The 56,196-nt window shown below is 70.0% G+C and carries 50 protein-coding genes and 1 pseudogene (1 of these 51 only partly in view); 16 read left to right on the forward strand and 35 right to left on the reverse strand.

The annotated features are described in order from the left end of the window. Positions 1 to 85: 85 nt before the first annotated feature. From gabT to ABD912_RS05350, 3 genes are all read right to left on the reverse strand, one after another. Positions 86 to 1,426 carry a 4-aminobutyrate--2-oxoglutarate transaminase gene (gene gabT, locus ABD912_RS05340; RefSeq protein ID WP_345149019.1) on the reverse strand — a complete coding sequence of 447 codons (1,341 nt, stop codon included), beginning with the start codon at positions 1,424 to 1,426 and terminating at the stop codon, positions 86 to 88. A gap of 198 nt (positions 1,427 to 1,624) precedes the next feature. Then, complete coding sequence (locus ABD912_RS05345; RefSeq protein ID WP_345149021.1) at positions 1,625 to 1,762, reverse strand: methionine/alanine import family NSS transporter small subunit; 138 nt, start codon at positions 1,760 to 1,762, stop codon at positions 1,625 to 1,627. Then, on the reverse strand, positions 1,759 to 3,336 hold the full coding sequence (locus tag ABD912_RS05350; RefSeq protein ID WP_345149022.1) for a sodium-dependent transporter: 1,578 nt from the start codon (positions 3,334 to 3,336) through the stop codon (positions 1,759 to 1,761). The genes ABD912_RS05345 and ABD912_RS05350 overlap by 4 nt, the downstream gene beginning before the upstream one ends. Before the next feature lie 132 nt (positions 3,337 to 3,468). Here ABD912_RS05350 and ABD912_RS05355 point away from each other — a divergent pair, with 132 nt between their 5' ends. Genes ABD912_RS05355 through ABD912_RS05365 form a run of 3 tightly spaced genes read left to right on the forward strand, consistent with a single transcriptional unit; the run spans position 3,469 to position 5,847 of the window. Then, the gene (locus tag ABD912_RS05355; protein WP_345149024.1) at positions 3,469 to 4,875 is read left to right on the forward strand and encodes a PucR family transcriptional regulator; all 1,407 of its coding nucleotides are present in this window, start codon (positions 3,469 to 3,471) and stop codon (positions 4,873 to 4,875) included. A 26-nt stretch (positions 4,876 to 4,901) separates the two neighbouring features. Continuing rightward, a complete protein-coding gene (locus tag ABD912_RS05360) occupies positions 4,902 to 5,336 on the forward strand; it encodes a hypothetical protein (protein ID WP_345149025.1) in 435 nt (144 codons plus the stop codon). Positions 5,337 to 5,340: 4 nt separating this feature from the next. Beyond that, on the forward strand, positions 5,341 to 5,847 hold the full coding sequence (locus ABD912_RS05365; protein ID WP_345149026.1) for an HIT family protein: 507 nt from the start codon (positions 5,341 to 5,343) through the stop codon (positions 5,845 to 5,847). A gap of 104 nt (positions 5,848 to 5,951) precedes the next feature. On the opposite strand, the gene ABD912_RS05370 is transcribed toward ABD912_RS05365, so the two are convergent. The 3 genes from ABD912_RS05370 to ABD912_RS05380 are packed head-to-tail and all read right to left on the reverse strand — an operon-like array spanning position 5,952 to position 9,087. Then, positions 5,952 to 7,049, reverse strand: a complete 1,098-nt coding sequence (locus tag ABD912_RS05370) for a polyprenyl synthetase family protein (protein ID WP_345149028.1) — start codon at positions 7,047 to 7,049, stop codon at positions 5,952 to 5,954. Between the two features lie 13 nt (positions 7,050 to 7,062). Next, positions 7,063 to 8,376 carry a geranylgeranyl reductase family protein gene (locus ABD912_RS05375; protein WP_345149029.1) on the reverse strand — a complete coding sequence of 438 codons (1,314 nt, stop codon included), beginning with the start codon at positions 8,374 to 8,376 and terminating at the stop codon, positions 7,063 to 7,065. A gap of 6 nt (positions 8,377 to 8,382) precedes the next feature. Then, the gene (locus ABD912_RS05380; RefSeq protein ID WP_345149031.1) at positions 8,383 to 9,087 is read right to left on the reverse strand and encodes a demethylmenaquinone methyltransferase; all 705 of its coding nucleotides are present in this window, start codon (positions 9,085 to 9,087) and stop codon (positions 8,383 to 8,385) included. A 377-nt stretch (positions 9,088 to 9,464) separates the two neighbouring features. Here ABD912_RS05380 and ABD912_RS05385 point away from each other — a divergent pair, with 377 nt between their 5' ends. From ABD912_RS05385 to ABD912_RS05400, 4 genes are all read left to right on the forward strand, one after another. After that, positions 9,465 to 10,715, forward strand: a complete 1,251-nt coding sequence (locus ABD912_RS05385) for an isochorismate synthase (RefSeq protein ID WP_345149423.1) — start codon at positions 9,465 to 9,467, stop codon at positions 10,713 to 10,715. Positions 10,716 to 10,902: 187 nt separating this feature from the next. Beyond that, complete coding sequence (locus ABD912_RS05390; protein ID WP_345149032.1) at positions 10,903 to 11,832, forward strand: ABC transporter substrate-binding protein; 930 nt, start codon at positions 10,903 to 10,905, stop codon at positions 11,830 to 11,832. Further along, positions 11,832 to 12,839, forward strand: a complete 1,008-nt coding sequence (locus ABD912_RS05395) for an amino acid ABC transporter permease (protein WP_345149033.1) — start codon at positions 11,832 to 11,834, stop codon at positions 12,837 to 12,839. The genes ABD912_RS05390 and ABD912_RS05395 overlap by 1 nt, the downstream gene beginning before the upstream one ends. Beyond that, positions 12,836 to 13,609 (forward strand): amino acid ABC transporter ATP-binding protein, encoded by a 774-nt coding sequence (locus ABD912_RS05400; RefSeq protein ID WP_345149034.1) that lies wholly within the window; start codon positions 12,836 to 12,838, stop codon positions 13,607 to 13,609. Before ABD912_RS05395 ends, ABD912_RS05400 begins: the two co-directional genes overlap by 4 nt. A gap of 77 nt (positions 13,610 to 13,686) precedes the next feature. Here ABD912_RS05400 and ABD912_RS05405 read toward each other — a convergent pair whose 3' ends face one another. The 4 genes from ABD912_RS05405 to ABD912_RS05420 all read right to left on the reverse strand — a co-directional run bounded on the left by ABD912_RS05405 (position 13,687) and on the right by ABD912_RS05420 (position 20,144). After that, positions 13,687 to 14,625, reverse strand: coding sequence for an intradiol ring-cleavage dioxygenase (locus tag ABD912_RS05405; RefSeq protein WP_345149035.1), 939 nt, complete (start codon positions 14,623 to 14,625; stop codon positions 13,687 to 13,689). Positions 14,626 to 14,647: 22 nt separating this feature from the next. Continuing rightward, on the reverse strand, positions 14,648 to 16,546 hold the full coding sequence (gene menD, locus ABD912_RS05410) for a 2-succinyl-5-enolpyruvyl-6-hydroxy-3-cyclohexene-1-carboxylic-acid synthase (protein WP_345149036.1): 1,899 nt from the start codon (positions 16,544 to 16,546) through the stop codon (positions 14,648 to 14,650). Between the two features lie 370 nt (positions 16,547 to 16,916). After that, the gene (locus tag ABD912_RS05415; RefSeq protein WP_345149037.1) at positions 16,917 to 19,028 is read right to left on the reverse strand and encodes a PhoX family protein; all 2,112 of its coding nucleotides are present in this window, start codon (positions 19,026 to 19,028) and stop codon (positions 16,917 to 16,919) included. A gap of 90 nt (positions 19,029 to 19,118) precedes the next feature. Beyond that, on the reverse strand, positions 19,119 to 20,144 hold the full coding sequence (locus ABD912_RS05420; protein WP_345149038.1) for an o-succinylbenzoate synthase: 1,026 nt from the start codon (positions 20,142 to 20,144) through the stop codon (positions 19,119 to 19,121). An 87-nt stretch (positions 20,145 to 20,231) separates the two neighbouring features. Between ABD912_RS05420 and ABD912_RS05425 the strand changes: the two genes are divergently transcribed. Continuing rightward, positions 20,232 to 21,146 carry a phosphatase PAP2 family protein gene (locus ABD912_RS05425; RefSeq protein ID WP_345149039.1) on the forward strand — a complete coding sequence of 305 codons (915 nt, stop codon included), beginning with the start codon at positions 20,232 to 20,234 and terminating at the stop codon, positions 21,144 to 21,146. Between the two features lie 18 nt (positions 21,147 to 21,164). Here the strand turns inward: ABD912_RS05425 and ABD912_RS05430 are convergent, their stop codons facing one another. The 9 genes from ABD912_RS05430 to ABD912_RS05470 all read right to left on the reverse strand — a co-directional run bounded on the left by ABD912_RS05430 (position 21,165) and on the right by ABD912_RS05470 (position 30,536). Beyond that, positions 21,165 to 22,361, reverse strand: coding sequence for an MFS transporter (locus tag ABD912_RS05430; RefSeq protein WP_345149041.1), 1,197 nt, complete (start codon positions 22,359 to 22,361; stop codon positions 21,165 to 21,167). An 84-nt stretch (positions 22,362 to 22,445) separates the two neighbouring features. Beyond that, positions 22,446 to 23,327 carry an MBL fold metallo-hydrolase gene (locus ABD912_RS05435; protein ID WP_345149043.1) on the reverse strand — a complete coding sequence of 294 codons (882 nt, stop codon included), beginning with the start codon at positions 23,325 to 23,327 and terminating at the stop codon, positions 22,446 to 22,448. Positions 23,328 to 23,444: 117 nt separating this feature from the next. Further along, the gene (locus ABD912_RS05440) at positions 23,445 to 23,645 is read right to left on the reverse strand and encodes a hypothetical protein (RefSeq protein ID WP_345149045.1); all 201 of its coding nucleotides are present in this window, start codon (positions 23,643 to 23,645) and stop codon (positions 23,445 to 23,447) included. 197 nt (positions 23,646 to 23,842) lie between these two features. Continuing rightward, on the reverse strand, positions 23,843 to 25,345 hold the full coding sequence (locus ABD912_RS05445) for a sodium:solute symporter family protein (RefSeq protein WP_345149047.1): 1,503 nt from the start codon (positions 25,343 to 25,345) through the stop codon (positions 23,843 to 23,845). Further along, positions 25,345 to 25,632: a hypothetical protein gene (locus ABD912_RS05450; RefSeq protein WP_345149049.1), complete on the reverse strand. Its 288-nt coding sequence runs from the start codon at positions 25,630 to 25,632 to the stop codon at positions 25,345 to 25,347. Before ABD912_RS05450 ends, ABD912_RS05445 begins: the two co-directional genes overlap by 1 nt. Next, positions 25,629 to 27,059 carry an amidase gene (locus ABD912_RS05455; protein ID WP_345149051.1) on the reverse strand — a complete coding sequence of 477 codons (1,431 nt, stop codon included), beginning with the start codon at positions 27,057 to 27,059 and terminating at the stop codon, positions 25,629 to 25,631. The genes ABD912_RS05450 and ABD912_RS05455 overlap by 4 nt, the downstream gene beginning before the upstream one ends. 229 nt (positions 27,060 to 27,288) lie before the next feature. Continuing rightward, positions 27,289 to 28,254, reverse strand: a complete 966-nt coding sequence (locus tag ABD912_RS05460) for an Lrp/AsnC family transcriptional regulator (RefSeq protein ID WP_345149053.1) — start codon at positions 28,252 to 28,254, stop codon at positions 27,289 to 27,291. Positions 28,255 to 28,353: 99 nt separating this feature from the next. After that, the gene (locus ABD912_RS05465; RefSeq protein WP_345149055.1) at positions 28,354 to 29,112 is read right to left on the reverse strand and encodes an amino acid ABC transporter ATP-binding protein; all 759 of its coding nucleotides are present in this window, start codon (positions 29,110 to 29,112) and stop codon (positions 28,354 to 28,356) included. Next, positions 29,109 to 30,536 (reverse strand): amino acid ABC transporter substrate-binding protein/permease, encoded by a 1,428-nt coding sequence (locus ABD912_RS05470; RefSeq protein ID WP_345149057.1) that lies wholly within the window; start codon positions 30,534 to 30,536, stop codon positions 29,109 to 29,111. Before ABD912_RS05470 ends, ABD912_RS05465 begins: the two co-directional genes overlap by 4 nt. A 277-nt stretch (positions 30,537 to 30,813) precedes the next feature. Between ABD912_RS05470 and ABD912_RS05475 the strand changes: the two genes are divergently transcribed. The 5 genes from ABD912_RS05475 to ABD912_RS05495 all read left to right on the forward strand — a co-directional run bounded on the left by ABD912_RS05475 (position 30,814) and on the right by ABD912_RS05495 (position 36,498). Further along, on the forward strand, positions 30,814 to 32,976 hold the full coding sequence (locus tag ABD912_RS05475; RefSeq protein WP_345149058.1) for a S9 family peptidase: 2,163 nt from the start codon (positions 30,814 to 30,816) through the stop codon (positions 32,974 to 32,976). 239 nt (positions 32,977 to 33,215) lie between these two features. Beyond that, positions 33,216 to 33,689: a hydroxyphenylacetyl-CoA thioesterase PaaI gene (gene paaI, locus ABD912_RS05480; RefSeq protein WP_345149059.1), complete on the forward strand. Its 474-nt coding sequence runs from the start codon at positions 33,216 to 33,218 to the stop codon at positions 33,687 to 33,689. Positions 33,690 to 33,744: 55 nt separating this feature from the next. Beyond that, positions 33,745 to 35,067 carry a phenylacetate--CoA ligase PaaK gene (gene paaK, locus ABD912_RS05485; RefSeq protein ID WP_345149060.1) on the forward strand — a complete coding sequence of 441 codons (1,323 nt, stop codon included), beginning with the start codon at positions 33,745 to 33,747 and terminating at the stop codon, positions 35,065 to 35,067. Between the two features lie 81 nt (positions 35,068 to 35,148). Next, the gene (locus ABD912_RS05490; RefSeq protein WP_345149061.1) at positions 35,149 to 35,772 is read left to right on the forward strand and encodes a TetR/AcrR family transcriptional regulator; all 624 of its coding nucleotides are present in this window, start codon (positions 35,149 to 35,151) and stop codon (positions 35,770 to 35,772) included. Between the two features lie 123 nt (positions 35,773 to 35,895). Then, positions 35,896 to 36,498 carry an NADPH-dependent FMN reductase gene (locus ABD912_RS05495; RefSeq protein WP_345149062.1) on the forward strand — a complete coding sequence of 201 codons (603 nt, stop codon included), beginning with the start codon at positions 35,896 to 35,898 and terminating at the stop codon, positions 36,496 to 36,498. A 109-nt stretch (positions 36,499 to 36,607) separates the two neighbouring features. Here the strand turns inward: ABD912_RS05495 and paaZ are convergent, their stop codons facing one another. Beyond that, on the reverse strand, positions 36,608 to 38,740 hold the full coding sequence (paaZ, locus tag ABD912_RS05500) for a phenylacetic acid degradation bifunctional protein PaaZ (RefSeq protein WP_345149063.1): 2,133 nt from the start codon (positions 38,738 to 38,740) through the stop codon (positions 36,608 to 36,610). Between the two features lie 92 nt (positions 38,741 to 38,832). Between paaZ and ABD912_RS05505 the strand changes: the two genes are divergently transcribed. Then, positions 38,833 to 39,234: a PaaI family thioesterase gene (locus ABD912_RS05505; protein ID WP_345149064.1), complete on the forward strand. Its 402-nt coding sequence runs from the start codon at positions 38,833 to 38,835 to the stop codon at positions 39,232 to 39,234. A gap of 65 nt (positions 39,235 to 39,299) precedes the next feature. On the opposite strand, the gene ABD912_RS05510 is transcribed toward ABD912_RS05505, so the two are convergent. The 9 genes from ABD912_RS05510 to paaA form a co-directional block, all read right to left on the reverse strand. Continuing rightward, complete coding sequence (locus ABD912_RS05510; protein WP_345149065.1) at positions 39,300 to 40,166, reverse strand: 3-hydroxyacyl-CoA dehydrogenase family protein; 867 nt, start codon at positions 40,164 to 40,166, stop codon at positions 39,300 to 39,302. A gap of 10 nt (positions 40,167 to 40,176) precedes the next feature. Then, positions 40,177 to 41,073 carry an enoyl-CoA hydratase/isomerase family protein gene (locus ABD912_RS05515; protein WP_345149067.1) on the reverse strand — a complete coding sequence of 299 codons (897 nt, stop codon included), beginning with the start codon at positions 41,071 to 41,073 and terminating at the stop codon, positions 40,177 to 40,179. Beyond that, a complete protein-coding gene (locus ABD912_RS05520) occupies positions 41,073 to 42,299 on the reverse strand; it encodes an acetyl-CoA C-acyltransferase (protein WP_345149068.1) in 1,227 nt (408 codons plus the stop codon). Before ABD912_RS05520 ends, ABD912_RS05515 begins: the two co-directional genes overlap by 1 nt. Positions 42,300 to 42,477: 178 nt before the next feature. Next, positions 42,478 to 43,257 carry an enoyl-CoA hydratase/isomerase family protein gene (locus ABD912_RS05525; RefSeq protein WP_345149069.1) on the reverse strand — a complete coding sequence of 260 codons (780 nt, stop codon included), beginning with the start codon at positions 43,255 to 43,257 and terminating at the stop codon, positions 42,478 to 42,480. A 132-nt stretch (positions 43,258 to 43,389) separates the two neighbouring features. Further along, positions 43,390 to 44,589 (reverse strand): 1,2-phenylacetyl-CoA epoxidase subunit PaaE, encoded by a 1,200-nt coding sequence (paaE, locus tag ABD912_RS05530; RefSeq protein ID WP_345149070.1) that lies wholly within the window; start codon positions 44,587 to 44,589, stop codon positions 43,390 to 43,392. Beyond that, positions 44,586 to 45,074: a 1,2-phenylacetyl-CoA epoxidase subunit PaaD gene (gene paaD, locus ABD912_RS05535; RefSeq protein WP_345149071.1), complete on the reverse strand. Its 489-nt coding sequence runs from the start codon at positions 45,072 to 45,074 to the stop codon at positions 44,586 to 44,588. Before paaD ends, paaE begins: the two co-directional genes overlap by 4 nt. 10 nt (positions 45,075 to 45,084) lie before the next feature. Continuing rightward, entirely contained in the window at positions 45,085 to 45,930 is an 846-nt protein-coding gene (paaC, locus tag ABD912_RS05540) for a 1,2-phenylacetyl-CoA epoxidase subunit PaaC (RefSeq protein WP_345149424.1), read from the reverse strand. Positions 45,931 to 45,944: 14 nt separating this feature from the next. Then, positions 45,945 to 46,277: a 1,2-phenylacetyl-CoA epoxidase subunit PaaB gene (gene paaB, locus ABD912_RS05545; protein WP_345149425.1), complete on the reverse strand. Its 333-nt coding sequence runs from the start codon at positions 46,275 to 46,277 to the stop codon at positions 45,945 to 45,947. A 24-nt stretch (positions 46,278 to 46,301) separates the two neighbouring features. Continuing rightward, entirely contained in the window at positions 46,302 to 47,291 is a 990-nt protein-coding gene (gene paaA, locus ABD912_RS05550; protein ID WP_345149072.1) for a 1,2-phenylacetyl-CoA epoxidase subunit PaaA, read from the reverse strand. Between the two features lie 166 nt (positions 47,292 to 47,457). Here paaA and ABD912_RS05555 point away from each other — a divergent pair, with 166 nt between their 5' ends. Continuing rightward, on the forward strand, positions 47,458 to 48,147 hold the full coding sequence (locus tag ABD912_RS05555; protein WP_345149074.1) for a nicotinamide mononucleotide transporter: 690 nt from the start codon (positions 47,458 to 47,460) through the stop codon (positions 48,145 to 48,147). A gap of 381 nt (positions 48,148 to 48,528) precedes the next feature. Next, on the forward strand, positions 48,529 to 50,208 hold the full coding sequence (locus tag ABD912_RS05560; RefSeq protein WP_345149076.1) for a thiamine pyrophosphate-dependent enzyme: 1,680 nt from the start codon (positions 48,529 to 48,531) through the stop codon (positions 50,206 to 50,208). A gap of 137 nt (positions 50,209 to 50,345) precedes the next feature. Here the strand turns inward: ABD912_RS05560 and ABD912_RS05565 are convergent, their stop codons facing one another. From ABD912_RS05565 to ABD912_RS05585, 6 genes and pseudogenes are all read right to left on the reverse strand, one after another. Next, positions 50,346 to 51,509: an ATP-binding cassette domain-containing protein gene (locus ABD912_RS05565; RefSeq protein WP_425548030.1), complete on the reverse strand. Its 1,164-nt coding sequence runs from the start codon at positions 51,507 to 51,509 to the stop codon at positions 50,346 to 50,348. 69 nt (positions 51,510 to 51,578) lie between these two features. Next, positions 51,579 to 52,094, reverse strand: a pseudogene (locus ABD912_RS23530) (ATP-binding cassette domain-containing protein); the annotation flags it as partial. A gap of 249 nt (positions 52,095 to 52,343) precedes the next feature. After that, on the reverse strand, positions 52,344 to 53,906 hold the full coding sequence (locus ABD912_RS05570) for an insulinase family protein (RefSeq protein WP_345149081.1): 1,563 nt from the start codon (positions 53,904 to 53,906) through the stop codon (positions 52,344 to 52,346). Between the two features lie 98 nt (positions 53,907 to 54,004). Beyond that, positions 54,005 to 54,622 (reverse strand): hypothetical protein, encoded by a 618-nt coding sequence (locus tag ABD912_RS05575; RefSeq protein WP_345149083.1) that lies wholly within the window; start codon positions 54,620 to 54,622, stop codon positions 54,005 to 54,007. A 316-nt stretch (positions 54,623 to 54,938) separates the two neighbouring features. Further along, positions 54,939 to 55,403 (reverse strand): DUF6318 family protein, encoded by a 465-nt coding sequence (locus ABD912_RS05580; protein WP_345149085.1) that lies wholly within the window; start codon positions 55,401 to 55,403, stop codon positions 54,939 to 54,941. A gap of 338 nt (positions 55,404 to 55,741) precedes the next feature. Next, positions 55,742 to 56,196 carry the 3' portion of a tyrosine-protein phosphatase gene (locus tag ABD912_RS05585; protein WP_345149086.1) on the reverse strand. Its footprint extends 238 nt past the window's final position, so the window shows 455 of its 693 coding nt (coding positions 239-693); its start codon lies beyond the right edge, outside the window — the gene reads right to left on this strand; its stop codon occupies positions 55,742 to 55,744.

Here is a 56,196-nt window from a genome sequence, read left to right on the forward strand (position 1 = left end):
CCCTCCGCGAAGGAGGGCGCCGGCCGCCGCCGTTGCGCCGGGGGCGCGGCTGCGCCGATGCTTGCCGCTACACCGGTGCTTGCCGCTACGCGTTGGCGCGGATGGCGGCCTCAAGGACGGCGAGCGAGTCGGCAAGCAGTTCGTCGCCGATGACCAGCGGCGGCAGCAGGCGGATGACGTTGCCGTAGGTGCCGCAGGTGAGGATGACCACGCCCTGCGCCAGGCAGTCGGCGGCGATCTTCTTGGTCAGGTCGGCGTCCGGCTCCTTGCCGCCGGGCTTGACGAACTCGAGCGCCAGCATGGCGCCGCGGCCGCGGACCTCGCCGAGGGCCGGGACCTGCTCCTGCAGCGGGCGGGCCCAGGCGTAGAACGCGGACTCGATCTCACGGGCACGGCCGTTGAGGTCCTGCTCCTCCATGTACTCGATCGCGGCCAGCGCGCCGGCGACGGCGACCGGGTTGCCGCCGTAGGTGCCGCCCAGGCCACCCGGGTGCACGGAATCGAGCAGGTCGGCGCGGCCCACGATGCCGGAGAGCGGCATGCCGCCGGCGATGCCCTTCGCGAGGGTGAGGATGTCCGGAACCACGCCCTCGTGGTCGGAGGCGAACCAGGCGCCGGTACGGCAGAAGCCGGCCTGGACCTCGTCGGCGACGAAGACGATGCCCTGCTCCTTGGCCCACTCGGCCAGGCGCGGCAGGAAGCCCTCGGCCGGGACGATGAAGCCGCCCTCGCCCTGGATCGGCTCGATGATGATCGCGGCGATCTGGTCCCCGCCGATCTGCTTCTCCATGGCCAGGATGGCGCGCTCGGCGGCTTCCTTGCCGGAGATGCTCGGGTTCTCCTCACGGAACGGGTAGCTCATCGGCATCCGGTAGATCTCCGGAGCCAGCGGGCCGAAGCCGCGCTTGTACGGGGCGGCCTTGGCGGTCAGTCCCATGGTGAGGTTGGTGCGGCCGTGGTAGGCGTGGTCGAAGGCGACGACGGCCTGGCGGCCGGTGGCGATGCGGGCGACCTTGATGGCGTTCTCCACGGCCTCGGAGCCGGAGTTGAAGAACACGGCCTTCTTGGCGTGGTTTCCGGGGGTCAGCTCGGCCAGCTTCTCCGCCAGTTCGACGTAGCCCTCGTAGGGGGTGACCATGAAGCAGGTGTGGGTGAAGCGCGCGGCCTGCTCGGCCACCGCGGCGGCGACCTTCGGGTTGGAGGCGCCCACGGTGGTCACCGCGATACCGGAGCCCAGGTCCACCAGGGAGTTGCCGTCCACGTCCACGATCACGCCGCCGTCGGCGTCCACCGCGTACACCGGCACCGAGGAGGCCACACCGGCGGCGACGGCGGAGCTGCGGCGCTCGGCCAGCGCCGCGGACTTGGGGCCGGGGAAGGCTCCGTCGATGCGTCGCTTCTGCTCAAGGCGGTACTGAATGTCCATGGGGGCGTTCCTTTTCCGGCAGGTTGCCTCAGGGGATGAAAGGGGTTCGTGCGGCGAGCCTATGCCCACCGGGCCCGCTCCACCAGTGGAAACGGCACAGCCAAAGCGCCGTCCCACCGTGCAAGTGCACAGCCTCCGTCACCGCCCCGGGCCGGGCGGGTGCCCGGCGGCAACGGCGCGGGCCCGGGAGCCGCCGCCCTAGAGTTCGGGGGCATGTTCCTCGGGCAGGTGGCCTTCATCCTCGGGATGGCGGATCAGGTTCACGATGGACCAAGCCAGGCCTCCCCACAACATCACCATCGAAATGATCATCAGGGTCAGGGCGGTGCCGTTCATTGTCCCGCCTCCTCTTCAAATGCGGCCTGGTGTTGTTCGTATTCGGGATTGTGGAGCTTGGACCGGGCGCTCCACGGGATGAAGGTGAGCAGGATTGCCAGCACCGGCAGCAGCGCGGCCATGCCCCAGCCGAAGACGGCCAGGAAGTCCAGCGGATAGCCCTCGTAGGGGGTGGTGATCTTGGCGATGAACTCATTGATCATGATGTAGCCGAGCAGGATGGGAACCAGGACCGCGATCAGCAGTATCCACGTCCGGCGCATCTTCAGCGAAGACACCAGGTTCAGGTGATGGGACAGGCTCGGCAGGCTGCGCAGCACCCAGGCGACCAGGATGACCAGGACCAGCGCGCCGGCGAGGATGCCGAAGATGTTGACGAACGCATCGGAGACGTCCAGCAGGTACAGCCCGGTGGTCGTGGGGAACAGCGCCAAGGACACCAGCGCGGTCGGGATACTCACCACCAGGGTGGCGGGCACTCGTCCCCAGCCGAGCTTGTCCTCCACCGCGGCGATGATGACCTCCAGGATCGACACCAGCGACGCCATTCCGGCAAAGACCAGGGATCCGAAGAAGAGGATGCCGATCAGGGTGCCGAACGGGGCCGCGGACGCGATGGTGGGGAATCCGATGAAGGCCAGCCCGATGCCCGGCACGGCCACGTCGGCGACCGAGGTCCCGGCGGTGAAGGCCATGAATCCCAGCGCCGCGAACACGCCGATGCCGGCAAGGATCTCGAACCCGCCGTTGGAGAACGCCACCACCAGGCCGGAGCCGGTCAGGTCCGTCTTGCGCTTGAGGTAGGAGGAGTAAGTGACCATGATGCCGAAGGCGACGGACAGCGAGAAGAAGGTGTGCCCGTAGGCGGCGGCCCAGACGCCGGGATTGGCCAGCGCCGCCCAGTCCGGGGTGAAGAAGGCATTCAGGCCGTCGATCGCGCCCGGCAGGAAGAGGGACTGGACCACCAGGATCACGAACATCACCATCAGCAGCGGGAAGAAGATGCTGTTGGCGCGGGCGATGCCCTTGTTCACGCCCGCGACCATGATCACGATCGTGAGCACCCAGACGGCCAGCAGCGGCCAGACCACGGCGGCCACATAGTCGAACCCGATGCCGACGGTCTCCGAGACCTGCAGGAACTGCCCGGTGAAGAAGGCGGACGCGTCATCACCCCAGGCGGTTGTCACGGAGAACCCGGTGTACATGATGGCCCAGGCGATGATCACCGCGTAGTACACGGCGATCACGAAACACACCAGCACCTGCCACCAGCCCACCGGCTCGACCATGCGGTGCAGGCGGCGGTAGGCCAGCGGGGCCGAGCCGCGGAACTTGTGTCCGAGCGCGTAGTCGAGGAACAGCAGCGGAATGCCGGCGGTCAGCAGTGCCGCCAGGTAGGGAATGATGAAGGCGCCGCCGCCGTTTTCGTAGGCGATGTAGGGGAAGCGCCAGATGTTGCCGAGGCCGACGGCGGAGCCGATGGCCGAGAGTATGAACAGTCGGCGGGAGGAAAAGACTTCCCGCTGGCCGGCCGCCGCAGCCGCAGCGCCGGCGTCGGATGGAGTTGTCATGGACCCACGGTAGGCTTCTGAATCTCCTCCAACAATCGTTGGCACGGCCGCCACGGCGGGCGCGGGGCGGCAGGCCCCTCCGCGACGGAGCGCATTGGATAAACGCACAACAACTTCCCTACACTTGTGTGCATGGCCATAACCCTTTCCACGCTGCTGGAATCCGCCCCGCTGCACCTTCATCCGCTCACGGCCATGGGGCCCGCCGCCGAAAAACCCATCCAGTGGGCAGCGGTGACCGAACTGGAGAACCCCGCCCCGTTCCTGGGCGGCGGCGAGGTGGTGCTCACCACCGGGCTGCGGCAGAAGACAGCGGCCGCGCAGGCGGCCTTCGTGGACCGCGTGCGCGACGCCGGCGCGCTGGCGCTGGGCTACGGGACCGGGCTGACCCACGCGAAGGTTCCGGCCGCCGTCGTGCGCCGGGCCGAGGAGCTGGGCCTGCCGGTCTTCGAGGTCCCCTACGAGACCCCGTTCGTCGCGATCACGCGGATGATCGCCGAGGCGATCGCCGCGGACCACTTGGGGCGCCTGGAACGGCTGCTGCACGGCCACCAGCAGCTGGCCGCCGCGCTGCTGGGCGGGGGCGGGCTGCACGGGCTGCTGCACGAGCTCTCCCGCCTGCTCGGCACGGCGGTGGCCCTGGACCAGTACGGGGCGCGCATCTACGGGCCCGAACCGGGGCAGGAGCGCTGGCACGAGGTCGCGATCGCCACCGGATTCACCGACCGCTGCGTGCTCTCCATCGCCGAACCCTACGGGCACGACGGGCTGGTGGACTACGCCCAGGGCCTGCTCGGCGTGGAGCTGGCCAGCCAGGCCAGGCTGCGCGAATCCCGGCGCATCGCGGCCGGGCAGGTGCTCCAGGACCTCGCCCGCGGCAGCCTGGAGGGCCAGGACGCGGCGCTGCGGCTGACCAGCGTGGGGATCGGGACCTCGGCGCCGCTGGCGGTGCTGCTGGTCGAGGCCGTCGGCCACCCGCGCGCGCTGCGCACGCTGCCGCTGCCGCCGGCGCTGGCCTCCGCTGCGGGGGCCCTGGTGGAGGACCGGCTCGCGGTGGTGCTGGCCACGGAGGACGCCGAGCCGGTGGCCCGGGAACTGGACGCCTTCCTGCACGGGGCCGGGGTGCCCTCCCGCGTCGCCTTCGGCGGCTCCTACGTCCAGGCGAAGGGGCTGCGCTGGAGCTACTTCGAGGCCCTGGAGGCCCTGCGCCACGGGGAACGGGTGAACCGCCCCTCCCGGCTGTCGCTGACCTCCCTGCTGCTGGCCGCCCATGACGTGCCGCTGGCCGCGCTCGCCAAGGAGGCGCTGCATCCGCTGGAGGACTTCGATTCCGTCCATTCGGCGGACCTGATGTCCACGCTGCGCACCTACCTGGAACTGGACGGCAGCGTGGGCGCTGTCGCGGACCGGATGGGGCTGCACCGCAACACGGTGCGCTATCGCCTGCAGCAGGTCAGCGACCTGAGCGGCTACGACCCCTCCAACACGGCCGACCGGGTCCAGCTGTGGCTCGCGCTGGCCGCGCGGGACATCCAGTGACGGCTCGGGAGGATAGGATTTGGGGCATGGCTGAGATGTTCCTCGAGAAGTTCCGTTCCCTGGTCCCGCAGTACCTGGACGATGCGTGGCAGCCCGAGGACGGGCTGACCTCCCGGGAGCTGAACGAGGCCCTCGAGGTGTCCGGCGTGGACATTCCGCTGGCGCTGCGCGAGTTCTACCTGGCCCTGGGCGGGTGCGAGGACCTCATGGAGGCCTACTACTACATCTGGGACCCGGAAGAACTCGAGATCGAGGACGGCTACCTGCTCTTCATGGAGGACGAGGAGGAGAAGTACGTCTGGGGCGTGCGGGCGGACCAGCTGGACGTGCCCGACCCGATCGTGCACCGCCGCCTGAACGCGCGCGGGACCTGGAAGAGCGAGGAAGGCACCTTCAGCGAATACGTGCTGGACATGTTCGAGTGGGTCTTCGAGGAGCTCGAGCCGGAGCTTGGGGACTAGCCGCGTGGACGCGGGGCAATCCCGGGCCGGGCAGCAGCTCTGGTCCAGCCATGCCCCGGAAAACTACGCCTGCCCGTTCTGCGAGCTGCGCGACGGCGAGATCCGCTCCCCCGAGAACCTCTGCGCCCTCAGCGACCTGGTCCACCGGGACCGGACCGTCATGGCGTTCATGGCCTGCGACGGCTTCGGCAACCACGGCGGCCACGTGATGGTGGTCCCCACCGAGCACCACGAGACGCTCTACGACCTGCCGGACGGCACCGCGGCGGACATCATGGTGATGTCCCGCAAGATCGCCCTGGCCATGAAGCGGGCCTGGGACCCCGACGGCACCAGCGTGCGCCAGCACAACGAGCCCGCCGGAAACCAGCACGTGTGGCACTACCACCTGCACGTGTTCCCGCGCTTCCACGGCGACGAGCTCTACAAGCAGCTGCGCCACCGGGTCCCGGTGGAGGTCCGCGCCCGCAAGGCCGCGGAGCTGCGCGCGGTCCTGCCCGAATTCCTCTGATTCTTGCCGGGTTCCCTCAGGCCGGGACCGCAAACGACGGCGGGGCGGGAACCTTTGCTACGAAAGGTTCCCGCCCCGCCGTCGTGGTCTTACGGATCCGGCGCCTAGAGTTCGCGGGTGACGACCGCGTCGGCGAAGGCCGCCAGCGAGGCCTTGACCGGCCCTTCCGGCAGCGGGGCCAGCACGGCACCTGCATCGTCGGCCCATTCGCGGGCCACGGCCCAGGCCTGCTGCGTGCACGGGTGCCCGGCCACGGCGCGCACGGCCTCGGCCAGCGCCTCGTCCCCGCTCAGGTCCCCGTCCACCAGTTCCAGCACGGCGGCCGCGGAGGCGTCGCCCGCGGCGGCCGCGTCGCGCAGCAGCAGCACCGGCAGCGTCGGGACGCCCTCGCGCAGGTCGGTCCCGGGGGTCTTGCCCGAGCGCACCTTCGCGCCGGTGACGTCGATGACGTCGTCGGCCAGCTGGAAGGCGACGCCGACCTTCTCCCCGTACTCGCGCATCGTCTCCACGTACTGCCCGGCACCGCCGAACAGGACGCCGAAGATCCCCGAGGTCGAGAGCAGGGACGCGGTCTTGTCCGCAATGACCTGCAGGTAGTGCCCCACCGCGTCCTCGTCCTCGCGGGGGCCGACGGACTCGTGCAGCTGGCCCAGGCAGAGCCGTTCGAACGTCTGGGCCTGGAGCATCACGGCCTGCGGCCCCAGCTCCGCCCCCAGGATGGAGGCGCGGGCGAAGATCAGGTCGCCGGTGAGGATGGCCACCGAGTTGCCCCAGACCTCGTGGGCCGTGGGGGCGCCGCGGCGGTACGGCGCCGAATCCATGACGTCGTCGTGGTACAGCGTGGCCAGGTGGGTCAGTTCCACGATGGTCGCGGCCTTGAGGACGTCGTCGTTCACCCCGCCGCCCAGCAGCGAGGACAGCACCACCAGCAGCGGCCGGATGCGCTTGCCGCCGGCCTCCACCAGGTGGCGGCTGGTGGCGTCGATCAGCGGGTCGGAGTTGGCGATCGCGTCGCGCAGCAGCTTTTCGACCCGGGCCATGCCCGTCGCGATGGCGGGCCCGAACTCCGGGTCCCCGGCCACCGCCGCGAAGCCCGGCGGGAGGTTCACCACGGCAGCCAGAGCGCTGGTCTCCGGGTTCAGGTCCACGGAGGCCGGCACGCCGTGTCCGGCTGCGGTCCAGTTGGTCTGGGAATCAGTCACGTTCTAGCGCTTACTATCCGTCGTTGGTGGCGGCCAGCGCGCGGGGAGCACGCTGGTTGCTGGTGGGGGGAGCCAGCCTCTCCAATACATGGATCACTCTATCCTCAAACGCGCTGCCTCCCTCGTCGGTGAGGTTGGCCAGCATCCGCACCACGAAGCGCATCAGCGGCGGCACGCCCATGCCGGTGCGCAGCGCCAGCTTCATGACCGCCGGCTTGCCGATGAGCGTGGCGAAGGAGCGGCCCAGCGTGAAGTGGCTGCCCCACTTCCCGCGCACCACGTCCGCGTAGGAGGCGTACAGCGCGTCCCGGGCGGCCGGCGTCGTGCCCCGGACCCCCGCCTGCGCGTCGATGGCCAGTTCGGCCGCGTAGCGGCCCGATTCCATCGCGTAGCTGATGCCCTCGCCGTTGAACGGGGACACCATTCCGGCGGCGTCTCCGAGCAGCAGCAGCCCGGGCGAGTAGTGCGGGGTGCGGTTGAAGCCCATCGGCAGCGCGGCGCCGCGGATCTCCCCGACCTGGTTCTCGGCGGTGAATCCCCATTCGGCGGGCATCCCGGCCGTCCAGTCGCGCAGCACCTGGCGGTAGTCGAGCTTGCCGAACTGCTTGGAGGAGTTCAGGATGCCCAGGCCGACGTTGGAGGTGCCGTCGCCGACGCCGAAGACCCAGCCGTAGCCGGGCAGCGGGTTGCCGGCCTTGTCCGGCAGTTCCAGCCACCCCTCCATCCAGTCGTCCTCGTGGCGGGGACTGGTGAAGTAGGTCCGGTAGGCCACGCCCAGCGGGCGGTCGTCGCGCTTCTCGTAGCCCAGGCTCAGCGCGGTGCGGGCGGAGTTTCCGTCCGCGGCGAGCACGACGTCGGCATGGAAGTCCTTCGACTCCCCCGTCTTGCGTCCGCGCTCGTCGAGCAGGTTGGCGCGGACGCCGATGACGCGGCCGGTGGCGTCGCGGAGTGCGTCGGAGACGGAGTGGCGCTCGAGGATGGTGGCGCCGGCGGCGCGGGCGTGCAGGGCCAGCGCCTCGTCGAAGCCGAGCCGGGTGCGGATCAGCCCGTAGTCCGGGAAGTCGGAAAGTTCCGGCCAGGGCATCTCGATGGTGCGGCCGCCGGCTACCAGGCGCAGGCCCTTGTTCCGGCGCCAGCCCTCGGCCTCCTCATGGGGCAGGCCGAGGAGCCGCATCTCGCGCACCGCGCGCGGGGTGAGGCCGTCGCCGCAGACCTTTTCCCGCGGGAACGCCGTCTTCTCCAGGACGGTGACGTCGACGCCGGCGCGCGCCAGGTAGTGGGCTGCGGTCGAACCGGCCGGGCCGGCCCCAACAATCAGGACAGACAAACCCGGCTACCCCGCGGCGAGGGGCTTGACGGCCCGGTGGACGGCGACGATCCCGCCGGTGAGGTTGCGGTAGCGGCAGTCCTCCCAGCCGGCCTCGTCGATCCAGGCGGCCAGGCCGTCCTGGTTCGGCCAGGCCCGGATGGATTCGGCCAGGTAGACGTAGGCGGTCGGGTTGGAGGCCACCTTGGTCGCGATGGCCGGCAGCGCACGCATCAGGTACTCGGAGTAGACGGTGCGCCACGGGGCGAACGTCGGGTGGGAGAACTCGGCCACCACCAGCTTGCCGCCGGGCTTGACCACGCGCAGCATTTCGGCGAGCGCCTTCTTGGGCTCGTTGACGTTGCGCAGCCCGAAGCTGATGGTCGCGGCGTCGAAGCTGCCGTCGGCGAACGGCAGGTTGGTGGCGTCGCCGGCCACGAAGTCGATGTCGGGGCGGCGGCTCTTGCCGACCTGCAGCATGCCCTGGGAGAAGTCGCAGGCGACCACGTGCACGCCGGCGTCGGCGTACGGCTCGGAAGAGGTGCCGGTGCCCGCGGCCAGGTCCAGCACGCGCTGGCCCGGGGCCGCGCCGACGGCTTCCACCACGATCTTGCGCCAGCGCCGGGTCTGGCCCAGGGAGAGGATGTCGTTGACGACGTCGTAGCGCGGGGCGACGTCGTCGAACATGGCTTGGACTTCTTCGGGACGCTTCTCCAGCGATGCACGGCTCACGCGCCCCATTCTCCCCCAGTTCCCCACGGGGGCGAAAATCCGGGCCGCCGCGCCAAACGGATTACCGCCTCCTCGGCTCCCACCACTCGCCGGCGCTCGAGGCGGGACCCTCGCCGAGTAGCGCCTCCTCGGCTCCCACCACTCGCTGGCGCTCGAGGTGGGACCCTCGCCGAGTAGCGCCTCCTCGGCTCCCACCACTCGCTGGCGCTCGAGGTGGGACCCTCGCCGAGTAGGCTTGAGCCACCATGAGTATCGATTCCCTCGGTGCCGCGGTTCCGGTGGCCGGAGGTCCGCTGGCCGCAGCGCCGCTGCCCTCCCCGCCGGCCGCCGCGGCCCCCGTGCCCGCATTGCGCAGCTTCACCGTCCGCCGTCCGCCGATGGGCGAGAACGGCCTGTTCGACTACTTCGTCCGCGACGACGCGCTGGTCTGGAGCCGGCGCGGCGACGGCATGGTCGGCTTCGGCGAGGCGGCGCGCTTCGAGTCGGCCGGGCGGGACCGCTTCGCCGCAGCGCGCGCCTGGTGGGCCGCCGCGACGGGGGCGGCCCAGGTGGAGAACCCGCTGGCGGAGCCCGGCACCGGCCTGCCGGCCTTCGCTTCCTTCGCCTTCTCCCACGCCAGCGCCCACGTGTCGCGGCTGGTGGTGCCCGAGCTCGTGGTGGGCCGCCGCGGCGACACCAGTTGGCTGACCTACACGACGGCGGACCCCGCCGCGGAACTGAGCGTCCAAGCCGCCGAGGAACGCCTGGCCGTGCTGCTGGACGAGGTCTCCGCCGAGCACGAGCTGGCCCGGGGCGGGGACCGGCTGGTGCCCGGACAGGTGTCCGAGGACGGCTACCGCGCCGCGGTGGCGGCCGGGGTGGAGGCGATCGCCGCCGGCAAGCTCACCAAGCTGGTGCTGGCCCGCGACGCCGTGGCGGAGCTGGGTTCCCCGGTCGCGGTGGCCCAGGTGCTGCGCGAACTGGCGCTGCGCTACGGGGACTGCTGGACCTACGCGGTGGACGGGCTGATCGGTTCCACCCCGGAGATGCTGGTGGAGGTGGTGGGCAGCACCGCCCGGGCCCGCGTGCTCGCCGGCACGCTGGACCGCGCCGGCGCACCCGCCGGGGATCCCGGCTACGCCCACCGGATGCTGGCCGGCGACGAGAAGCAGCGCCACGAACACCAGATCGCCATCGATTCGCTGACCGAGCAGCTCGGGCCGCTGGTGGATCGGATGGACGCCCCCGCGGAGCCGTTCGTCCTGGAGCTGCCCAACGTGTGGCACCTGGCCTCCGACGTCGAGGCGCAGCTGTCGGTGCGCGCCGACGGCACCTCGCCCTCCGCGCTCGACCTCGCCGAGGCCCTGCATCCCACGGCCGCCGTCTGCGGCACCCCGACGGCGGTCGCCGGCGAACTGCTGCGCGAGCTCGAGGGCATGGACCGCGGTCCGTACGCCGGGCCGGTGGGCTGGGTGGATGCCGCGGGGAACGGCGAGTTCGGCATCGCCCTGCGCGGAGGCGTCGTGGAATCCCCCCTGCGGGTGCGCCTCTATGCGGGGTGTGGCATCGTGGCGGCATCGGATCCGGAGGCGGAACTGGCGGAAACCTGGGCCAAGATGCGGCCGATGCGCGAGGCGCTGAACCTCTAGCCGGCGGCCGGGAACGGCCGTTTCCGCGGCGCTTTCATGTGTTGCCAAAAAACCAGTTGTTTACAACTAGTGATCGAATGTAGCCTGTGATGCATATCTCTCGGCGCGCAAGTCAGCGGGCTAGAATTACGAAGCATTACAAGCCTCCCTCCGGACCCACCAATCCGAGACGAAAGTGACACACACAATGCGGATCACTTCCACCTTCACCAAGACGCTCGCGCTGGCAGCAGCGGGCCTGCTGGCGCTCACCGCGTGCACCAACGCGTCGGAGACCGGCGGTTCGGGCGCGACGACCTCCGGCGCCGCGGCCTCCAGCTTCGACCCGACGACGATCGCCAAGGACGAGACCCTCGCGGCCCTCGTTCCCGAGAAGATCCGCTCCCGCGGCACCCTGATCTTCGGTTCGGACACCTCCTACGCCCCGGCCGAGTTCCTCGGCACGGACAACCAGACCCCGGTCGGCTACGACGTCGACATGGCCAAGGCCATCGGCGCCGTCCTGGGCCTCGAGGTCGACGTGCAGACCGCCGAGTTCACCGGCATCCTGCCCGCGCTCGGCTCCAAGTACGACCTGGGCATCTCCTCCTTCACCATCAACGACGAGCGCCTCGCCGCCGTCAACATGGTCAGCTACTTCCAGGCCGGAACCGCCTGGGCGGTCAAGACCGGCAACCCGACCAACTTCTCCTTCGAGGACATCTGCGGCCGTTCCATCGGCGTGCAGACCGGCACCGTCCAGGAGAACCCGGACCTGTCCGACCGCAACAAGGAGTGCCTCGACGCCGGCAAGGAAGCGATCGACATCATCACGCTCAAGGCCCAGACGGACATCACCACCCGCCTGGTCAACGGCAGCATCGACGCGATGGCCGCCGACTCCCCGATCGTCGGCTACGCCCTGTCCCAGACGGGCGGCCAGCTCGAGCGGTTCGGCGACACCTACGACTCCGCCCCGCAGGGCATCGCGGTCGCCAAGAACGACGAGGCCATGGCCGACCTGGTCCAGCAGGTCGTGGCCAAGCTGATCGAGGACGGCAGCTACACCCAGATCCTTGAGACCTGGGGCGTTGCCGACGGCGCCGTCACCGAATCCCAGGTCAACCCGGCCGTCTGATGCGTTCGACCACAATCCCTGCAACGGGCACCGACGCACCGGAACTGATCGACGCGGTTCCGGTGCGCCACCCCGGACGGTGGGCCGGCGCCGCCGTCATCCTGATCTTCCTGGCCCTGCTCATCCAGAGCCTGGCCACCAACCCCAACTTCCGGTGGGACGTCGTCTGGCTCTACTTCCGCGACACGCGCGTCATCCAGGGCGTCGGCTGGACGCTGTTGCTGACCGCGGTCTCGATGGTCCTGGCGATCGTGCTGGCCATCCTGCTGGCGTTCATGCGCCAGTCGGACAACCCGATCTTCCGCTGGTCCAGCTGGACCTGGGTGTGGTTCTTCCGCGGCACCCCTGTCTACACCCAGCTGGTGTTCTGGGGCCTGCTGGCCGTCCTCTACCCGAAGATGTCCGTCGGCGTCCCGTTCGGCCCCGAACTGTTCTCCTTCAACACCCAGGACTACCTCGTCGCTTTCTGGGCGGCCGTTCTGGGCCTTGGCCTGAACGAATCCGCCTACCTGGCGGAAATCTTCCGCGCGGGCCTGAAGTCCGTGGACAAGGGCCAGACCGAGGCCGCGGAGGCCCTGGGCATGCGCGGCCGCAAGATCATGTGGCGCATCGTGCTGCCGCAGGCGATGCGTGTGATCGTGCCGCCCACCGGCAACGAAACCATCGGCATGCTCAAGACCACCTCGCTGGTCCTGGCCGTGCCGTTCACCCTGGACCTCACCTTCCAGACCAACGCGCTGGCGAACCGGACCTACCTGCCCATCCCGCTGCTGATCGTGGCGGCGCTGTGGTACCTGATCATCACCAGCATCCTGATGGTGGGCCAGCACTTCATCGAAAAGCACTACGGCAGGGGCGTGGACAACGTGTCCGGGGCCCGCGGCCCGGTGATCAACCCGGCCGCGGCCAAGGCGGCCGCCGCCGGCATCGACGAGCACAACCCGCCCAAGCTCAGCGGCGGGGCCACGGCCGTGGACGGCGAATACATCGAGGAGAGCGGACGATGACCGGGACCAAAGAGGACCTTGTCCGCATCGAGGGCGTCCACAAGTACTTCGGCGACCAGCACGTGCTGCGCGGCATCGACATGGCCATCGGCCAGGGCGAGGTGTCGGTGGTGATCGGTCCCTCCGGGTCCGGCAAGTCGACCCTGCTGCGCTGCGTGAACATGCTGGAGACCGCCAGCGCCGGCCGCATCTACGTGGACGGCGAACTGATGGGCTACGTCGAGAAGCACGGCCGGCTGCACATGCTGCCGGTCAAGGACATCGCCCGCCAGCGCCGCAACATTGGCATGGTCTTCCAGCGTTTCAACCTCTTCGGCCACAAGACGGCCATGGAGAACGTGATGGAGGCCCCGGTCCAGGTCAAGGGCCAGTCCCGGGCCGCCTCCAAAACGCGGGCGCTGGAGCTGCTGGACCGCGTGGGCCTGTCCGACCGGGCCAACCACTACCCGGCCCAGCTCTCCGGCGGCCAGCAGCAGCGTGTGGCGATCGCCCGCGCCCTGGCCATGGACCCGGAGCTGATGCTCTTCGACGAGCCCACCTCGGCGCTCGACCCGGAGCTGGTCGGCGACGTGCTCAACGTGATGAAGGACCTGGCCCGCGACGGCATGACCATGATGGTGGTGACCCACGAGATCGGCTTCGCCCGCGAGGTGGGCGACACCCTCACGTTCATGGACGGCGGCGTGGTGGTCGAGTCCGGCCCGCCGCGCGAGGTCATCGCGAACCCGCAGCAGGAACGGACCCGGGCCTTCCTCGGGAAGGTCCTCTGACCGCTGCCGCACCGCGAAAACGCGAACGCCGCGGGGCCCGCACATCCTGTGCGGGGCCCCGCGGCGTTTCCGTTCCGTCAGAGCGTGACGTTCAGCGCGGCCGCGAACCCGTCCCCCACGGACCCGGTGATGGTCGCCAACTGGTGCACGCCGCCGTCGTCCCGGAAGACGTTGTCCCGGGCCAGCGGGGTGTTCGGGAAGTTCCGCTTGCTGGTTTCGTATCCGGCGCTGGCGTAGACCGTGTTGCAGGCGGCCTCGGTCAGCGCGACCTGGGAGACCTTCAGGACCTGCCCGGTGGAATTGATGTTGTTCAGCGAATCGAAGACCTCGAAGTGCACGTGCGGCCAGCGCCCGTTGTACGCGCCGGGGAAGATCGTGGTGAAGGTGACCTGCCCGTTCTCGTCCGCCTCCTGGACCCCGCGGAGGAAGTTGTCGTCCTCGAACCCGGCGTCGTACATCGAGTATTTCCCGTCGCGGTCGCAGTGCCAGGCGTAGACGGCGGCGCCCCCGTAGGGCGCGCACCCGTTGGAGGAGTCGAGGATGGTCAGGGTCAGCGTCATCGGCACGCCCTCCACGGAGGTGACGTCGCCGCCGCCGAAGCTGCCGGTGATGTCCCGGCGCACGATCCCCGACTCCTCCAGCACGTTCGGCCCGTTGCTGCCGTTGCCCGGATAGGGGCCGGCGGTCTCGGTGGGAATCTCGACGCCGCACTCGGCGATCGCCCGCGTCACCGCGGATTCGGAGGCCGACGCCGAGGCGGCCGCGGTTGCGCCGCTGGAGGCGCTCGTGGATGCGCCGGCGGAACTGGCGCCTGACGCGGTGCCGCTCCCGGTGCTGTCCGGGGGTGCGCAGGCGGCCAGCGCCGCGGCGGCCGCCCCGCCGAAGGCCAGGCCCAGCGCGCGGCGTCGGCTCACGAGGGTGCGCAGGTCGAATTCGAGTCCGCGGTCGTGGTCGGGGTGGGGCCCCCGGTCTTCAGTGTTGGGGTTCCCGGCGGTGTGGTTCTCGGGGGTGCTCATGGTCCCAGTCTGCCCGGGACCGCTATGTCCCCGGCTGTGACCCGCTGTGGATCCGCTGTGCCCCCTGGCCCGCCGCCGCCGCCGGGACGGCGGCCGGGTCCGGGCCGGCTGGACTGGCCGAACGGGTGGCGCTGGCCGGGACGGCCTCCTGCACGGCGGCGGCGATCCGGCGGTGCAGTTCGCGCACGCCGGTGCGGTCGATCGCGACCTCCACGATGCGGCGTCCCCGACCCCTCGAGGCCAGCGCGGCGCGCAGGTCCTCGGGGGTGTCCACCCGCACGTGGGCCACCCCGTAGGCGGCGGCGAGGCGGTTCATCCGGACGCGGTGCGGGGTTCCGAACAGCCGCTCCACGGTGCGCCCGTAGCGGCCGGATTCGGCGATCCCGCCGTGCTCAAGGGTGGAGAAGATCGCTCCCCCGGCGTCGTTGAGCACCACGATGTCCAGGTCCGGCTCTGGTTCGCCGTCGCCGAGCAGCAGGCCGCCGGCGTCGTGAAGGAAGGTGACGTCACCGATCAGGGCGGTGGTGCGCGCCCCCGGTCCCGCCCCGAGCGCGATCCCGGTGGCCGTGGCCAGGGTTCCGTCGATGCCGGCCAGGCCGCGGTTGGCGAACACCCGGGCGGCGGGGGCCGCCGCGGGGACGCCGGCGAGGTCGGCGTCGCGGATGGCGTTGGAGGAGCCGAGCAGCAGGTTCCCGGCGGCGGCCTCCCAGACCGCCCGGGCCGCGGAGGGACCGTTCAGCCGGTCCGCGTCCAGGATCGCGGCGTCCACGGCGGCCGCGGCGGCGTGTCCGGCCCGGGTCCAGGCCTCCAGCCACCCCGCCGGGCCGGTCCCGGCGAAGAGGGAGAGGTCGTCGAGTTCCTCGACGACGCGTTCGCGGCGGCGTCCCGGCGTGAACCATCCGACGGGCTCGGGCACGTAGAGGGCCGCGGGCAGGTCCGCGCGGTCCAGCAGCCGGGCCACGGGGCGGCTGAGCGTGGGGCGCCCGAAGACCACCACGCGTTCGATCAGGTCCCCGAAGGGGTTGAGCAGCAGGCGGTAGGGCCCCACGGCGTGGGGTCCGAACCGCGCGTTGGAGCTGGGCTCGGCCAGCAGCGGCAGCCGGTGGGCGCGCGCGAACGCCTCGGCGACCGGCCCCGCGCCGTGCCCGGCGACGACGACCGTGCGCCGCTCGGCCAGGTCGGGGAGGGCCAGCGGCCGGGACCCCTCGCGCTCCGCGGGGCCGGATCCGTCCACGGGAGCCGGGTGGTCCGCGGACCCGGTGCGGCCGGCGTCGTCCGGGCCGGCGGACGGCAGCCGGTCCCCCGGTTCCGGGACCAGCGGATCCCGGAAGGCCAGGTTCACGTGGACGGGCCCGCAGGGCCCCACCTGGACGGAGACCCCACCCATCCCGCCCATCCCGGCGGTTCCGGGGCCGGGATGCCCGTCCGCGGCGACGATCCCCTCCGCCGCCAGCAGGGCGCGGCGCAGTTCGGGGACCGGGTCGGTCCCGGCCTGAAGGTCGGCGCAGTGCCTGACGTGGGTGCCGAAAAGCGCCGTCTGGTCGGTGGTCTGGTTGGCGCCGGTGCCCCGCAGTTCCTCGGGCCGGTCGGCGGAGAGCACCACCAGCGGCACGCCGGCGTGGTTGGCCTCCATCACCGCGGGCAGCAGCTCGCCGACGGCGGTGCCGGAGGTGGTGACGATGGCGGCCGGCCGGCCGGTGGCCAGCGCCAGGCCCAGCGCGGTGAACCCGGCGTCCCGCTCGTCGATGCGCACGTGCAACGTGACGGCGCCGCGGGACTCGGCCTCGGCCAGCGCGTAGGCCAGCGGCGCGCTGCGCGAGCCGGGGCAGACGATCACGTGGCGGACCCCTCCCTCGGCCAGCGCGGCCACCGCCAGCCGGGCGGACTCAAGCGAGGTCAGTGCGGAAGGTGCGGCGGTCATGGCCACCAGCCTATCCGCCGCCGTCCCTCCCTCCCCACCCGCCCGGATTTTGCTGCCTCCCAGGCAGTCCCGCCGGGATTCTGCTACCTCCGGGGCAGTCGCGGCGGAATTCTGCGCACCGCAGCTTCCACCAGGAGACGCGACGACGGCGGGGGGCGGCTTCGTTGCGGAAGCCGCACGCCGCCGTCGTGCTGCGCGGGCAGAGGGGCGCGGGCCTATGTGCACGGGTCTAGGTGCACTATCTCCGAATCACTGCCTCCAAGCGAGCGCAATCCTGGAAACACCCACCGGAAGGTAGCAAAATCCGGGAGGCGGCAGGCCCCGGTGTGGCCACGGCGAGCGTGGGAAGCGTTCCGGGGCGGGCCTGCCGCTAGCCCCGGGCGCCGCGGGAGCGGCCGACGCCGCTGTTGCCGCGGGAGCTGAAGACCTGGACCACGGCCGGGCGCGGTGCGTACGCCTGGCCGCGCTTCTCCCGGCTCTTGCTGGCGACGTAGTCCGGGAACAGGGAGGTCGGCGCGGCGAAGGTGCCGCCCTCGCCCGGGTGCTGGACGGCCACGAAGACGGAGTTGTCGCGGTCGTGGATGACCGGCCCGCAGGTCTCCGCCCCTGCCGGGACGGCCAGGAACTGCTCGACGCGGCCGCGGTCGGGACCCGTGAGGGTGACCTTGTGCAGGGCGTCGCAGTAGCCGATGGTGCCCGGCTGGCCGTCGGTGGAGATCCAGAGGTTGCCCTTGGAGTCGAACGCCAGGTTGTCCGGGCAGGCGATCGGGGAGACCTTCTCCGCCGGGTACCCCGAGAAGTACAGCTGGGAGGCCGGCGCCTGCGGGTCCCCGCACAGCAGCAGGATGTTCCAGCCGAAGGTCAGCGCCGCGGCGTCGTTGCCCGTCTCGGTGAGCTCGATGACGTGGCCGTCGCGGTTGCTGGTGGCGCTGGTCAGGCCCGCGCGCGGGTTCGCCTCGTCGGCGCCGGCCTTCTTGCCCGCCTTGCCGCGGTCGGTGTTGTTCGTCAGCGCGATGTACAGCTTGCCGGTGACCGGGTTCGGCTCCACGTCCTCCGGGCGGTCCATCTTGGTGGCGCCGACCTTGTCCGCGGCGAGGCGGGTGTAGACCAGGACCTCCTCGACGCTCATCCCCTCGACCTTGGACTCTCCGTTGACCACCAGCGGCAGCCAGGCCCCGGAACCGTCGAAGGAGCCGTCCGCCGGCACCTTCCCGGACCCGTCGATCTCGGCAGCCGGCGAGCCGCCGCTGAACCGGGCGACGTACAGGTCGCCGGCGGAGAGCAGCGTCAGGTTGTGCTTCTTGTTGCCCGGCTTGTACTTGTCCTTGGAGATGAACTTGTAGACGTAGTCGAAGCGCTCGTCGTCGCCGGAGTAGGAGACCGCGCGGCCGTCGGCGGCGATGCGGACGTTCGCGCCCTCGTGCTTGAAGCGGCCCAGCGCGGTGTGCTTGACCGGGGTGGAGGTCGGGTCCTGCGGGTCGATCTCCACGACCCAGCCGAAGCGGTTGACCTCGTTCGCGTAGCCGGCGTTCTGGCCGGAGAAGCGCGGGTCGGTCAGCTCCCAGCCGCGCTCGGTGGCGCCGGAGGAGATGCCGTACCGGGAATCGGTGTCCGAGCCGGTGCCCTGGAAGTATTGGTTGAAGTTCTCCTCGCCGGAGAGCACGGTGCCCCACGGGGTGGTGCCGCCGGCGCAGTTGTTCAGCGTGCCCAGGACGCGCTTGCCGGTCGGGTCGGCGACGGTCTTGAGCAGGTCCGAGCCGGCGGCGGGGCCGTCGACGGCGAAGACGGTGGTGGCGGTGATGCGGCGGTTGCGCGCGCCTCCGCGCACGTATTCCCACTTGGCGCCGGCCTTCTTGCGGCGCAGCTCCACGACGGCGAAGCCGTGCGCGGCCATGGCGGTGCGGCGGGCCTCGTCCGGGTTGGCGGCCAGCCACGCCGGGTCGAACATGATGTCCTCGTTGGTGTACTCGTGGTTGGCCACGAGCACGCCGGAGCGGCTGCTGCCCTTGTCCGCGATGATGTTCAGGTAGTCGTTGTTGTACCCGAACTGTCCGGCCTGGGCCTTGGCGGTCTGGTTGTCGATGTCGAAGTCGGGGGTCTTGCGGAAGAGCGGGTCGCCCCAGCGGATGATCGGTTCCCAGTCGTAGCCGGCGGGAACGGTGACCTCGTCCACGGTGCGCGCGACCGGTTCGATCGCGGTGAACCGCAGCTTCCCGCCGCCCTGCCCGAACCCGCCGAAGTCGGCGGAGGCCTCCGGGGCCTGCGCGACGTCCACGCCGATCGCCACCGCGGCCGCGGCCACGCCGCCCAGGCCCAGCAGCGCGCGGCGCGAGAGCGCCGCGTCAGCGATGTCGCGGAAGTAGTTGTTCGTGGACGTGTTGCACACGTCCTGGGCGCAGGCGTTCCCGCACTTGAAGTGGCAGGTCGCCGCTGAACGGTTTCCGCGGGTGTGTCCGAGCATCGGCAGGAAGGTGGGGCTCATGGCGGTCCTTACGCAAGGTCTGGGCGGGTTTTCCGAACAGACCTTGTCAGGGGCAAACTACGGCGTGCCCACCGGCGGGTGAACGGGAGCCTAAGTTCCCGGAACCACCAGTTCCCGGCACCGGCGCAGCCGCTCGAGCCACCAGCGCCGGCGGGCCGGATCGGCCGCGTGGCGCTCCACCAGCTCCGGGTCGGCGGCGACCGTGCGCAGGTCCAGCATCCCGCCGCGGGCCACGTAGGGTTCGGCCGCGACGTCGGCCGCGAACAGGGAGACCGTGCCGAGCCCGCACGCGTAGGGAAGCTCGGGCAGCGCCGCGGCCAGGGCCGCCCCGGTCCGGGTGCCGACGGAGGTGTCCAGCGCGGAGCTGACGACGGCGGGCAGGCCCGCCTCGGCGACGATCCGCAGCGCGCGGCGCACCCCGCCCAGCGGCGGAGCCTTGACCACGATCAGGTCGGCGGCCTCCGCGCGCGCCACCGCGAGCGGGTCCGATTCCTTGCGGACGGATTCGTCCGCGGCGATGGGGATGCCGAGCCCGCGGCGGGCCACCTCCATGCGCAGCCGGCGCAGCCCCTCGATGCCGGCGACCGGCTGTTCGGCGTACTGCAGCCCGTACGGGGCCAGCGCCTCCAGCGCCTCCAGCGCCTGGTCCAGGCTCCAGCCCGCGTTCGCGTCCACCCGCAGGGCCGCCCCCGGCAGCAGCCGGCGCACTTCGGCGACACGGGCGACGTCGTCCGCCAGCGCCTGCCCCGCCTCGGCGACCTTGATCTTCACGGTGTGGGCCGCGTCGTACGCGGCCAGCACGCGTTCGACGCCGGAGGCCGGGACCGCCGGCACCGTCGCGTTCACGGGCACGTGCGTGCGCACCGGTTCGGGGTAGCCCTCCCAGCCGGCCTCGATCGCGCCGCGCAGCCACGCCGCCGCCTCGGCGTCGCCGTACTCGGTGAAGGGAGCGAACTCGGCCCAGCCGGCCGGGCCGTCCAGCAGCAGGACCTCGCGTTCGACGACGCCGCGGAAACGGACCTTCAGCGGCAGCACCACCACGTGGGCGCGGGCGGCCAGCTCTTCGGCACTGGGGAAGTTGGCGCCGGGGACCCCGGCGGGTACGGTCTCGGTCATGTCTCCACAGTAGTCACCGCCACGGAAGTCACCGCGGGACCCGCGTGCACAGCGTTTTCCCACGCCGGTGTGGCAGGCTGTACTGCGATGATTCGAACCAAGGCACATCCGGCCCGGCGGGGAACATCCCACAGGGCCGCCCCGCACCCGGCGCTGTGGATCCTCGGCATGCTCTGCGTAGCCGCGGCCTTCGGCGCCGTCTACTGGGGCTTCGTCCTGACCGTAACCGGGCAGCTGGCGGACGAAACCGCGCTGCGCGGGGCCGAGGCCTACCTCGGCGCGGACACCGCCCGCCGCCCGGCGCTGGCGTTCCTGGGGTACCTGCCGGAGGCCTCCGCCGTGATCGGGGCGCTGGCGCTGCTGGCGGCTGCGGCCGTGCGGCGCAGCGTGTGGGCCCCTGCCGTGGCGGCGGCAGCGTTCGCGGGCGCCGCGCTGAGCACCCAGGTGCTCAAGCACCTGGTGCTCGAGCGGCCGGACAAGGACATTTCCGCGGCGTCGGTGAATTCCTTCCCGTCCGGGCACACGACCTTCGCCGCCGCGGCCATGGTGGCGGTGCTCCTGGTCGCCTCGCCCCGCTGGCGGCCCCTGGTGGCGGCGCTCGGCGGCCTCTATGCCGCCGTGGCCGGCATGGCGACCCTGGTGCTCGGCTGGCACCGCCCCGCCGACATCCTCGGCGCCTACCTGATGGCGGCGTTTTGGGGGCTGCTCGGCGGACTGGTGCTCCTGCGCCGGGAGCCGTGGTGGAACGTGTGGGAGGGTCCCAACACGCACTGGGCGTCCGCGCGCCTGTGGCAGGCGGTGCTGTGGGTGCCCGGGGTGGCGGGCCTGGCCGGAGCCGTCGCCGTGTACCAGCTGGTGATCGGGCCGTCGGCGCTGCAGGGCACGGCCGGCCTGCTCGGCTGGCACCTTCTGGCGGCGGTGCTGTTCATCGGCGGTTCCGCGGCCTTCCTCTTCGGCCTCGGATCCGCGTTCTTCTCCCACCAGACCCGCCGGCGGGGCTGAGCCGGCCGCTGCCCGCCACTACCCGGACCGCGGGGTGCGCGGGATGAAGTACCCGAAGATGGCGGCCCCGGCGAAGGACAGCGCCGCCACCGCCCAAATGCCCGAGGCCAGGGACACCGCTCCGGTCATCACGGACAGCACCACGGGTCCGCCCATGACCCCGGTGTCGGAGAGCAGCCTCCACAGGCCCAGGAACTGGGGGCGCCCCGCGCGGGGCGAGAAGTCGGCCCCCAGCGTCATCACGATCCCCGAGCCGATGCCGTTGCCGAAACCCAGCAGCATGGCCACGGCCAGCAGGGTCGCGGCCTGGGAGGTCAGCGGCAGCAGCGCCAGGGCGATGCCCATGACCACCATGGCCGGCACCGCCACCGCGACCCGTCCCTTGCGGTCCATGAGCTTGCCCGCCGGGTAGAAGACCAGCATGTCCACGGCACCTGACAGGCCATAGATCACCGACGCCGTGGGAGCATCGAGCCCCAACTGCTCCGCCCAGAGCGGGATGACCGCCTGCCGGGTGGCGCGCACCGCGGAAATCAGCATCACGCCCACGCCCAGCGTGGCCAGGACCCGCTTGTGGGAGGCCGCGATCGAACGGATGGTGGGCCGGACGGCGTCGTTCCCCGCGGGGTGCCGCCCGCCGGGAACGACGCCGGCAAGGTCCGGGATCCGGATGCTGACCACCGTGGCGGCGGCCATGGCGGCCAGCCCGGTCCAGTACGCCCCGGGCAGGCCCAACCACAGCATGACGGCGGCGGAAACGAACGGGCCGATGAACGTCCCGATGCGGGACACCCCACCCAGCGTGGACATGGCACGGGCGCGGAACTGCACCGGGACCGCCTCGGCAAGGAAGCTCTGCCGGGCGAGGTTGAAGACCGAACCGGCCATGCCGATCATGAGGATGCCCGCCGCGAAGACGCCCAGCACGGGGGCGGCCAGGGCCAGCCCCATGCCGCAGGTCGCCCAGGCGGCAGCGCCGATCATGGCGGCGCGCTCGCCGAAGCGGGCGGTGATCATCGAGGCGGGGACATTGGTGAGCAGCGAACCGATGCCGATGAGCGTGATGGTCAGCGCCGCGGCGGCGACCGAGGCCCCCAACCCGCGGGCGCTGAGCGCGATGACGGGCAGGATGGCCCCGGTGCCGACCGAATACAGCAGCGATGGTGCATAAACGCTGAACGCAAGGTCCCTGAGTCTGAATTCGCCGCTGGTCACCGGGACATCGTAGTCTCGCCTCCACCGGAGCGGCGGCGGCACCGTGCCAAAACGGCGGACGCCGGCGGGCCGGGCCCGACGATCCTAGCGGAGCATCATCCTGGCACCGCCGGGCCCGGTGGCCTTCATGCGCAGGATCAGGTGCCGCGACTGCACCGGCCCGTAGGGCAGCACCGGCACGGCCTTGGTGTAGTCGGTGGACGACTCGTGGATGGCCGTGGTGGTGGTCCGGATGGCCTGGAGCAGCCGGTGGTACTGGGTGCGGACGAAATCCGGGTCCACCACGGCCCCGTGGCCCGGCACGATCACGGTGTAGAGTTCGTCGATCGCTATCAGCTTGCCCAAGACCTTCTGCCACTCGTAGGGGAAGGAATCCTCGAAGCTGGGGTGCGCTCCCTCTTCGACGATGTCCCCGGCGAAGAGCACGTTGCCGGAGCCGACCAGCAGGTCACCTTCGGTGTGGGCGCGGCCCAGATGGAAGAGGGTGACCTTGTGGCCGCCCAGGTCCAGGTCCACCGGCTGGTCGGAGACGAGGCGGTTGGGAAGGTCGATCCCGGTGTCCGGGCCCTCGGCGGCGGCCATTTCCGGCTCGAATTCGCGGACCATCCGGCGCTGGCGCTCCCCGGTCTCCTCCATCATGCGCACGGCGGCGGTGTGGGCCCAGATGTCCTCCACCCCGCGGGCACGGAAGTAGGCGTTGCCGAAGAAGTGGTCGCCGTGGGCGTGGGTGTTCACGACCACCAGCGGGAGGTCGGTGAGGGTGCGGACGGCGGCGAAGATCTCGGCGGCCTCCCGCGGGCCGGATCCGGTGTCCACCAGCAGGGCGCGCTCGTCACCGATCACCAGGCCGGTGTTCAGCGCGAATCCGCCGTCGGGGCGGACCCACGAACGCTCCCCCACCCGCGTCCATCCTGCCTGGTTTCCGCTCGTCTGGTTTCCGTCTGTCTGGGCCGAACTCAACGTCATCGTCGCCTTTCCCCGGAGCCGGCGTCCATGACCCCGTTGTCATGGTCCTGCGCTCGCGGAACGATTCGTGCCCCCCAGACTACTGGCTGCCGGCAACCGCCGGGCGCTGACAGGCCGTCAGTATGCGTCGATCCTGACTTCCCCGTAGGGAAGGGTCTCGTCCACCACCGCCTGGAGGTCGTGCAGTCCGGTTCCCCGGATCAACACGCCGTACTGGTGTTCCGTCACTGACTCCCGGAACACCGGCAGCATCGCGGTGCGGAGGTGCTCATCGAGGCCGGCCAAATACTCTTCATAGGCGAGAGGAAGTGCTTCCATGCCTCCAGCGTAGGACCGGGCGGGCGCCGGGGCTAGGACGGGGCGGCCCGGAAACCGGCCGCTTGGTGCCGGTGACTGGTGCCGGTGCCTGGCCGCCGCGATCCACGGGAAAAGGGAGCGGTCCACGCCAACCCGGCCGTGGACCGCTCGCTCCTGCCCTGCGACAGGAATTCCCTGCGTTTCAGGTGGCCTGCGCCTCAAATGGAGTGCGCCCCAGATGGATTGTGCCGGGCGCTGCCGGCGGCGACTGCGGGGCGGTCCTCCAGGCCGGCGTCGAAATCCTCGTGGGCTTCCGCCGGAACGGGTGGCTGGCCCGGCCGCAGCATGCGGCGCGCCAGCTCGGCGAGGAACAGGACGACGAGGTTCGGGGCGAGGGCGATGAGGCCCGAGTCGATGCCGCCGGTCTTGATCCCGCCGAAGGTGATGATGGCCACGGTCAGCGTTCCGGCCAGGATGCCCAGCGTGACGGGGATGCCGCCCACCCGCACCTTCCGGGCGATGGCGAAGGCAACCGCCGGAGCCATTTGGGTCAGGCCTCCGTAGGTGAGCAGCAGGAGCGAGGCGATGTCCGACTTCGCCAATCCGAAGCTCAGCGCCAGGCCGACTGCGATGGCGACCATCACGTGGTTGATCCGGAACCGCAGCTTCGGGTTCTTGATCGAGAGCACGTTGTGCGAGATCAGCAGGGAGATGCCCATGGCGATGGCGCCGGCGGGCACCATGGCCGCCGCGGCGCCGCCGATGGCGATCACCGCGATGAGCGGCTCGGGCAGGGTGGCCTGGGCGACGCCCAGCAGCACGGAATTGCCCTTGGTCTTCGGGTCGAGGATCAGGATGCCGGCCAGGCCGGTCAGGATCGGGATGATCAGGGCCAGCTGATAGATGGCGATCCAACTGACGTTGCGCCTCAGGACCCTGCCGCTCTTGGCGGCAAAGACCGGTGCCCACAGGTGCGGGAAGGTGTTGAAGCCGGCGCCCAGGCCCGTGACGATGACGGAGGTGATCCAGAAGGTGGAATCGAAGCCGGTGCGGGACACGGTGAAGTAGTCCGAGGAGACCTCGTTGACCCTCCCCACGACCTCCGGGATTCCGCCGACGCCGGCAACGACGCCCGCCAGGACGACGATCAGCGCGGCAACCATCACGAAGTCCTTGAAGATGGCAACCCGCGCCAGGCCGCGGATACCGGCCCAAATCACGAACACGACCACCAGGGCGCTGGCCACGATCATGCTGTAGCCGCTGGCGGATGCGCTGCCGGTGGCGAGCTGGACGATCAGGCCCAGGCCCGTGATCTGCAGTTGCAGGTACGGGATGAGGAAGATCGCGCCGACGACCGCCACGGTCCTGCCGAGGGTGGGGCTCCCGAAGCGGTCCTTGAAGAAGTCGGCCATGGTCAGGTAGCCGCGGTTGGCTCCGAGGGCCCGCTGGCGCGGGGTGATGAAGTACTGCAGCACGCAGGCAATCGTCAGGTAGCCGATGGCGAAGAGTGCGGCCACGCCCCCGCCGAAGGCAATGCCGGCCAGGCCGAGGAAGCTGAAGGTGGTCAGGGACTCGCCGGCCTGCAGGAACCAGGTGGTCCACCGCGGCAGGTCGCGCTTTCCGACGGTCCAGCCGGCGAGCGAGGTCTGGCGTTTGCGGGACCAGACCCCCAGCACGCCGATGAAGACGATGCCGAGGATGATCAGGGTGGTAAGCATCAGTGGCCCTCCCCTTCGGTGACGGCGTGCCGTGCACGGCGCAGGTCGTCGCGTTCGGCTTCGAGGCGGTCGAGTTCGTCGCCGCCCTCGCGCAGGTAGCTCCGTTCGACGATCTGCAAGGAGACGACCGTCAGGATCACCATGGCGGACATCCAGACGACGGCGGCCGGAAGTCCCAGCCAGAAGGTCGGCTTCGAGACGAAGGGCAGCAGGGGCGTGAAGATCATCCCCAGGACGGGAACGGCGGCGATGGCCAGCCGCTTGGGCGAGGCAAGGGCGGTGCTCATAGGACTGCGGCTCCTTGGGGGCGAACGGATGAGCAGGAGGAGAGTTGTTCGAAGGCGGAGGCCAGGCGAAGCAGGCGGGCGTCGCTGCCGCGCGCACCGATCATCTGGAGGCCTACGGGAAGCCCGGAAGGCGTGAAGCCTGCCGGGACGGAGAGGGCGGGCAGGCCCAGCGGGGTGAACAGGTACGGGGCACGCATCCAGTCGAGGTAGCTTTCGAGCCGCTGCCCCTCGATCTCGGTGGGGTACTCCAGATCGGCGTCGAACGGAGCCACCTGCGACGCCGGCGCGATCACCAGGTCGTAGCGCTCGAAGAACCTTGCCGCCTCGCGGATCAGGCGGGTCATGCCTTCCTCCGCCCGCAGCACATCCCGACCACTCAGGGGTGCGCCGTCGCGGATGTTTCCGGCAAGCAGGTGGTGGAACAGGGCGGGATCGGCGTCCAGATCGTCGCCCCAGGCCGCGTGGAACGTGGCCGCCCGCAGCACCCTGAAGACTTCGTCGGAACCGTCAAGGTCGGGGCAGGTGAGCTCGACGTGCGCGCCGAGTCCGGCCAGCGCTTCGGCCTGGGGGTCCAGGACGTCCAGGACCTCCCGGGCCACCGGCACCCGGCCGCCGAGCGTGGGCGCGTAGGCGATCCGCAGTCCGGCGAAATCCTGCGGGGACGGCTCTTTGGCGGGAACCTCCCCGGCGGGCGGGAAGACCGAGAACGGATCCTCCGGCGAGGCACCGGTCATGGCCGAGAACAGCAGGGCCACGTCGTCGGCGGTGCGCCCCATCGGCCCGGCGACTCCGAGGGGGCAGAAGACATTGGTGCCGTCCGTGTTGGGGACCATGCCCGGTGTCGGGCGAAGTCCCACCACGTTGCAGAAGGAGGCCGGGTTGCGCAGGGAACCACCCATGTCGCTGCCGTCCGCGATCGGCTGGAATCCGGAGGCCAGCGCGGCGGCCGCGCCACCGCTGCTGCCGCCGGCCGACTTGGATGGATCGTAAGGATTGCGGGTCACTCCGAAGACGCGGTTGAAGGTGTGGGAGCCGGCCGCATACTCGGGCACGTTGGTCTTGCCCAGCAGGATGGCGCCGGCGTCGAGGATGCGCTGCACGTGCAGGTCGTTCGCGTCCGGAACGAAGTCCGCGTGGCGCGGGTGGCCGAAGGTGGTCCGCATCCCGGCGGTGCGGGCGGTGTCTTTGAAGCTGATGGGCAATCCGTGCAGCGGCCCGGTCGGTTCGCCGGCCGCGAGTTTGCGGTCGGCCTCCGCCGCGGCCGCCCGCGCGCCATCCTCATCGATGGTGACGACGGCGTTCACCACGGGGTTGAGCCTGTCGATCTGCTCCAAGTGGGCTTCCAGCACTTCCACGGCGGATACCTGGCGGGAGCGCATCAGCTCGGTCAGCTCGACGGCCCCGCGGTAGACCAATTCATTCGTCATGATTCATCTAGCCCTAACTTTGTTTCTTTTTGAATCGCCCACTTGCGAATTACGGGGCTGATGAATCACCGTAGTGCCATGGATCACATTTGGCTAGGGGTCTGCCGAAGGTTTCTTGGGCAGGGGACGCAGGCGCGGCCGGACGCGTCGAAAGGGCGCACGGCATGGCGCCAGGGCGACTGGATCCCAGATGGTGGCGGTCAGGCCCGGAAAAGGGCCGGCGCCGGGCTCAGGAGCGTTCGGGCATGCGCGTGCCGCCGCGCTTGTACGCGCGGACAACCAGCGAACTGCGCACCGCGAGGGCACGTTCGGCCCAAGGGGATTCAAGGAGGAAGGAGCGCAGTTCGTTCAGGCCGGGCACGGTCACGTTGGCCATCAGCTGGAACTCGCCCAGCGCCATGGCCGCGTAGCGCACGCACGGCTCGGCGCCGAGGAGACGCCCGACGTCGGCGACTTCCGCCGGAGCGGTGCGCACCCAGATCACGGCTTCGATCGGCAGCCCGATGTCCGCGGGTTCCACGATGGCCCGGACGCTCAGGTTGCCCACTTCCAGGAGGGTATTGAGCCGCCGTCGCACGGCCGGCGCGGACAGGCCCACGGCCTCGGCGAGTTCGGCGACCGGAACCCGCCCGTCGGCGACCAGCAACTGCACCAGGCGCGAATCGACGTCGTCGAGGATGGCGCTGGCGCTGGGCCGGGACGGAGGGGGCGGAACGTCCTGGAGCGCGGCGGTCTCGGCGGCGGTGATCGGGCCGGGGTGCCATTCGGCCACCGTGCGGAAGTACTCCATCAGCGGCCAGGCGTTCACCTGCGTCACGCCGGCGAGCGCCGGAAGCTCCTCGAGCACCAGGCTGGAAAGCCGTCCCGGCCGGGCCTGGACTTCGAACAACAGCCGCGTGGGGCTGGTGAGGGCATAGAGGAAGTTGGCGTCAGGATCCTTGGCCAGTTCCTCGGCGATGCCGGCCAGCCGCGCGGGCTCGCACTGCACCTCGACAAGATGGGTCGGCCCCAGCGTCACCAGGCCGGCCACGCGCACCGTCCCGGACTCCAGGAGGGCCATGCCGCGCCGCGTCACGGTGCTGAAGGACTCCCCCAGCACGTCGGCGACCCGGCGCCAGGAGGCGCGGCCGTTGACCTGGAGGGCGCCGACGATCCGCCGGTCCAGTCCATCCAGTTCGCGCGAAGGTGCGTGCATGACCACCCACCCGATTATGCCGCCTTGCTGCGCTTCCCGCGGCGCATGCCCGGTCCACGCCCCCACGCGCCTCCCGGCCACCCTGCACCGGGGCGGGCGTCAGAGCACCTTGGACAGGAACTCGCGCAGCCGCGGCTGCGTGGGGTTGCCGAAGACGTCCTCGGGGGTCCCCTCCTCGCAGACCACGCCGTCGGCCATGAAGATGACGCGGTCGGCGACCTCGCGGGCGAAGCCCATTTCGTGGGTCACCAGCACCATCGTCATGCCGCTGCGGGCAAGGTCCTTGATGACCTGCAGCACCTCGCCCACCATCTCCGGGTCCAGGGCGCTGGTGGCCTCGTCGAAGAGCATGATTCCGGGGTTCATGGCCAGGGCGCGGGCGATGGCCACGCGCTGCTTCTGGCCGCCGGAGAGCGACGCCGGCCGGGCGTCGGCCTTCTCCCGCAGCCCGACCTTCTCCAGCAGGGCCAGGGCCTGTTCGCGCGCCTTCTCCTTGTTGGCCTTCTTCAGCTCCACCGGGGCCAGCATGATGTTCTCCGCCACGGTCATGTGCGGGAAGAGGTTGAAGTGCTGGAAGACCATGCCGATGTGGCGGCGGACCTCGTTGATGTCCACCTTGGGGTCGGCCAGGTCGAATCCGTCCACGACCACGTGGCCGGCGGTGATGTCCTCGAGCTTGTTCAGGCAGCGCAGGAAGGTGGACTTGCCGGAGCCGGAGGGCCCGATCACGCAGACCACCTCGCCCTCGGACACCACGGCGTCGATGCCCTTGAGGACCTCGTTGGTCCCGAAGGACTTGCGCAGGCCGGTGACCGTGATCTTCGGGGCCCGTTCCGGGAGGGCGGTCGACTCGCTCACTTGTTGAACCTCCTGTCGGCGACGTTGGCCAGCCAGGTCAGCGCCATGATGGCCACGAAGTAGATGACCGCCACGATGAACAGCGTCTCGGTGATGCGGAAGTTCTGCGCGTAGATCTGCTGGCCCTGGTAGAGCAGTTCGGCGAACCCGATAGCCAGCAGCAGCGAGCTGTCCTTGAGCATGATGATCAGCTGGTTGATCAGCGAAGGGGTCATGATCTTGAATGCCTGCGGCACCACCACGCGCTGCATGGACTTGCCGTAGCCAAGACCCAGGGAGCGGGAGGCCTCCAGCTGCCCCGGGTCCACGGACTGGATGCCGCCGCGGACGATCTCGGTGATGTAGGCGCCCGAGTTCAGCGACAGGGTCAGCACGCCGGCCACCCAAATGCTGATCGGCTGCCCGGTCAGCTGCGGGATGCCGAAGTAGAAGAAGAAGGCCCAGACCAGCAGCGGGGTGCCGCGGAAGACGGCAACGAACACGGCGGCGATGCCGCGCAGGATCCGGCTGGTGGAGATCCTGAAGAACCCGAAGACCAGCCCCAGGACCATGGCCACCACGAAGGAGATGCCGGTGACCACGAACGTGTTGCGCAGGCCCTTCATCAAGGCCGGGAAGGAGGACGTGAGCAGGTCCCAGAACGACGACCGCTCGGTGGCCTGCGGGGCGGCGAGGTACTTGTCCAGGATCGCCTGGTATTCGCCGCTGGCCTTGAGTTGGGCCAGGCCGGTGTTGAAGGCGGCCAGCAGTTCCGGGTTCTGGCCCTTGTTCACGGCGAAGCCGTAGGAGCCTCCGGGCACCTTGTCGGTGACCGTTTTGAGGCCGTTGTTCTGCGCCACGCCGTAGGCCAGCACCGGGTAGTCGTCGAACACCGCGGCGGCGTTGCCGGACTTCACGGCCTCGTACATGGTGGCGGACTGGTCCAGCGACTTGACGGTGAACCCGTACTGGTCGGCGATCGACTTGGCATAGGCCTCGCCCTCGGACCCGGTCTTGGCCACGACGGTCTTCCCGGCCAGGTCCGTGTACCCGGTGATGGTGGTGTCGTCCTGGTCCACGGCCATCTGCACGCCGGACTCGAAGTAGGGCTCGGAGAAGTCGTAGATCTGCTTGCGCTCGTCGGTGATGGACATGCCGGCAATCACCCCGTCCACCTGGTTGGAGGAGAGCGCCTGCAGGGCCGCATTGAACCCGAGCGACCGGATCTCCACGTCGAAGCCCTGGCTCTCGGCGATGGCCCTGATCAGGTCCATGTCGATGCCGGTCAGCTCCCCGGAGGAATCGCGGAACTCGAACGGGGCGAAGGTGGTGTCGGTGCCGATCACATAGGTCTCGCCCTCGACGCCGGGACCGTCGGTTTCCTGGGCCTGGGCACCGGTTGCGCCGAGGAGCAGGGCCGCGAAGGCCAGCCAGGCCGCAGCCACGACCGCCAGCCTCCGGCGGCGCCGCGCCGCCCTCGATGGCCCCTGCGGTGTTGTGCCGCGCACTCTTGGATGCTGCACGGGGGGATGCTGCACGGTGGGTCCTTTCTCGTCAGGGGCCCCGCCGCGGGGACAGGGCCGGCGAAACCCGCGGTTGTCTTGACGATATGGCCCGGCGGGGCCTTTGGACAGGGCCTCCGGAGCCGCGTCCCGGTGCGCCCGGGGCGAACACGGGGTGCGGATGGTCCCGTCCGGGGCGGGGTTTCGGTTGAATGGACCCATGAGCGAATCTGCCTCCCTGCCCCAGCCTCCCGTTGCCAAGAAGGTCCCCGCCGAACGCCGCCATCACGGGGACGTGTTCGTCGACGACTACGAATGGCTCCGCGAAAAGGAGAACCCCGAGGTGGTGGCGCACCTGCAGGCCGAGCACGCCTACATGGAGGCCGTGACCGCGCACCAGCAGGAGCTGCGCGAGGCCATCTTCGCCGAGATCAAGGAACGGACCGAGGAAACGGACCTCTCCGTTCCGGCCCGCAAGCGCGGCTGGTGGTACTTCACCCGCACGGCCGAGGGCCAGCAGTACCCGATCCACTGCCGCGTCGCGGCGCAGGACACCGGGGACGCCACCGCGGACTGGACCCCGCCCGTCGTCGAACCCGGAAAGCCGTTCGCGGGCGAACAGGTCCTGCTCGACGGCAATGCCGAGGCGGAGGGCCACCCCTTCTTCTCCATCGGCGGGATGGCCGTCACCGAGGACGGAAACCTGCTGGCCTACGCCGTGGACTACGCCGGCGACGAGCGCTTCGTCCTGCGCTTCAAGGACCTGGACACCGGGGCCCTGCTCCCGGACACGATCGAGGGCGTCTTCTACGGGGTGGCCTTCTCCCCCGACGGCGAGCGCGCCTACTACACCGTGGTGGACGAGACCTGGCGCCCCCACCAGATCAAGTCCCACACGCTGGGCACCGACCCGGCCGCAGACACCGTGCTCTTCCAGGAGGACGACCCGGGCATGTGGACCGGATTCGACCTCTCCCCGGACCGCACCGAACTGCTGATCAGCGTGGGCAACTCCGAATACAGCGAAACCCACACCCTGGACCTCACCGACGGCGCGGCCCGCCCGCGCCTGCTGCTTTCGCGCGAGGAGCGCATCCTGCACGGCATGGATCCGGTCATCCTCCCCGAGGGGCGCGCCTACCTGGTCACGCACAACCGCGGCGCCGTGAACAACATGGTGTCCCTGGTCCGGCCGGAGGAGTTCGCCAGGCCGCTGGCCGAGCAGGAGTGGACCACCGTCGTCGGGCACCGCGACGACGTCAAGGTGGAGGGCACGGCCGTCACCTCCACCCACGTTGCGGTCTCCGTCCGCAAGGACACCACCGAGCGCGTGCAGGTCATGCCGCTGGCCGGGCTGGGCACCCCGGACCAGGCCGCGCCCGTGGAACCGGCCTTCGACGAGGAGCTGTACACCTGCTCGCTGGCCAACGCGGAGTTCGATTCCCCGCTGATCCGCCTCTCCTACACCTCCTACCTGGTCCCGCCGCGCGTCTACGACTACGCGCTGGCCGACGGCGCGCTGAGCCTGCGCAAGGAAACCCCGGTGAAGGGCGGCTACGACCCGGCCGACTACGTCGCCGAACGCGACTGGGCCACCGCCGCGGACGGCACCAGGATCCCGGTGAGCATCGTGCACCGCCGGGGCATCACGCCGGACGGCACCAACCCGGCGCTGGTCTACGGCTACGGAAGCTACGAGATCAGCATGGACCCGGGCTTCTCGATCGCCCGGCTGAGCCTGCTGGACCGCGGCGTGGTGTTCGTCGTGGCGCACGTGCGCGGCGGCGGCGAACTCGGCCGCCACTGGTACGACGACGGCAAGAAGCTCGCCAAGAAGAACAGCTTCACCGACTTCATCGCGGTCACCGAACACGTGGTGGCCGCCGGATGGGCCGATCCCAAGCGCGTGGCCGCCATGGGCGGCTCCGCGGGCGGGCTGCTGATGGGCGCGGTGCTGAACCTGGCGCCGCAGCTGTACGCGGCCGTGGTGGCCCAGGTGCCCTTCGTCGACGCGCTGACCTCCATCCTGGACCCGGAGCTGCCGCTGTCCGCCCTGGAATGGGAGGAGTGGGGGAACCCGATCGAGGACCCGGAGGTGTACGCCTACATGAGGTCCTACTCCCCCTACGACAACGTCGAGGCCGCCGCGTACCCGAAGGTTGCCGCCGTGACCAGCTTCAACGACACCCGCGTGCTCTACGTGGAGCCCGCCAAGTGGGTCCAGAAGCTGCGCGAGCTGACCACCGGCCCCGCGCCGATCGTGATGAAGATCGAGATGGAGGCCGGCCACGGCGGCGCCTCCGGCCGCTACGAGGCCTGGAAGGACCGTGCCTGGGACTACGCGTTCACGCTCGACGCGCTGGGCGCCGTCGAACGGATCTGACGAACGGATCCGACCCGGGCCCCGAAGGCCCGCCCCAACGCCCTGCGGCCGCCCCGTCTCCTGGACCGGGCGGCCGCAGGGCGTTTTTGGCAGATGCAGCGCGTTTGGGCAGGTGCAGGGGGTTTTGGAGCCCCTTCGGGGGCCCGCGCACCGGCTCCCGAAGGCCGGTCTTCCTTGACTTCTGGAGCCAAACAGGATTACCTAATGAACATTCGGTAATTATTGGTGAAGGACATCACATGATCGACGCCGCGACGCACACCTCCGGACTCCCCGCCTCCGGGCCGGACGCCGGGACCCCGCTGGCCCACCCCATCCTGGAGAACGACTACGCCACCGAGTGGATGGGGATCCAGGTCCAGGAGGTCGGCGAGGGCCGTGCCACCATTACGATGCAGCTGCGCCGGGAAATGCTCAACGGCTTCGGCATCGCCCACGGCGGGATGATCTTCGCGCTCGCGGACACCGCCTTCGCCCTCGCCTGCAACCCGCACACCGGCTCCGCGGACACCATCACCGTCGCCGCCGGCGTGGACATCAACTTCCTCAAGCCCGGCATCCCCGGCCGCACGCTCACCGCCGCGGCGGAACGGCGGAACCAGTCGGGCCGCACCGGCATCTACGACATCCAGGTCCTCCAGTCCGTCCCGGACGGCGAGGACGAGGTGATCGCCGAATTCCGCGGCCGATCCCGCACCGTGCCCAAGCGCTGAGCCCGCAGGGCCCCGCAGACTCCCCCGCCCCCGCAACAACCACGTAAGGCCCACGATGACCGAGACCCTCTCCACCAGAATCGAGCTTCCCAACCCGCTGGATCCGGAAGAGACCATCAGCCGCGACGAGCTGGAGGCCCTCCAGCTGGCGCGCCTGCAGCACACCGTGGCGTACGCGTACGACCGCGTGCCGCTGTACCGGGAGAAGTACGACGCCGTGGGCGTGCACCCGTCCGACCTCAAGGAACTGGCCGACCTGGCCAAGTTCCCCTTCACCGAGAAGGAGGACCTGCGCAAGACCTACCCGTTCGGGATGTTCGCGGTCCCCCAGCACGAGGTCTCGCGCATCCACGCCTCCTCCGGCACCACGGGCCGTCCGACCGTGGTCGGCTACACCCGCCAGGACCTGGACGACTGGGCCAAGCTGGTGGCCCGCAGCCTGCGCATCTCCGGGGTCAAGCCCGGCTGGAAGGTCCACAACGCCTACGGCTACGGCCTGTTCACCGGCGGCCTGGGCGCTCACGCCGGCGCCGAGCGCCTCGGCGCCACGGTCATCCCGATGTCCGGCGGGCAGACCGAGAAGCAGATCCAGATGATCCTGGACTTCGAGCCGGACGCGATCCTGGCCACCCCGACCTACCTGCTGACCATCGCCGACGCGATGCAGAAGCAGGGCATCGACCCGCGCTCGACCTCGCTGAAGGTCGCCGTCCTGGGCGCCGAGCCGTGGACCCAGGAGATGCGCCACGAGCTCGAGGTCATGCTGGACATCGACGCGTGCGACATCTACGGCCTCTCCGAGGTCATGGGCCCGGGCGTGGCCGGCGAATCCAACCAGACCAAGGACGGCAGCCACATCTGGGAGGACCACTTCCGCCCGGAGATCCTGGACGCGTTCGACCCGACCAAGGTCCTGGGCGACGGCGAGCACGGCGAGCTGGTCTTCACCTCGCTGACCAAGCAGGCGCTGCCGATCATCCGCTACCGCACCCACGACCTCACCCGCCTGCTCCCGGGCACCGCCCGCCCGGCGCACCGGCGCATGGGCCGCATCACGGGGCGCAGCGACGACATGATCATCCTGCGCGGGGTGAACCTGTTCCCGTCCCAGATCGAGGAACTGGCGCTGAAGGTGCCGGGGCTGTCCCCGCACTTCCAGCTGGAGATCACCCGCCCGAACCGCATGGACGAGCTCGCCGTGCGCATCGAGCGCCGCGAGGACTGCGACACCGAGCGCGGCCTGGCCGCCGGTGCGGAGCTGCAGAAGGCCATCAAGATCAACATCGGCTCCTCCTGCCGCATCGAGGTCATGGACCCGGGCACCCTGGCCCGCTCCTCCGGCAAGCTGCGCCGCATCTACGACCTGCGCGACAAGTAGCGCAGGGAACAGCCGTCCCAGGGCGCGGCGACGGCACCCGGTGCCGCCGCCGCGCCCTTGCCATATGGGAGAATCGAGACCATGCCCCAACGTTCAACCGTTTCCGCAGGCCCCAAGCGCGGCCGCCCCGGCTACGACCAGGAGTCTGTCCTGGGCGTCGCCGTGAAGGTCTTCAACAAGCACGGATACGACGCCACCTCGATGGGCATCCTCGCGGAGAACCTGGGCATCAGCAAGTCCGCCATCTACCACCACGTCGCGTCCAAGAGCGACCTGCTGCGGCTGGCCCTGGACGAGGCCCTGGTCCCCTTGGAGGCGATCGCCGAAGACGAGCGGGCCTCCACCGGCAGCGCCGCAGAGCGGCTGGAGTTCATGCTGCGCTCCACCATCGCGGTGCTGATCGAGCGCCAGCCCTACGTGACCCTGCTGCTGCGCCTGCGCGGCAACACCGACGTCGAACGCGACGCGCTGGAGCGCCGCCGCGCCATGGACCGCCGGGTGTCCGACCTCGTCGTCGCGGCCCAGCAGGAGGGCTCCCTGCGCCCCGACATCGACCCGCGCACCACCACCCGCCTGCTCTTCGGCACCATCAACTCCCTGGTCGACTGGTACCGGCCCGAGGGACCCGTGACCGCCGGACAGGTGGAGGAGAACATCATCGCGATGGTGTTCGGCGGCCTGCAGTCGGCCCAGACGGCCGCCTAGGGGCAACCGGCGGGCGCTAGGCCGGAAAAGGACGCCGTGGTAAACCAGTGAGCGTGTGACCCTCATCCACGCATGGACGGGCAAGGTTCCCGTGGCCCGCCCGTCCCAGGGAAGGAATCAGCCATGCCCACCTACAAGATCGGCTACTTCGTCGGCAGCCTGGCCAGCAACTCCATCAACCGCATCCTCTCCAAGGCACTGATCAGGCTCGCCCCGGAGGACCTCGAGTTCTCCGAGATCCCCATCAGGGACCTCCCGCTGTACAGCCCGGACTACGACTCCGATTTCCCGGCCGCGGGCACGGACCTCAAGTCGGCCATCGAGTCCTCGGACGGCCTGCTCTTCATTTCCCCCGAATACAACCGGTCGGTCCCGGGGGCCCTGAAGAACGCCATCGACTGGGGATCCCGCCCCTGGGGAACAAACTCGTTCGCGCGCAAGCCCACGGGCATCATCGGCGCCTCCCCGGGCAGCATCGGCACGGCGGTCATGCAATCATCCATGCGCAGCGTCCTCAGCTTCCTCGACGCGCCCCAACTCAACACCCCCGAGGCGTACATCACCTTCAGCCCCGACGTCTTCGGAGACGACGGCGAGGTCAGGAACGAGTCCACCGAGTCCTTCCTGCGGCACTACATGGACGAGTATTGCGCCTTCGTCCAGCGCGTGCTCGACGCCAATGCGCCCGGACACATCGGCGACGAGGATCCCAACTCGCGCAAGTAGCCCGCATCCGCGTCCCTGGGCGCGCGGCCGCTCCGCGCACAGGCGCCCCAACGACGGCGGGTCCGGCACCCAAGGTGCCGGACCCGCCGTCGTTCCGTTCCAGGCGGCGCTAGGCCTTGGCCGGCCAGTTCGCGTAGGTGGTGTCTTCCTTCTCAACCAGGGTCAGCACGTCGTAGGTCGCGACGATGTCGCCGTCCTGGTTCTGGATCACCGCGTCCCAGCAGACCTCGCCGTAGACGTCGGTCACGCGCGGGGTGATCTTCTTGGCGGTGAGCGTGATGCGGATCGAATCCCCGGCCGGGACCGGGGTGATGAAGCGCAGGTTCTCCAGCCCGTAGTTGGCCAGCACCGGTCCCGGCGCCGGCTCCACGAACAGTCCGGCGCCCCAGGAGACCAGCAGGTAGCCGTGGGCCACGGTGCCCGGGAAGAACGGGTTCGCCTCGGCGGCGGCCGCATCCGTGTGGGCGTAGAAGGTGTCGCCGGTCTTCGCGGCGAAGTCCTCGATGTCCTGCTGGGTGACCCGGCGCAGCGGCGAGGCGAAGGCGTCCCCGATCCTCAGCTCGGCCAGCGCCTTGCGGAACGGGTGGACGGCGCCGGGCTGGCCGCCGAACTCGGGGGCGCCGGCGATGTTGCGCGCCGCACCGGTGTGCCAGACGCCGGTGATCGCGGTGAGCAGGTTCGGGGAGCCCTGCACGGCGGTGCGCTGCATGTGGTGCTTGACGGCGCGGATGCCGCCGAGCTCCTCGCCGCCACCGGCGCGGCCCGGACCGCCGTGGACCAGGTGCGGGACCGGGGAGCCGTGCCCGGTGGAGGTGCGGGCCGTCTCGCGGTTGAGCACGTGAACGCGCCCGTGGTGGCCGGCGATGCCGACGGTCAGGGCGCGGGCGGTGTCGCCGTCGTTGGTGCAGATGGTGGCCACCAGCGAGCCGGAGCCCTTGGCGGCGAGCCGGATCGCGTCGGGCAGGTCCTTGTAGCCGAGCACGGAGGTGACCGGACCGAAGGCCTCGCGGCTGTGCACGGTCTCGGCTTCGACGTCGGCCCAAGTGAGCACCACCGGGGACATGAAGGCGCCGTCCGCGACGACTGCCTGCTCGCCGGCGGCGGTACGCACCTGCGGGGCATCGAGGGTGCCGTAGGCCAGCTCCCCGCCGGCGGCCAGCATCGCGTCGACCGCCCCGCGCACGTCGCGCAGCTGCTCCAGGGACGCCAGGGCGCCCATGGTGACGCCCTCGGCGCGCGGGTCGCCGACCACCACGCGCTGGGCGATCCGCTCGCCGATGGCGGCGACGACGTCGTCCACCAGCGCCTGGGGCACGATCGTGCGGCGGATCGCGGTGCACTTCTGGCCGGCCTTGACCGTCATTTCGGTGACGACGGCCTTGATGAAGGCCTCGAATTCCGGGGTGCCCGGGACCGCGTCGGGTCCGAGGATCGCGGCGTTGAGCGAATCGGTTTCAACGGTGAAGCGCACCCCGCCCTCGATGACGTTGGGGTGCGTCTTGAGCTGGTTGGCGGTGGAGGCCGAGCCGGTGAAGGAGAGCAGGTCGCGGTAGTCCATCACGTCCAGCAGGGTGCGGGCCGAACCCGAGATCAGCTGCAGCGAGCCTTCCGGCAGGAGCCCGGAGTCCACGATCAGGCGGACCACGGCCTCGGTCAAGAAGCCGGTGGGCGTGGCCGGCTTGACGATGGTGGGCACGCCGGCGACGAAGGCCGGGGCGAACTTCTCCAGCATGCCCCAGACGGGGAAGTTGAAGGCGTTGATCTGGGCGGCGATGCCGGGGATGCGGGTGTAGATGTGCTCGCCGATGAAGGACCCGTCCTTGGACAGCGGCTCGGCCGCACCGTCGACGATGACGTCCGAGTTCGGCAGCTCGCGGCGGCCCTTGGAGGAGAAGGTGAAGAGCACGCCGATGCCGCCGTCGATGTCGATCATCGAGTCGATCTTGGTGGCACCGGTCTTGTAGGACAGCTCGTAGAGCTCCTCGCGGTGCGCGTTGAGGTACTGCGCCAGGTCGCGGAGCTTGAGCGCGCGCTGGTGCAGGGTCAGCCGGCCCAGGGCGGCCTGGCCCACGGTGCGCCCGTAGTCGACGACGCCGGCAAGGTCCAGCCCCGCCGTGCTCACGTGGGCCAGCAGTTCGCCGGTGTTGGCGTCGAGCACGGGGGCGGCCCCGTCGCTGGATTCCGGGGTCCACCAGGCTCCCTGGACGTAGCTGGGAACCAGGGTTGCCGTTTGCGTAGTCATCCTCGGCATTTCCTTCCTGAACGATCGGTCAGTATTATTTCCCACAGTACAGTATGGTGCGGTGCTGTACACGTGAAATTTCGGAGGAACCCATGACGGAGTCGGAAGTCTGGACCATCACGCTCGGCGAACTGGACGAGAAGATGGGCGTGAAGATCATCGAGGAGTCCGTCGAGAGGGTCGTGGCCACCATGCCCGTGGAGGGGAACCGGCAGTCGTTCGGCCTGCTGCACGGAGGCGCCTCGCTGGCCGTCGGGGAGGCCGTGGGCTCGTGGGCGGCGGTGAAGCACGCATCCACGATGGGCAAGGTCGCCGTCGGGGTGGACGTCTCTGCCACGCACCACAAGTCGGCGCGCGAGGGCCTGGTGACCATCACCGCCACCCCGATCAGCCTGGGGCGGCGCATGACCTGCCACGAGGTGGTGCTGGAGAACGAGGCCGGCGAGCGGCTCTGCACCCTGCGGATCACGAACCTGATCGTCAACAAGAAGTAGCTCCAACACCAGTGCCCCGTCCCGCGGTTTCCGCGGGACGGGGCACTGGTGTTTGGCGGAGGGGCTCAGTGCCAGTCGTAGAAGCCCTTGCCGCTCTTGCGGCCGAGTTCGCCGCGGGCGACCTTGTCCCGCAGGATGGCCGGGGGCTCGAAGCGCGGGCCCAGGGTGGAGGCGAGGTATTCGGCGATGCCCAGGCGCACGTCCAGGCCCACGATGTCGGTGGTCTTCAGCGGGCCGGTGGGGTGCTTGTAGCCCAGGACCATCGCGTTGTCGATGTCCTCGGCGGAGGCCACGCCCTCCTGGACCATGCGCATGGCCTCCAGCGCGATCGCCACGCCGAGGCGCGAGGACGCGAAGCCGGGGGCGTCGTTGACCACGACCGCGGTCTTGCCCAGGCCCGCCACCCAGGCCCGGGCGGTCTCCACGAGGTCGTGGCGGGTCTGTTTGCCGATGACCACCTCGACCAGGGCCGAGGCCGGGACCGGGTTGAAGAAGTGCAGGCCCAGGAAGTCCTCGGGCCGGGCGAGCTGCCCGGCGAGGTCGGTCACGGAGATCGAGGAGGTGTTCGAGGCCAGCACCGCCCCCTCGTCCAGTTCGGCCTCGACGGCCCGCAGCGAGGAGACCTTCAGGTCCCAGAGTTCGGGCACGGCCTCGACGACGAGTCCGCGGTCCCCGAAGGAGGAGTAGTCGGTGGTCACCGACAGGCGCGAGGTGTACATCTCGGCGCTGCCAGCCAGGCCGCGCTCGACCGACTTGCCGACGGCGTCGGCCACCCGGGCGTGGGCGGCCTCGGCCGCGGCCGCGTCGCGCTCGACGACGACGACGTCGGAGCCGTTGATCAGGAACGCGTGCGCGATGCCGGCGCCCATGCGCCCGCCGCCGAGCACGCCCACGCGGGCGGGAAGGGTGTCTGCCGGGGAGTTCTCCGTCATGGTGCGTCCTTTACTTGTCGTCGGTGGTTCCCGGGGCGGTCTCCCCGTTCGTGGCGGCTGGCGCCGCGGGCTTTTTCCTGTCGGTGTTCTTGCGGTCCAGGAATGCCTGCATGCGGTCGAACTTGGCCTGGGACTCGAAGAGCATGCCCTGGGCCAGGGTGTCGATCACGGGATGAACCTCCCGCGGGGCGTGGAACACGGCCTTGGAGATCCGCACCGCCAGCGCGTCCTGCGCGGCGATCCGGTCCGCCAAGGCGTGCGCGGCCCCGTCCAGCTCCGGGCCCTCAACGAGTTCGGTGACCAGGCCCACGGCCAGGCACTCCTGCCCGCGCAGGACCTTGCCGGCGAGCAGGATCTCCTTGGCCAGCGGCTCGCCGACCAGTTCCTTCAGCCGCCAGGTGGCCCCGGCCGCGGCCAGGATGCCCAGGTTGGTCTCCGGGTTGCCCATGCGCAGCTCCGGGGTGCCGATGCGGAAGTCCGCCGCGTACGCCAGCTCCGCGCCTCCACCCAATGCGAACCCGTCCAGGGCCGCGATCACCGGCATCGGCAGGCGCGCGATGCGCTCGAACACCCCGGAGTTGATCCCGGCCAGCGCGTCGTCGCGGCGGCGCTCGCGCAGCTGCGCGATGTCCGCGCCCGAGGCGAAGATCCCCTTGACCCCGGCCCCCGGATCCGACGGCGTGCCGGACAGGATCAGGATCTTCGGGGTCCGTTCCAGGTGGGCGCACACCAAGTGCAGCTCATCCACCATGGTCTGGTCGATCGCGTTCCTCACCTCCGGCCGGTGCAGCCGCACCGCCAAACGGTCCGCCAGCTCCTCGACCACCAGCGTGGTGAACGCGGACGCGTCCAGGCGCGGCCCGCCGTCGTATGCCTCGCCTGCTGTTTCCTGAATCGTCTCCGCCATCAGACGCCTTCCACCAGCAGGGCGGTGCCCTGGCCGACGCCGACGCACATGGTCGCCAGGCCCAGCTTGCGCCCCGTCCCGGTGAGTTCGCGTTCCATGCGCCCCAGCAGCGTGATCGCGATGCGCGAGCCCGACGAACCCAGCGGATGGCCCAGGGCGATGGCGCCGCCGTCGTTGTTCACGATGTCCTGGTCCAGGCCCAGCTGGCGCATGACGGCCAGCGACTGGGAGGCGAAGGCCTCGTTCAGTTCGACGGCGCCGAGGTCCGCGACGCCAAGGCCCTGGCGTTCCAGGATCTTGCGGGTGGCCGGGACCGGGCCGATGCCCATGATCTCCTGGGCCACGCCCGCGGAGGCCCCGTCCAGGATGCGCGCCCGTGCGGCGAGCCCGTACTTTTCCACGGCCCGCTCGGAGGCGACGATGATCGCCGAGGCGCCGTCGTTCAGGGTGGAGGAGTTGCCCGCGGTGACCACGGAGCCGCCGTTGACCACCGGGCGCAGGCCCGAAAGTACCTCCAGGGTGGTTCCGGCGCGCGGGCCCTCGTCGGTGTCGACGACCGTTTCGGCGCCCTTGCGGCCCTTGACGGTCACCGGGACGATCTCCTCCTTGAAGCGTCCGGCCGCGATGGCGGCCAGGGCCCGTTCGTGGGAGCGCACGGCGAACGCGTCGCAGTCCTCGCGGGAGGTGTTGAACACGCGGGCGACCTCCTCCGCGGTCTCCGGCATGGAGAACACGGCCTTGCCGTCGCGGGAGAGCTTGCCGGAGACGAAGGCCGGGTTCGGGAAGCGCCAGCCGATGGAGGTGTCGTAGCTGGCGCCGGGCTTGGCGAACGCCGTCGTCGGCTTCTCCATGACCCACGGGGCGCGGGACATGGACTCCACGCCGCCGGCGACCACGATGTCCGCCGCTCCGGCCTTGATCATGTGGGAGGCCATGATGATGGCGCTCATGCCGGAGGCGCAGAGCCGGTTGACGGTGATGCCGGGAACGGTGTCGGGGAAGCCGGCCAGCAGCCAGGCCATGCGCGCGACGTTGCGGTTCTCCTCCCCCGCGCCGTTGGCGTTGCCGAAGATGACCTCGTCCACCAGGACCGGGTCGATGCCGGCGCGCTCCACCGCATCCTTCACCGTCAGTGCCGCCAAATCGTCGGGGCGGACGGCGCTGAGCGATCCCCCGTAGCGTCCTACCGGGGTGCGGGCGCCGCCCACGAGGAATGCCTCGGCCATGAAAACTCCTTTGCGTATCCGGCCCTTTGCCGCCGCGGCCGGTGCGGGCACAGTCAGTGCAGCCACGGCCCGGCGCAAATTACCGACCAATCGTTCAATAAGTAGGTTCCCACCGCGGGGGTGGGTGGTCAACCCGCGCCCGCCGCATGACGCCGGGCGCGGATTGAAGGGCGGCGGGCTAGCCGTTGAAGACGGGCTTGCGCTTCTCCTGGAAGGCCTTGAAGCCTTCGGCGTAGTCGGCGCTGGCGCACAGGTCCGCTTGGGCCTGGTTTTCCTGGGCCATGGACTCCCACAGCCCGATCCGACGGTCGCGGATGGAGGCCACCAGTTCCTTGGAGGCGCGGAAGGCGCCGGTCGCGCCGGTGGCAACCCGTGCCGCGGTGGCGCGGGTGGTCTCCAGGAGTTCATCAGCGGGCAGGGCACGGCTGAACAGGCCCGAGCGCACCGCCTCGGCACCGCCGATCAGTTCCGCGGTGTAGATCAGGTCCAGGGTCCGGTGCGCGCCGAGGCGCTCGGTGAAGAACCAGTGCCCTCCCGAATCCAGGGTGGCGCCCAGGTTGGCGAACGGGGAACCGATCTTTGCGTTCTCCGCCACGTACACCACGTCGGTGGCGATGGCCAGCCCCAGCCCGACGCCCAGGCACGGGCCCTGGACGGCGGCGAAGGTCGGTGCCGGGAAGTCGGACATCTGGCGCAGCAGCGGCTGCACCTTGCCGCCCAGGTAGCCGAGCACGTCGTCGTCGGCCGGAACGACGCCGGAGATGTCGCGTCCGGCGCAGAAGCCGCGGCCCTCGCCGCGCAGCAGCAGCGCCCGGACCCGGCCCTCGCCGGCGGCCCGGGCCGCTTGGGTGTAGGCGTCGGACAGTTCGGCCAGCGCGGCCTCGTCCACGGCGTTCATCTTCTCCGGGGCGTTGAGGACCACCTCGGCCACGCCGTCGGCGATGGAGAGTTCAATCATCGGGAAATCCTTTCGGCGGGCGGACGCGTGCCGTCCGTCCCACCCTAGGTGCGGGGGGGGCCGGGCGGCACAGCGTTGGCGTGCCCTTTCAGGCAGCCCAAGTCAGGCGGCCGGGAGGTCAGGCAGCGGGGCTCAGGCGTCGAAGTCGACGGAGACGCTCTCGCTGGTCGGGTGCGACTGGCAGGTGAGGACGTATCCCTGGGCCACTTCGTCCGGCTCCAGCGCGTAGTTCTCCTCCATCTCGACGGTGCCGGAAACGATCTTTGCGCGGCAGGTGCCGCACACGCCGCCGGCGCAGGCGAAGGGGACGTCCGGACGCACGCGCAGGGCCGCGTTCAGGATGGTTTCGCGGGCCTTCGCCGGGCTCTTGACGTGCCCCTGCAGGCCATCGAGACGGAATTCGATCTCGAAGTTCTCGCCGGATTCGTCGAGCTCCACCGGGCGGCCGATGTTCCCCTCGGGACGGTTCGGCTGGCCGGTGGTGAACAGTTCGAAGCGCACCTTCTCCGCCTCCACGCCCTGGGCGGCGAGGTTGTCGCGGACCAGCTGGACCAGCTCGAACGGACCGCAGAGGAACCATTCGTCGACCTGGTCGGTGCGGATGACCGAGCCGAGCAGGCTGCTGAGCTTCTCGGAGTCGATGCGTCCGGACAGCAGCGGGGAGATGCGCTGCTCGCGGGAGAGCACGTGGTGCAGCGCGAAGCGGGAGGGGTACCGGTCCTTGAGGTCGGCGAGCTCCTCGAGGAACATCACGTCCATCGCGGCCTTGTTCGCGTAGACCAGGTCGAAGCGGACGTTCTCGTTGGCGGCCAGCACGGTGCGGGCGATGGCCAGCACCGGGGTGATGCCGGAGCCGGCGGCCACGGCGACGAACACGTGCTCGGTGTCCGTGTCGATGCTGGAGGGGTCGTTCAGCCCGGTCATCTTGTGCTTGGAGATGAACGCGCCGGCGGGGCTCATCACGTCCAGCGTGTCGCCGGCCTTGAGGCTCTCGTTGGCCCAGGTGGAGAACAGGCCGCCGAGGTCGCGCTTGACGGCCACGCGGATCTCGCCCGGGACCGGTTCGGCGCAGATCGAGTAGCTGCGGCGGACCTCGTGCAGGTTGCCCTCGGCGTCCGGCAGCTCCTTGCGCAGCGCCACGTACTGGCCCGGGATGTAGTCGTACTGCCCGGCCAGCTCCTCCGGGACCGCGAAGGTCACTTCGATGGCGTCGGTGGTCAGCCGGCGGACCTCCGCGACCTCCAGCGGATAGAAGGCTGCACGACGCCGGCCCGCGGCCTCGGTGCCGCCGGTGGCGGCGGCGTCGTTCACAGTGTCAGTGGTTTCAGTCATGAGAGCACCTTGAAGTAGTCGAAGGGTTCCAGGCAGTCGCTGCAGACGTAGAGCGCCTTGCAGGACGTGGATCCGAAGCGGGACATCTCCCGCGTGTTGAGCGAATGGCAGCGTGGGCACTTCACGGCCATCCCGAGGGTCACGGGGCCGCTGTGGCCCTTGCCCGTGGGCGGGGCGATACCGTACTTTTCGAGCTTGGCCTTGCCGGCCTCGCTCATCCAGTCGGTGGTCCAGGCCGGGGAAAGGACCAGGTTCACCACCACAGGAGAGAATCCGGCGTCCCCGAAGGCTTTCTCCAGGTCCTGGCGGATGGCGTCCATCGCCGGGCACCCGGAGTAGGTCGGGGTGATGGTGACGACGACGCCCCGGTCCCCGGCCGGTTCGACCCCGCGCAGGATCCCGAGGTCCCCGATGGTGAGTACGGGGATCTCCGGATCGGTCACCTGGGCGGCGATTTCCAGAAGCTCTGCTGTGGTGGTGGACATGGTTTCGCTCCTACCAGGTGGCGCCGGGGTGCTTGCGGGCCAGCACCTGCATCTCGGCCAGGATGTAGCCCAGGTGCTCGGAGTGCTCGCCCTGGCGGCCCTTGCACAGGGCCGCCTTGGTCTGCGGGATTTCCAGGCCGGCTTCCTCCAGGACCGCGGTGATGTCGCGCTCCCACGCCTCCTTGAGGGCGGAGGGACGGACACCGGCGTCACCGAGCTCGTCGTGCAGCGGCTCGTCGAGGAAGAGCTCGTTGGCGTACGGCCACAGGATCTCCAGCGCGTGGCGCATGCGGCGCGCCGATTCCTCGGTGCCCCGGCCCAGCCGAAGGGTCCACTGCACGGCGTGGTCGCGGTGGTAGGCGACCTCCTTGACGGCCTTGGCGGAAATGGCGGCTAGCGTGTGGTCGGAGGACTCCGCCAGCGCCGTGTAGAGCAGGTCTTGGTAGATGGAGACGATCAGCTGGCGCGCGATCGTCACCCCGAAGTGCCCGTTGGGCTGCTCGACGAGGTGCAGCGAACGGAACTCCTCCTCCTCGCGGAAGTAGGCGAGGTCGTCCTCGGTCTTGTCCCAGGCCAGGCCGGCGTAGCTCAGGAAGGAGCGGGCGTGGCCGAGCAGGTCCAGCGCGATGTTGCCCAGCGCAACGTCCTCCTCCAGTTCCGGCGCCCGGGAAACCCATTCGGAGAGCCGGTGGGAGAGGATCAGGGAGTCGTCGCCGAGGCGGACCGCGTAGCGGGCCACGGTGTCGCCGGGACGCTCCTGCTGGATGGCGATGTCCTCGGGGCGCAGGGCATTGCCCGGCGTGACGCGGGTGGCGGAGGCCGTCGCGTCGCCGTGGGCGTCGAGGCTGTGGTCCATGGTTTCGGCTCCGCTCACAGGTGCTTCACGCCTTCGGACTTCTTGTAGTAGGTCGCGTGGCGGTAGTCCTTGCCCTGCGGGGACTCGAAGAACTCGCCCTTCGCGTCGGGGTCGGAGGCGATGATGTCCTCGCTGGCGACGACCCACAGGGAAACCCCCTCGTTGCGCCGGGTGTAGAGGTCGCGCGCGTTGCGCACGGCCATCTCGGCGTCGGGGGCATGCAGGGAACCGGCATGCACGTGGGAAAGCCCGCGGGAGGAACGGACAAAGACTTCCCACAGCGGCCAGGCCGCCCTGTCATGCCGCTGTCCTTCTTCCGTGGGGGAAGTCTTGACCGGTTGCGCCATTGCCGTCTGGTCTCCTGTTGCCATTTAGGCCACCTGTGCTTTCTGTGCCTTCTTGGCGGCGTATGCCGCAGCTGCCTCGCGCACCCACGCGCCGTTCTCGTGTGCCTCGCGCCGGCGCTCCAGGCGCTGGGCGTTGCAGGGACCGTTGCCGGCGATGACCGCCTTGAACTCGTCCCAGTCCAGGTCCTTGTGGAGCCACTGGCCGGCTTCCTCGTCGAAGCGCAGCTCCGGGTCCGGAAGGGTCAGGCCCAGCACCTTGACCTGCTCGGCGATCATCCCGACGAAGCGCTGGCGCAGTTCGTCGTTGGAGAAGCGCTTGATCTTCCACTCCATGGACTGCTGCGAGTTCGGGGAATCCGTGTCCGGCGGGCCGAACATCATCAGGGACGGCGCGTAGAAGCGGTTGATGGCGTCCTGCGCCATCGTCTTCTGGGCCTCGGTGCCGTGGGCCAGTTCCAGCAGGATCTCGAAGCCCTGGCGCTGGTGGAAGGACTCCTCCTTGCAGATGCGCACCATGGCGCGGCCGTACGGGCCATAGGAGGCGCGGCACAGCGGGACCTGGTTGGCGATCGCGGCGCCGTCGACCAGCCAGCCGATCGCACCCATGTCCGCCCAGGAGCGTGCCGGGTAGTTGAAGATCGAGGAGTACTTCGCCTTGCCGGAGAGCAGTTGCTCGTTGAGCACGTCGCGCGGGGTGCCCAGGGTCTCCGCGGCGGAGTACAGGTACAGGCCGTGGCCAGCCTCGTCCTGGACCTTGGCGATCAGGATCGCCTTGCGCTTCAGCGACGGGGCGCGGGTGATCCAGTTGGCCTCCGGCTGCATGCCGATGATCTCGGAGTGCGCGTGCTGGGAAATCTGGCGCGTCAGCGTCTTGCGGTACGCCTCCGGCATCCAGTCGCGCGGTTCGATGCGCGAGTCTTCGGCGATGAGCGCGTTGAAGCGCTCCAAGCCGGCCTGCTCTTCGGGCGACGGAACCGCGGACAGGTGCCCGCCGGCGTCGTTCTGTGCAGCCATGTGCTCACCTCACTATGACAAGAATTATTTACTGACCGTTCGTTCAGGATATGCGCCCCGGCGCATCCCGTCAATCGCACTCCGCCAGAACCCCGAAAGCCCGGCGAAGCCGGCGGAGCGCTAGGATCTATACGGCCACCATCACCCGTTCGATAGGCACTTCTTCGTGGACGACCTTTTCTACACTCTCTTCGGCCAGGCCTCCGGCACGGCCACCGGCACCCAGGTGGCCCTGTACGCGGCAGGTTCGCTGCTGACCTGCATCGCCCTACTGCTCCTGGCCCGCCGCAACGACCTGGCCTGGTGGGCCCAGATCCTCGCGGTGTTCGCCGGACCCCTGACGATCGCCCTGCTCTACGGCTACGAGGGGCTGATCAGCGCGGTGCCGAAGATGGCGGTGGCCGCCTACGGCCTCTGGCGGTTCAGCAAGTACCCGCCGGTGGGCAAGTTCGGACGCGAGGTCGAGGTCCGCGGATTCTCGCTCCGGAGCCTGGCGTGGGGGCTGATCCTGACCGTGGCGTTCACCGCCCTGGCGCTGGGGCCGATGCTGACCACCGGCTTCATCTTCTCCGACCTGACCACCGCCCTGTGGCTGTCCCTGCTGCTCGAATCGGTGGTGGTGGCGGCCCTGGTGGGCATCGCCAACGGCGTGCGGTGGGCATGGCTGGCGATCGCCGGCTCCGGCGCGGCCTACATCGCAGTGCTCTTCGGCAGCAACCCCGCCCTGGCGACGCTGGCCCTGCTGGTCTTCCAGGTCCTCGCCGCCCTGTACGGGTGGTGGGCCTGGCGGCCCCTGCCGGCCGAGACCGCCACCGCGGAGGCCGAGGCTTACCCGCCCAGCCCCTACAAGGGCTGACGGCCCGCGCAGGCAACCTGCGCTTCGACATGGGAAATGGCGGCTTCCGGACCACGGGAGCCGCCATTTCCTTTACCGGAACGCGGCACGGCGGGAGGCGCCGCCACCCCCGTCGCCGACAACGACAAACAGTGCGTGTATCCAAACGGGACAAGGCCGTTTTGTGCAGACGCAGACAGTTCTGTGTAAATTTCGCACATATATGTTCAATATTTGAAGTGACTACCGCCACAATCATTACTTCTCCATGTCGCGACACACCGGTGAGTAACCTCTCCGATCCTGTAGCTTGGGCCAAATCACGGACATTTTCCTACCCGGGACGCGCCTGCGTCCCACCGCCGCCCAAGCGGCGAGTTCGAAAGCGAGAGAGGTCACCACGTGACGCAGATTCAAGAGGCGCCGGCGGGCGCTCAGGTTGTTGGCCCCACGACGAAGTCGGCCGGCCACGTCATCGTCGACGCCTTGGCGGCTCACGGGGTCGAGCGGACCTACGTCGTGCCCGGCGAGAGCTTCCTGGACGTCCTGGATGGCCTCCACCACGCCGACATCGAAACCATCGTGTGCCGCCACGAGGGCGGCGCCGCCTACATGGCCGAGGCCGACGGCAAGATGAACCAGCTGCCGGGCATCGCCATGGTCACCCGCGGCCCCGGCGCGGCGAACGCCCACGTGGGCCTGCACACCGCGTGGCAGGACTCCACCCCGATGGTCCTGTTCGTGGGCCTGATCCCGTTCGAGCACCGCGACCGCGAGGCGTTCCAGGAGTTCGACATCAAGGCCTGGTTCGACACCGGCGCCAAGCGCGTCATGGTCCTGGACCACGCCGAGCGCGCCTCCGAGATCGTCGCCGAGGCCATGTTCGCCGCGATGAGCGGCCGCCCGGGCCCCGTCGTCGTCGGCCTGCCCGAGGACATCATCCGCGAGCAGGTCGATCCGACCCCGCACCCGGTGATCCCGGTCGCGACCGGCGGCATGACCGTCACCGACTGGAAGGCGCTGAAGTCGGCCCTCGAGGAGGCGGAGAAGCCGCTGTTCGTCCTCGGCGGCAACGACTGGACCCAGGAAGGCGCGGACGCGCTCACCGCCTGGCTGGAGGAGCACAAGATCCCGGCCGCCGTCGAGTGGCGCTGCGAGGGAACCATCCCGTTCTCCTCCCCCTCCTACGTGGGTCCGATCGGCTACGGCCGCCCGAAGCCGACCTACGACCTGCTCGAGGAAACCGACCTGCTGGTCTTCGTCGGCACCGTGCCCGGCGACGTGATCACCGACGGCTTCGTGGTCCGCCAGGACTGGACCAAGAAGAACTTCCTGGTCACGATCGACCCGTCGCTGCGCGGCCGCTCCGGCGCCGTCTCCCACCAGATCGTGGCCAAGCCGGACGTGTTCGTCCGCGACCTGGTGACGATGGACCTGCCCTGCCGCGCCGAATGGGCCGCCTGGACCGAGCGCATGCGCGCCGAGCAGGAGAAGTTCGCCGCCCTGCCCCCGGCCGCCCCGACCGCCGGCCAGGCCCGCATGGACACCCTGATGGCCAACCTGTGCGCTTCCCTGCCGCAGGACGCCATGGTCACCCTGGGCGCCGGCGAGCACACCAACTGGGCGCACCGCTACTTCCCCACCGAGCGCTACGCGTCCATGATCTCGGCCCGCAACGGCTCCATGGGCTACTCGGTCCCCTCCGCGATCGCCGCCTCCCTGGCGAACCCGGGCCGCCGCGTGGTCACCATCGCCGGCGACGGCGAGTTCCTCATGAACGGCCAGGAACTGGCGACCGCCGCGCAGTACGGCGCCACCCCGCTGGTGATCGTCATGGACAACCAGGAATACGGCACCATCCGCACCCACCAGGAGCGCCACTACCCCGAGCGCATCTCCGGCACCCAGCTGAAGAACCCGGACTTCGCGCTCATGGCGCAGGCCTTCGGCGGCTTCGGCGTGCGCGTGGAGGCCGACGCCGACGTCCCCGCCGCCCTCGAGGCCGCCCTGAAGGCGATCGACGAGGACAAGACCTTCGCCCTGATCCACCTCATCGTGGAACAGCGCGTCAAGGCCTACTAGGCCATCAGGTCCCCTAGGGAACACCTTCCCTAGGGATCACCTTCTTCAGGAACACAGTGAAAACGTGCCCCCGGCGTTGCGCCGGGGGCACGTTTTCCTTATGCGGCGGGGCAGCCGCCGCTGGCCGCACCGGTCCGTTATGCCTGGTGCCGGACCAGCTCCCAGCGCCGGGTCAGGTCCAGGCGCTGGAGGAAGGGCGCATCGTGGCTGACCACCACCAGCGCTCCGCGGTATGCCTCCAGCGCGTCGACGAGCTGGTCCACCGTCTGCGCATCGAGGTGGTTGGTCGGCTCGTCGAGCAGCAGCAGCTGCGGGGTCGGGTCGGCCACCAAAAGGGCGGCCAGCTCGGCCCTGAACCGTTCGCCCCCGGAGAGCGTCGCCAGCGGTGCCTCGGCCCTCGCCCCACGGAAGAGGAACCGCGCCAGATGGGTGCGGATCTGTTCCGGGGTCCGGGTTGGGGCCGCCTGCCGCAGGGCCTCCAGCACGCTGAGGTCCTGCTGGCCGCCCGCGGACGGTACGACGGCGGGTTCGGCGGCACGGTGTGCGACGCCGGCCGCGCCTCCTGCCACCCGGCCCGCGGGCAACCGCTGCCGCAGGTACCCCACGGGCACCCGGGCGGCACCGGCCAACGCCTCGAGCAGCGTGGTCTTCCCGGTCCCGTTGGCTCCCGTCAGGGCGATCCGTTCGGCCCCCACGATGCTGATTTCGGCACTGTTGTCCTGAGCCCGGGGGTCCTCAGCACCGTGGCCCCCAGCACCGTGGGCGCCGCCGTCGACTTGGACCGCGCCCTCCACCAGCAGCGCCCCGGGCCCCGGTGCGCGCAGGGCGGCCACGGTGCGCCCGCCCGGCACCAGGGTCTCAGGCAGGTCCAGCCGCAGCCGTTGTTCGGTGGCCGCGGCGTCGAGCGCCGCCTCCAGCTCGCGTTGGGCCTCGGCGGTGGCCTCCGCGTGCCGCGAGCGCGTGGCCCCGGCCGTTTCCTGGGCGCGGGCCGCGCGGGCGTTCGCCAGGATCCTGGGCATGGATCCTCCCGCCTTCCTGCCTTGGGCCGTCCGGCGCTCGATCCGTGTTTGGGCTTCGGCGCGCATCCGCTGCTCGTCCGCCACGGCGGTGCGGGCGGCACTGACCCGTGACTCGGCGCTCCGCCGGGCTGCTGCGACGGAGCGATCGCGATCGTCCCACGAGCCGTGGACCGCCAACACCGCGCCGTCGGCCACGCCGGACCGGATGCGGTGCGGCGTCAGTTCCAGGATGGTGCCGGCCCGCTCCAGCAGGCCCCGGTCATGGCTGGCTGCCAGCACCATGCCCGGGCGGGCGACCAGCGCCTCAAGCAGGCGCTCCCGGGCTGGGGCGTCGAGGTTGTTGGTGGGTTCGTCGAGCACCAACAGCGGTGCGTCTCGAAGCATCAACCCGGCCAGGGCAACCTGGGTCGCTTCCCCGCCGGAGAGGGAGAGGACCGGGCGGTCCAGGAAATCCGCTTCACCGGCTCCGGCCAGGCCAAGGGCCGTGAGTTGGACCGCGGCCCGCTCCTCCAGGTCCCAGTCATCGCCGATCAGCTCCAAATCGGCCGCGAGGGTTTCGGTGGCTCCGCCCAGCACGCGGCGCAAGGCGCCGAGCTTCTCCCCCAGCCCCAACAGGTCTCCCACCCGCTGGCCGGGACGGGTTTCCAGCCGCTGCGGCAGGTGTGCGGCGGCCGGGGCACTCAGGTGCCCGCCCTGCGGGGCATGGAGTCCCGCGGCGAGCGAGAGGATGACGGACTTGCCGAGCCCGTTGGGGCCGGTCAGCACCGTCAGGCCGGGGCCGACGGTAAAGGTGATGTCCTGCAGGATCCGGCGGCCGTTGGGCCAGGCGAATCCGACGTGGTCGAAAATCAGAGGTGAAAACTGCATGGGGATACTCCCGTCTCGCGTGATGCATCGAGCCGGTGGCGTCGACGCGGATTAGGCGAAGGCCGGGTGCAGCTTCACTTCTGCGCTCCTCACGTAGGCAATGGGACCCCTCCAGCCTACCCGCCGAGGGCCCCACGTCGAGCGAAGCGAGGCGGGGAGGCGCTACCCGCCGAGGGCCCCACGTCGAGCGAAGCGAGGCGTGGGAGGCGTGGGAGGCGGGGAGGCGCTAACCGGGCCGCGCACTTTGCCTCAATCCGCAGGGGACGCGGCCCGCTCCGCTTCGGGCTCCCCAGCCGTGCCGTTACCGGCCTCTTCGTGGTACTGCAGGCGCTGCGGAACGCGCCGGCGCAGGTCGGCGAAGGCCTCCCGTCCCCGCCGGAACCAGACCGCCAGGACATGGATCTGGAACCCGTCCCGGCCGATGATGGTGGCGGACTCTCCGGCCTCCTCGGCGTCGCCCCATTCGATGGCGGCGACGTCCGCCCACCGGTAGGCCTCCCGTTCCCCTTCGGCGGAGAAGGCGACGCCGGCGTCCCCGATCTCCAACCGGGCATCGCGCGGCACGCCCGCGAAGACTCCGATCAGGCTGCGCTTGTGGCCCGTGCCGGGCGGGAGGTCGGCGGGCACGTGCCGCAGCGGCGGAAAGACGACCCCGGTGGACTCGTTGGCGTCCGTGGGGATGGCGTCCTCCGGCAGGCCGACCAGCAGGGTTTCGTCGAGGCGGGACAGGAAGTCCGCCATGTCGGCGGGCGTGTGGCTCTCCAGGGCGGCCAGATAGGCGGCGTGCGGCCACTCCGGCAGCTGGACGAGGTGGGAAATCGCCGCGTCCTGGGCATCCTCGGCGGCGGTGCCAGGGTTCTGGCCGGAATCGCTGGTGGTGCCGATCGCCTCGTCGAGCTCCTCCGCCGTCACTCCCTCGTCCCGCAGCCGCCTTAAGAGGGACAGGATCTCGTGGGCGACCCTGACGGCGTTGGCGGGCTTGAGGTTCACGGTGATGAGCGTGACGCCGCGGCCGGGTCCGATGGCGGTGCTGACCACGTCGAGGTCGTAGATCAGGCCCGCGGTCCTGCGCAGGGTGGCATGGGCGCGGCGCTGGAGGGTGTGGGCGAGGATGCCCTGCACGTAGCTGAGCGGACTGTCGGCGCCCGGGGCCTCGAAGGACAGCACCAACTGGTCGGTGCCGGAAACGTATTCGGCGGGACGGATTCCCGTGGGTTCGGCATCGTCCGGAACGGGGCGCCGCTCGCCGTCGGGCAGCGGAAGCCGCAGGCCCGGCGGCGGCGGTCCGGTGAAGGTCACGACGGCGTTGGCGCGCGTGAAGTAGCGCGCAGCGTGGGCGGCGAGGTCCTGCGGGCCGATGCGGTCCATGAAATTGGGGGAAGCGCCGGCAAGGCCGATGCCGCGGAGGCCATAGCGGTGCACCAGGGCTTCGCCGTAGGCGGGCGCGACCGGCATGCCTCCCTCGGCGTCTATGACTCCCTTTTCGGTTTCCAACAGTCCCGGGTCGAGGTCTCCTGCGGCGACGGCTGCCAGCGATACGCAAATGTCCGTCAGGGTCTTGGCGACGGATTCGGGCCGGCCCGTGGCGGAAAAGGTCGTGACTCCCAGTTCCACCCTGCCGTTGTGTTCATGGGTGATCGGCGGCAGGCGGGAGAACGCCAGATGTTCGAGGAGGTGGGTCAGGCCGAGGGTTTCGAAGGTTTCGTCGCGAACGCCGACGCGGAAGGTCAGGAGCCCGGTGAGGGCCCCGGGCGCGTTGGCCCAGAACACCGGGACTCCATCGATCTCGGTTCGGTTCACTGCTTCTGCCACGGGGTCTCCAACGAGTCGGGGGCGCCTTGGGATGCGTTACGGGACAGCATAGCGACCGTCGCCGCAGGCATACCGCCCTGTGCCCTGGGCGACGCCGGTCACTCGTTGAAGGGCCCGTCGCAGTACGGGCCATCGGGTTCCTCGGCGCAGGTGGCGTCGACCAGGAGCTTCTTGGTGCGCCAGACGTCCACGGTGGCCGGGACGCTGGCGACGGAGTTGGTTCCGACCACCGCCTGCCATGGGCCTCCGTCCGCGCTGTATTCGGCCTGGAAGGTGGTGGTCAGGGCCAGCCGGTGGGTGCCGGTCTCCGCGTACTGGTGGCTGGTTTCGGTTTGGACGTCGAATTGGCCGGAGCCGAGGGGTCCCCCGGGAATCACCGTGGTCCAGCTGTGGCCGTCCCCGTAGGACCAGCGGTAGTTGATCGGGCGGACCCGCACTTGCACGTCCACGCCGAGGATCGTCTCGCGGAATTCCTGCGGATCGGCGTCGGCCCAGACGTTGGTGTGGGCGTTGCGCAGCGTGAAGCCGTTGAACTCGGTCCCGATGGTGGCCGGCACGATGCCGAGGCGATCCACCTGCTCCACCGTCAGCTGGAAGGGCGGCTCCGCGTCCACGGTCAGCTCCGGTTCGCTGCCCGCACCCAGGTTGCAGAAGTTTGCCCTGCTGACGATTTCCTCGGTTCCGTCCGGCAGTACCGCGAACACCGTCCGCAGCACCAGGTCCGCCCCGTCGGGGCAACTGACCCCAGCCCCACCGCACCCTGTTCCGACGGCGGTCCCTACGGAACACAGGATGCCGTAGTTGACGCGATAGCGGACGTCGGAGGCTGGAGGGCGGTAATAAGTGCTTTCGGAGTTTCCAATTTCACTGTAGGTGCATCGAACAGGCCGCGTCAGCATTGCCCCGGTTTCCGTTCTTACTTCGACCGTGCAATTGCTAGAAATTGCGGGTGACGCCGTGCCCATATTCACGCACACGGCGAGTATTGGAATCACCAATACCCACATCAAAAACGACATCAGGAGCGGACGGTCACATCTCTGCCGATTCAACGGACAACACCTTCCAACCACCGCCGTCATCCTGCAGCGTGAAAGTTGTCAGATATTTGTCTGTAGCAGGGGATGTCTCAGCCCAAGCTCCATCTTCATCGTAGGACTTGAATTCGAGCAGCCTTGATTCCGCAAGCACAGTTCCATACTTACCGTCGATGTCAGCCTTGAGTACTTCGATCTCGAAACCGCCACCAACCACATGTAGACCGTGCTCGCGCCGATATTCAGACTGGTTGATGGTCCCCTCAAAGCATGTCTGGCACGTTTCGACCACGCGTTTCAGAATTTGGTCGGTGGAGTTAGTCGTGCGCGTGTAATTGACCAACTCCACATAAAACTCCGTGAACGCCACCGCGCCTTCCGGAGTCTTCTCCTTCGCCGCTTCCGGCAGTTCCGGGACCGGGACGTTCTTGGCGGGGCTGGTCGGCGTCGCTGGGACCATGGAGGGTGATGCGGACGCCGAGGCACTCGCCGGGGAGGACGCACTGGTGCTCGACGAAGCGTGGGGCGCGGCGGACGTCTCCCCCGGCTGTCCGCTCGCGGCGCACCCGGCGAGCGCCAACGATCCGGCAAGTGCCAATGTTCCTGCAAGTGCCCAGGCCGCCGGCGACCAGCGGCGGGCGAATTCGTGCTGCGGGCGGTGCCGGGACACAGGTGGAGCTACGTGCGACTTCATAGGACCCCCAACGGCGGTTCGTGGACATCAGGTATGCGGACATCACGAGTCAGCACAGCATAGCCAGCAAAACCACCCCCGATGAGGGTTATCCACACCCTGATTCAGTCGGATCGACCAAGAAGTTTGCGCTTCACGGCCGCAATCTCGCCGCTTGTCATCCCCTGCTCCAGCAGCAGGTCCTCCACGGACACCGCCTGGACGAACTCCCCCAGCGCCTGCTGCCGGTCGGCCATGGTCTCGACCATTTCGGATTCGGTCAGGTACCGCTCATGAGGGTGCCTGACCGGGCTGGTGCGGCGCCAATCGTTGATCCCGCGCGCGCCGGCGTCGTACTGCGGCCCCACCAGGTCGGGGCGGTCGGCCAGCAACAGCAGCAGCGTCACCACCAGCCCCGTGCGGTCCCGTCCGGCCGAACAGTTCAGCACCACCTTCCCCTCGGCCGCGGCCAGCGCACGGAAGACGCCGGCGATCAGGTCGGGGAAGATCCGCACGTTGTCGAGGTAGTAGCGCGGGTGGTTCAGGTAGGGCAGGGCCAGCGGGTAGGCCTCGTGCCCGG

It is taken from the genome of Arthrobacter ginkgonis, from assembly GCF_039540195.1.
Lineage (GTDB): Bacteria > Actinomycetota > Actinomycetes > Actinomycetales > Micrococcaceae > Zafaria > Zafaria ginkgonis.

Excerpts from the sequence above, each read along its gene's own strand:
- gabT (WP_345149019.1), bottom strand. The coding sequence starts at position 1,426 with ATGGACATTCAGTACCGCCTTGAGCAGAAGCGACGCATCGACGGAGCC.
- ABD912_RS05345 (WP_345149021.1), bottom strand. The coding sequence starts at position 1,762 with ATGAACGGCACCGCCCTGACCCTGATGATCATTTCGATGGTGATGTTG.
- ABD912_RS05350 (WP_345149022.1), bottom strand. The coding sequence starts at position 3,336 with ATGACAACTCCATCCGACGCCGGCGCTGCGGCTGCGGCGGCCGGCCAG.
- ABD912_RS05355 (WP_345149024.1), top strand. The coding sequence starts at position 3,469 with ATGGCCATAACCCTTTCCACGCTGCTGGAATCCGCCCCGCTGCACCTT.
- ABD912_RS05360 (WP_345149025.1), top strand. The coding sequence starts at position 4,902 with ATGGCTGAGATGTTCCTCGAGAAGTTCCGTTCCCTGGTCCCGCAGTAC.
- ABD912_RS05385 (WP_345149423.1), top strand. The coding sequence starts at position 9,465 with ATGGGCGAGAACGGCCTGTTCGACTACTTCGTCCGCGACGACGCGCTG.
- ABD912_RS05390 (WP_345149032.1), top strand. The coding sequence starts at position 10,903 with ATGCGGATCACTTCCACCTTCACCAAGACGCTCGCGCTGGCAGCAGCG.
- ABD912_RS05395 (WP_345149033.1), top strand. The coding sequence starts at position 11,832 with ATGCGTTCGACCACAATCCCTGCAACGGGCACCGACGCACCGGAACTG.
- ABD912_RS05400 (WP_345149034.1), top strand. The coding sequence starts at position 12,836 with ATGACCGGGACCAAAGAGGACCTTGTCCGCATCGAGGGCGTCCACAAG.
- ABD912_RS05405 (WP_345149035.1), bottom strand. The coding sequence starts at position 14,625 with ATGAGCACCCCCGAGAACCACACCGCCGGGAACCCCAACACTGAAGAC.
- menD (WP_345149036.1), bottom strand. The coding sequence starts at position 16,546 with ATGACCGCCGCACCTTCCGCACTGACCTCGCTTGAGTCCGCCCGGCTG.
- ABD912_RS05415 (WP_345149037.1), bottom strand. The coding sequence starts at position 19,028 with ATGAGCCCCACCTTCCTGCCGATGCTCGGACACACCCGCGGAAACCGT.
- ABD912_RS05420 (WP_345149038.1), bottom strand. The coding sequence starts at position 20,144 with ATGACCGAGACCGTACCCGCCGGGGTCCCCGGCGCCAACTTCCCCAGT.
- ABD912_RS05425 (WP_345149039.1), top strand. The coding sequence starts at position 20,232 with ATGATTCGAACCAAGGCACATCCGGCCCGGCGGGGAACATCCCACAGG.
- ABD912_RS05435 (WP_345149043.1), bottom strand. The coding sequence starts at position 23,327 with ATGACGTTGAGTTCGGCCCAGACAGACGGAAACCAGACGAGCGGAAAC.
- ABD912_RS05440 (WP_345149045.1), bottom strand. The coding sequence starts at position 23,645 with ATGGAAGCACTTCCTCTCGCCTATGAAGAGTATTTGGCCGGCCTCGAT.
- ABD912_RS05445 (WP_345149047.1), bottom strand. The coding sequence starts at position 25,345 with ATGCTTACCACCCTGATCATCCTCGGCATCGTCTTCATCGGCGTGCTG.
- ABD912_RS05450 (WP_345149049.1), bottom strand. The coding sequence starts at position 25,632 with ATGAGCACCGCCCTTGCCTCGCCCAAGCGGCTGGCCATCGCCGCCGTT.
- ABD912_RS05455 (WP_345149051.1), bottom strand. The coding sequence starts at position 27,059 with ATGACGAATGAATTGGTCTACCGCGGGGCCGTCGAGCTGACCGAGCTG.
- ABD912_RS05460 (WP_345149053.1), bottom strand. The coding sequence starts at position 28,254 with ATGCACGCACCTTCGCGCGAACTGGATGGACTGGACCGGCGGATCGTC.
- ABD912_RS05475 (WP_345149058.1), top strand. The coding sequence starts at position 30,814 with ATGAGCGAATCTGCCTCCCTGCCCCAGCCTCCCGTTGCCAAGAAGGTC.
- paaI (WP_345149059.1), top strand. The coding sequence starts at position 33,216 with ATGATCGACGCCGCGACGCACACCTCCGGACTCCCCGCCTCCGGGCCG.
- paaK (WP_345149060.1), top strand. The coding sequence starts at position 33,745 with ATGACCGAGACCCTCTCCACCAGAATCGAGCTTCCCAACCCGCTGGAT.
- ABD912_RS05490 (WP_345149061.1), top strand. The coding sequence starts at position 35,149 with ATGCCCCAACGTTCAACCGTTTCCGCAGGCCCCAAGCGCGGCCGCCCC.
- ABD912_RS05495 (WP_345149062.1), top strand. The coding sequence starts at position 35,896 with ATGCCCACCTACAAGATCGGCTACTTCGTCGGCAGCCTGGCCAGCAAC.
- paaZ (WP_345149063.1), bottom strand. The coding sequence starts at position 38,740 with ATGACTACGCAAACGGCAACCCTGGTTCCCAGCTACGTCCAGGGAGCC.
- ABD912_RS05505 (WP_345149064.1), top strand. The coding sequence starts at position 38,833 with ATGACGGAGTCGGAAGTCTGGACCATCACGCTCGGCGAACTGGACGAG.
- ABD912_RS05510 (WP_345149065.1), bottom strand. The coding sequence starts at position 40,166 with ATGACGGAGAACTCCCCGGCAGACACCCTTCCCGCCCGCGTGGGCGTG.
- ABD912_RS05515 (WP_345149067.1), bottom strand. The coding sequence starts at position 41,073 with ATGGCGGAGACGATTCAGGAAACAGCAGGCGAGGCATACGACGGCGGG.
- ABD912_RS05520 (WP_345149068.1), bottom strand. The coding sequence starts at position 42,299 with ATGGCCGAGGCATTCCTCGTGGGCGGCGCCCGCACCCCGGTAGGACGC.
- ABD912_RS05525 (WP_345149069.1), bottom strand. The coding sequence starts at position 43,257 with ATGATTGAACTCTCCATCGCCGACGGCGTGGCCGAGGTGGTCCTCAAC.
- paaE (WP_345149070.1), bottom strand. The coding sequence starts at position 44,589 with ATGACTGAAACCACTGACACTGTGAACGACGCCGCCGCCACCGGCGGC.
- paaD (WP_345149071.1), bottom strand. The coding sequence starts at position 45,074 with ATGTCCACCACCACAGCAGAGCTTCTGGAAATCGCCGCCCAGGTGACC.
- paaC (WP_345149424.1), bottom strand. The coding sequence starts at position 45,930 with ATGGACCACAGCCTCGACGCCCACGGCGACGCGACGGCCTCCGCCACC.
- paaB (WP_345149425.1), bottom strand. The coding sequence starts at position 46,277 with ATGGCGCAACCGGTCAAGACTTCCCCCACGGAAGAAGGACAGCGGCAT.
- paaA (WP_345149072.1), bottom strand. The coding sequence starts at position 47,291 with ATGGCTGCACAGAACGACGCCGGCGGGCACCTGTCCGCGGTTCCGTCG.
- ABD912_RS05565 (WP_425548030.1), bottom strand. The coding sequence starts at position 51,509 with ATGGTGCTGGCAGCCAGCCATGACCGGGGCCTGCTGGAGCGGGCCGGC.
- ABD912_RS05580 (WP_345149085.1), bottom strand. The coding sequence starts at position 55,403 with ATGGTCCCAGCGACGCCGACCAGCCCCGCCAAGAACGTCCCGGTCCCG.